Source organism: Marinobacter sp. (genome assembly GCF_041690455.1).
GTDB lineage: Bacteria > Pseudomonadota > Gammaproteobacteria > Pseudomonadales > Oleiphilaceae > Marinobacter.
The window spans coordinates 1-56,827 of the sequence record NZ_JAWLHI010000016.1 but is presented as its reverse complement, the minus strand read 5'-3'; the positions used below and the strand labels follow the sequence as shown (position 1 = coordinate 56,827).

53 protein-coding genes (1 of these 53 cut by a window edge) are annotated in these 56,827 nt (G+C 61.6%); 31 read left to right on the top strand and 22 right to left on the bottom strand.

The window, feature by feature from the left end:
- The 3 genes in view from pdxA to ACESMW_RS05845 are tightly spaced (at most 60 nt apart) and all read right to left on the bottom strand, a layout consistent with a single transcriptional unit that may run on beyond the window.
- Positions 1 to 690, bottom strand: the 5' portion of a protein-coding gene (gene pdxA, locus ACESMW_RS05855) for a 4-hydroxythreonine-4-phosphate dehydrogenase PdxA (protein ID WP_372986124.1). 321 nt of this gene lie to the left of the window's left edge; 690 of the gene's 1,011 nt are visible here — the first part of the coding sequence; it begins with the start codon at positions 688 to 690; its stop codon lies beyond the left edge, outside the window.
- The gene (locus tag ACESMW_RS05850; RefSeq protein WP_372986123.1) at positions 687 to 2,033 is read right to left on the bottom strand and encodes a peptidylprolyl isomerase; all 1,347 of its coding nucleotides are present in this window, start codon (positions 2,031 to 2,033) and stop codon (positions 687 to 689) included. The genes pdxA and ACESMW_RS05850 overlap by 4 nt, the downstream gene beginning before the upstream one ends.
- Before the next feature lie 60 nt (positions 2,034 to 2,093).
- Positions 2,094 to 4,418: an LPS-assembly protein LptD gene (locus ACESMW_RS05845; RefSeq protein WP_372986130.1), complete on the bottom strand. Its 2,325-nt coding sequence runs from the start codon at positions 4,416 to 4,418 to the stop codon at positions 2,094 to 2,096.
- A gap of 261 nt (positions 4,419 to 4,679) precedes the next feature.
- Between ACESMW_RS05845 and ACESMW_RS05840 the strand changes: the two genes are divergently transcribed.
- From ACESMW_RS05840 to trpC, 9 genes are all read left to right on the top strand, one after another.
- Complete coding sequence (locus tag ACESMW_RS05840; RefSeq protein WP_372986122.1) at positions 4,680 to 5,726, top strand: aminoglycoside phosphotransferase family protein; 1,047 nt, start codon at positions 4,680 to 4,682, stop codon at positions 5,724 to 5,726.
- On the top strand, positions 5,723 to 6,403 hold the full coding sequence (gene murU / locus ACESMW_RS05835; RefSeq protein ID WP_372986121.1) for an N-acetylmuramate alpha-1-phosphate uridylyltransferase MurU: 681 nt from the start codon (positions 5,723 to 5,725) through the stop codon (positions 6,401 to 6,403). Before ACESMW_RS05840 ends, murU begins: the two co-directional genes overlap by 4 nt.
- A 6-nt stretch (positions 6,404 to 6,409) precedes the next feature.
- Entirely contained in the window at positions 6,410 to 7,168 is a 759-nt protein-coding gene (locus ACESMW_RS05830) for a molecular chaperone DjlA (RefSeq protein WP_372986120.1), read from the top strand.
- 183 nt (positions 7,169 to 7,351) lie between these two features.
- A complete protein-coding gene (gene rpe, locus ACESMW_RS05825) occupies positions 7,352 to 8,038 on the top strand; it encodes a ribulose-phosphate 3-epimerase (RefSeq protein ID WP_372986119.1) in 687 nt (228 codons plus the stop codon).
- Positions 8,035 to 8,724: a phosphoglycolate phosphatase gene (locus tag ACESMW_RS05820; protein WP_372986118.1), complete on the top strand. Its 690-nt coding sequence runs from the start codon at positions 8,035 to 8,037 to the stop codon at positions 8,722 to 8,724. The genes rpe and ACESMW_RS05820 overlap by 4 nt, the downstream gene beginning before the upstream one ends.
- Before the next feature lie 236 nt (positions 8,725 to 8,960).
- Positions 8,961 to 10,448 carry an anthranilate synthase component I gene (trpE, locus tag ACESMW_RS05815; RefSeq protein ID WP_372986117.1) on the top strand — a complete coding sequence of 496 codons (1,488 nt, stop codon included), beginning with the start codon at positions 8,961 to 8,963 and terminating at the stop codon, positions 10,446 to 10,448.
- Positions 10,449 to 10,464: 16 nt separating this feature from the next.
- A complete protein-coding gene (locus ACESMW_RS05810; RefSeq protein WP_372986116.1) occupies positions 10,465 to 11,049 on the top strand; it encodes an anthranilate synthase component II in 585 nt (194 codons plus the stop codon).
- A 14-nt stretch (positions 11,050 to 11,063) separates the two neighbouring features.
- Positions 11,064 to 12,092, top strand: coding sequence for an anthranilate phosphoribosyltransferase (gene trpD, locus ACESMW_RS05805; protein WP_372986115.1), 1,029 nt, complete (start codon positions 11,064 to 11,066; stop codon positions 12,090 to 12,092).
- Between the two features lie 164 nt (positions 12,093 to 12,256).
- Complete coding sequence (trpC, locus tag ACESMW_RS05800) at positions 12,257 to 13,078, top strand: indole-3-glycerol phosphate synthase TrpC (RefSeq protein WP_372986114.1); 822 nt, start codon at positions 12,257 to 12,259, stop codon at positions 13,076 to 13,078.
- A gap of 135 nt (positions 13,079 to 13,213) precedes the next feature.
- On the opposite strand, the gene ACESMW_RS05795 is transcribed toward trpC, so the two are convergent.
- The gene (locus tag ACESMW_RS05795) at positions 13,214 to 13,828 is read right to left on the bottom strand and encodes a DUF4202 domain-containing protein (protein ID WP_372986113.1); all 615 of its coding nucleotides are present in this window, start codon (positions 13,826 to 13,828) and stop codon (positions 13,214 to 13,216) included.
- A gap of 143 nt (positions 13,829 to 13,971) precedes the next feature.
- Between ACESMW_RS05795 and ACESMW_RS05790 the strand changes: the two genes are divergently transcribed.
- Complete coding sequence (locus tag ACESMW_RS05790) at positions 13,972 to 15,126, top strand: GGDEF domain-containing protein (protein WP_372986112.1); 1,155 nt, start codon at positions 13,972 to 13,974, stop codon at positions 15,124 to 15,126.
- On the opposite strand, the gene ACESMW_RS05785 is transcribed toward ACESMW_RS05790, so the two are convergent.
- The 3 genes from ACESMW_RS05785 to ACESMW_RS05775 all read right to left on the bottom strand — a co-directional run bounded on the left by ACESMW_RS05785 (position 15,117) and on the right by ACESMW_RS05775 (position 17,684).
- A complete protein-coding gene (locus tag ACESMW_RS05785) occupies positions 15,117 to 15,734 on the bottom strand; it encodes a glutathione S-transferase family protein (RefSeq protein WP_372986111.1) in 618 nt (205 codons plus the stop codon). The two genes, ACESMW_RS05790 and ACESMW_RS05785, sit on opposite strands and share 10 nt — an antisense overlap.
- 110 nt (positions 15,735 to 15,844) lie before the next feature.
- On the bottom strand, positions 15,845 to 16,582 hold the full coding sequence (locus ACESMW_RS05780) for an alpha/beta fold hydrolase (protein ID WP_372986110.1): 738 nt from the start codon (positions 16,580 to 16,582) through the stop codon (positions 15,845 to 15,847).
- Position 16,583: 1 nt separating this feature from the next.
- The gene (locus ACESMW_RS05775; protein WP_372986109.1) at positions 16,584 to 17,684 is read right to left on the bottom strand and encodes a M14 family zinc carboxypeptidase; all 1,101 of its coding nucleotides are present in this window, start codon (positions 17,682 to 17,684) and stop codon (positions 16,584 to 16,586) included.
- A 282-nt stretch (positions 17,685 to 17,966) separates the two neighbouring features.
- On the opposite strand from ACESMW_RS05775, the gene ACESMW_RS05770 reads away from it, so the two are divergent.
- From ACESMW_RS05770 to ACESMW_RS05755, 4 genes are all read left to right on the top strand, one after another.
- A complete protein-coding gene (locus ACESMW_RS05770; RefSeq protein ID WP_372986108.1) occupies positions 17,967 to 18,938 on the top strand; it encodes an ABC transporter substrate-binding protein in 972 nt (323 codons plus the stop codon).
- Positions 18,939 to 19,037: 99 nt separating this feature from the next.
- Positions 19,038 to 20,072 (top strand): ABC transporter permease, encoded by a 1,035-nt coding sequence (locus tag ACESMW_RS05765; RefSeq protein WP_372986107.1) that lies wholly within the window; start codon positions 19,038 to 19,040, stop codon positions 20,070 to 20,072.
- 10 nt (positions 20,073 to 20,082) lie between these two features.
- Positions 20,083 to 21,138, top strand: a complete 1,056-nt coding sequence (locus ACESMW_RS05760) for a glycine betaine/L-proline ABC transporter ATP-binding protein (RefSeq protein ID WP_372986106.1) — start codon at positions 20,083 to 20,085, stop codon at positions 21,136 to 21,138.
- An 82-nt stretch (positions 21,139 to 21,220) separates the two neighbouring features.
- Complete coding sequence (locus tag ACESMW_RS05755) at positions 21,221 to 22,054, top strand: substrate-binding periplasmic protein (protein WP_372986105.1); 834 nt, start codon at positions 21,221 to 21,223, stop codon at positions 22,052 to 22,054.
- Here ACESMW_RS05755 and ACESMW_RS05750 read toward each other — a convergent pair.
- Positions 22,030 to 23,007: an META domain-containing protein gene (locus ACESMW_RS05750; protein WP_372986104.1), complete on the bottom strand. Its 978-nt coding sequence runs from the start codon at positions 23,005 to 23,007 to the stop codon at positions 22,030 to 22,032. The two genes, ACESMW_RS05755 and ACESMW_RS05750, sit on opposite strands and share 25 nt — an antisense overlap.
- Positions 23,008 to 23,147: 140 nt before the next feature.
- Here ACESMW_RS05750 and ACESMW_RS05745 point away from each other — a divergent pair, with 140 nt between their 5' ends.
- From ACESMW_RS05745 to ACESMW_RS05720, 6 genes are all read left to right on the top strand, one after another.
- Positions 23,148 to 23,891 (top strand): glutathione S-transferase family protein, encoded by a 744-nt coding sequence (locus ACESMW_RS05745; RefSeq protein ID WP_372986103.1) that lies wholly within the window; start codon positions 23,148 to 23,150, stop codon positions 23,889 to 23,891.
- A 107-nt stretch (positions 23,892 to 23,998) separates the two neighbouring features.
- A complete protein-coding gene (locus ACESMW_RS05740) occupies positions 23,999 to 24,949 on the top strand; it encodes a sterol desaturase family protein (RefSeq protein WP_372986102.1) in 951 nt (316 codons plus the stop codon).
- A 112-nt stretch (positions 24,950 to 25,061) separates the two neighbouring features.
- On the top strand, positions 25,062 to 25,871 hold the full coding sequence (gene modA / locus ACESMW_RS05735; RefSeq protein WP_372986101.1) for a molybdate ABC transporter substrate-binding protein: 810 nt from the start codon (positions 25,062 to 25,064) through the stop codon (positions 25,869 to 25,871).
- A gap of 29 nt (positions 25,872 to 25,900) precedes the next feature.
- The gene (modB, locus tag ACESMW_RS05730; protein ID WP_372986100.1) at positions 25,901 to 26,578 is read left to right on the top strand and encodes a molybdate ABC transporter permease subunit; all 678 of its coding nucleotides are present in this window, start codon (positions 25,901 to 25,903) and stop codon (positions 26,576 to 26,578) included.
- A complete protein-coding gene (gene modC / locus ACESMW_RS05725) occupies positions 26,575 to 27,657 on the top strand; it encodes a molybdenum ABC transporter ATP-binding protein (RefSeq protein WP_372986099.1) in 1,083 nt (360 codons plus the stop codon). Before modB ends, modC begins: the two co-directional genes overlap by 4 nt.
- Before the next feature lie 104 nt (positions 27,658 to 27,761).
- A complete protein-coding gene (locus tag ACESMW_RS05720; protein WP_372986098.1) occupies positions 27,762 to 28,649 on the top strand; it encodes an alpha/beta fold hydrolase in 888 nt (295 codons plus the stop codon).
- On the opposite strand, the gene crp is transcribed toward ACESMW_RS05720, so the two are convergent.
- On the bottom strand, positions 28,646 to 29,287 hold the full coding sequence (gene crp, locus ACESMW_RS05715; RefSeq protein WP_007153756.1) for a cAMP-activated global transcriptional regulator CRP: 642 nt from the start codon (positions 29,285 to 29,287) through the stop codon (positions 28,646 to 28,648). The two genes, ACESMW_RS05720 and crp, sit on opposite strands and share 4 nt — an antisense overlap.
- Before the next feature lie 246 nt (positions 29,288 to 29,533).
- Between crp and ACESMW_RS05710 the strand changes: the two genes are divergently transcribed.
- The 3 genes from ACESMW_RS05710 (at position 29,534) to ACESMW_RS05700 (ending at position 31,977) form a co-directional block, all read left to right on the top strand.
- The gene (locus ACESMW_RS05710) at positions 29,534 to 29,956 is read left to right on the top strand and encodes an OsmC family protein (protein WP_372986097.1); all 423 of its coding nucleotides are present in this window, start codon (positions 29,534 to 29,536) and stop codon (positions 29,954 to 29,956) included.
- Between the two features lie 228 nt (positions 29,957 to 30,184).
- On the top strand, positions 30,185 to 30,976 hold the full coding sequence (gene speD / locus ACESMW_RS05705) for an adenosylmethionine decarboxylase (protein WP_372986096.1): 792 nt from the start codon (positions 30,185 to 30,187) through the stop codon (positions 30,974 to 30,976).
- Between the two features lie 155 nt (positions 30,977 to 31,131).
- Positions 31,132 to 31,977, top strand: coding sequence for a pirin family protein (locus ACESMW_RS05700; RefSeq protein ID WP_372986095.1), 846 nt, complete (start codon positions 31,132 to 31,134; stop codon positions 31,975 to 31,977).
- A gap of 4 nt (positions 31,978 to 31,981) precedes the next feature.
- Here ACESMW_RS05700 and ACESMW_RS05695 read toward each other — a convergent pair whose 3' ends face one another.
- Complete coding sequence (locus ACESMW_RS05695; RefSeq protein ID WP_372986094.1) at positions 31,982 to 32,848, bottom strand: phosphoribulokinase; 867 nt, start codon at positions 32,846 to 32,848, stop codon at positions 31,982 to 31,984.
- A 19-nt stretch (positions 32,849 to 32,867) separates the two neighbouring features.
- Entirely contained in the window at positions 32,868 to 36,623 is a 3,756-nt protein-coding gene (locus ACESMW_RS05690; protein ID WP_372986093.1) for a DUF1631 family protein, read from the bottom strand.
- Positions 36,624 to 36,787: 164 nt separating this feature from the next.
- Here ACESMW_RS05690 and ACESMW_RS05685 point away from each other — a divergent pair, with 164 nt between their 5' ends.
- Entirely contained in the window at positions 36,788 to 37,858 is a 1,071-nt protein-coding gene (locus ACESMW_RS05685) for an aminopeptidase (protein ID WP_372986092.1), read from the top strand.
- Here the strand turns inward: ACESMW_RS05685 and argA are convergent.
- From argA to coaBC, 7 genes are all read right to left on the bottom strand, one after another.
- Positions 37,832 to 39,139: an amino-acid N-acetyltransferase gene (gene argA, locus ACESMW_RS05680; protein WP_372986091.1), complete on the bottom strand. Its 1,308-nt coding sequence runs from the start codon at positions 39,137 to 39,139 to the stop codon at positions 37,832 to 37,834. The two genes, ACESMW_RS05685 and argA, sit on opposite strands and share 27 nt — an antisense overlap.
- A gap of 13 nt (positions 39,140 to 39,152) precedes the next feature.
- Positions 39,153 to 40,322, bottom strand: a complete 1,170-nt coding sequence (argE, locus tag ACESMW_RS05675; protein WP_372986090.1) for an acetylornithine deacetylase — start codon at positions 40,320 to 40,322, stop codon at positions 39,153 to 39,155.
- Between the two features lie 66 nt (positions 40,323 to 40,388).
- Positions 40,389 to 41,639 (bottom strand): acetylornithine deacetylase, encoded by a 1,251-nt coding sequence (locus ACESMW_RS05670; protein ID WP_372986089.1) that lies wholly within the window; start codon positions 41,637 to 41,639, stop codon positions 40,389 to 40,391.
- A 20-nt stretch (positions 41,640 to 41,659) separates the two neighbouring features.
- Complete coding sequence (gene argB / locus ACESMW_RS05665; RefSeq protein WP_372986088.1) at positions 41,660 to 42,556, bottom strand: acetylglutamate kinase; 897 nt, start codon at positions 42,554 to 42,556, stop codon at positions 41,660 to 41,662.
- 62 nt (positions 42,557 to 42,618) lie between these two features.
- Positions 42,619 to 45,249, bottom strand: a complete 2,631-nt coding sequence (locus ACESMW_RS05660; RefSeq protein WP_372986087.1) for a phosphomannomutase/phosphoglucomutase — start codon at positions 45,247 to 45,249, stop codon at positions 42,619 to 42,621.
- A gap of 92 nt (positions 45,250 to 45,341) precedes the next feature.
- Entirely contained in the window at positions 45,342 to 45,803 is a 462-nt protein-coding gene (gene dut, locus ACESMW_RS05655; RefSeq protein WP_372986086.1) for a dUTP diphosphatase, read from the bottom strand.
- On the bottom strand, positions 45,800 to 46,996 hold the full coding sequence (coaBC, locus tag ACESMW_RS05650; protein ID WP_372986085.1) for a bifunctional phosphopantothenoylcysteine decarboxylase/phosphopantothenate--cysteine ligase CoaBC: 1,197 nt from the start codon (positions 46,994 to 46,996) through the stop codon (positions 45,800 to 45,802). The genes dut and coaBC overlap by 4 nt, the downstream gene beginning before the upstream one ends.
- Positions 46,997 to 47,184: 188 nt before the next feature.
- Here coaBC and radC point away from each other — a divergent pair, with 188 nt between their 5' ends.
- The 3 genes from radC (at position 47,185) to rpmG (ending at position 48,482) form a co-directional block, all read left to right on the top strand.
- Positions 47,185 to 47,859, top strand: a complete 675-nt coding sequence (gene radC, locus ACESMW_RS05645) for a RadC family protein (protein WP_372986084.1) — start codon at positions 47,185 to 47,187, stop codon at positions 47,857 to 47,859.
- Positions 47,860 to 48,078: 219 nt separating this feature from the next.
- A complete protein-coding gene (gene rpmB, locus ACESMW_RS05640) occupies positions 48,079 to 48,315 on the top strand; it encodes a 50S ribosomal protein L28 (protein ID WP_008939672.1) in 237 nt (78 codons plus the stop codon).
- 11 nt (positions 48,316 to 48,326) lie between these two features.
- On the top strand, positions 48,327 to 48,482 hold the full coding sequence (rpmG, locus tag ACESMW_RS05635) for a 50S ribosomal protein L33 (RefSeq protein ID WP_008173465.1): 156 nt from the start codon (positions 48,327 to 48,329) through the stop codon (positions 48,480 to 48,482).
- Positions 48,483 to 48,546: 64 nt separating this feature from the next.
- Here the strand turns inward: rpmG and ACESMW_RS05630 are convergent, their stop codons facing one another.
- From ACESMW_RS05630 to ACESMW_RS05620, 3 genes are all read right to left on the bottom strand, one after another.
- A complete protein-coding gene (locus ACESMW_RS05630; protein ID WP_372986083.1) occupies positions 48,547 to 49,407 on the bottom strand; it encodes an endonuclease/exonuclease/phosphatase family protein in 861 nt (286 codons plus the stop codon).
- A gap of 62 nt (positions 49,408 to 49,469) precedes the next feature.
- Positions 49,470 to 50,105, bottom strand: a complete 636-nt coding sequence (locus ACESMW_RS05625) for a thiol:disulfide interchange protein DsbA/DsbL (protein ID WP_372986082.1) — start codon at positions 50,103 to 50,105, stop codon at positions 49,470 to 49,472.
- A 157-nt stretch (positions 50,106 to 50,262) separates the two neighbouring features.
- A complete protein-coding gene (locus tag ACESMW_RS05620) occupies positions 50,263 to 50,871 on the bottom strand; it encodes a c-type cytochrome (protein WP_372986081.1) in 609 nt (202 codons plus the stop codon).
- A gap of 174 nt (positions 50,872 to 51,045) precedes the next feature.
- Between ACESMW_RS05620 and yihA the strand changes: the two genes are divergently transcribed.
- Positions 51,046 to 51,684: a ribosome biogenesis GTP-binding protein YihA/YsxC gene (gene yihA, locus ACESMW_RS05615; protein WP_372986080.1), complete on the top strand. Its 639-nt coding sequence runs from the start codon at positions 51,046 to 51,048 to the stop codon at positions 51,682 to 51,684.
- A gap of 175 nt (positions 51,685 to 51,859) precedes the next feature.
- Here the strand turns inward: yihA and ACESMW_RS05610 are convergent, their stop codons facing one another.
- Positions 51,860 to 52,546 (bottom strand): TetR/AcrR family transcriptional regulator, encoded by a 687-nt coding sequence (locus ACESMW_RS05610; RefSeq protein ID WP_372986079.1) that lies wholly within the window; start codon positions 52,544 to 52,546, stop codon positions 51,860 to 51,862.
- A gap of 178 nt (positions 52,547 to 52,724) precedes the next feature.
- Here ACESMW_RS05610 and ACESMW_RS05605 point away from each other — a divergent pair, with 178 nt between their 5' ends.
- The 3 genes from ACESMW_RS05605 (at position 52,725) to ACESMW_RS05595 (ending at position 56,599) form a co-directional block, all read left to right on the top strand.
- The gene (locus ACESMW_RS05605) at positions 52,725 to 54,170 is read left to right on the top strand and encodes a coniferyl aldehyde dehydrogenase (protein WP_372986078.1); all 1,446 of its coding nucleotides are present in this window, start codon (positions 52,725 to 52,727) and stop codon (positions 54,168 to 54,170) included.
- Between the two features lie 171 nt (positions 54,171 to 54,341).
- Positions 54,342 to 54,980 (top strand): hypothetical protein, encoded by a 639-nt coding sequence (locus ACESMW_RS05600; RefSeq protein ID WP_372986077.1) that lies wholly within the window; start codon positions 54,342 to 54,344, stop codon positions 54,978 to 54,980.
- A gap of 26 nt (positions 54,981 to 55,006) precedes the next feature.
- Positions 55,007 to 56,599 (top strand): GMC family oxidoreductase N-terminal domain-containing protein, encoded by a 1,593-nt coding sequence (locus ACESMW_RS05595; protein ID WP_372986076.1) that lies wholly within the window; start codon positions 55,007 to 55,009, stop codon positions 56,597 to 56,599.
- Positions 56,600 to 56,827 lie beyond the last annotated feature (228 nt).

Genomic DNA, 56,827 nt, shown 5'->3' with positions numbered 1-56,827 from the left:
CTCGAGGGTGGGTTCAATTACCTCGATTTCTTCCCGGCCCAGATGCCCGCCTTCGCCGGCGTGGGGATTGAGTCCGGCCACCAGGATCCGCGGTTCGGCAATGCCGAAGAAGGTCCTGAGGTCCGCATCCAGGATACGGGTCACCTGGGTCAGCCGTTCGGGGGTGATGGCGTCGGCCACGTCCCGGAGCGGCAGGTGGGTGGTCACCAGGGCTACCCGCAACTCGTCGGTGGCCAGCATCATGACCACCCGCTCTACCCCGCACAGCTCCTGCAGGAATTCGGTATGACCGCTAAACGGGATACCGGCTTCGTTGATCACCCCCTTGTGGACCGGGGCGGTGACCATGCCATCCACGTCACCGTTCAGGCAGGCGCGGGCCGCAATTTCCAGGGTCTTCAGCACATAGCGGCTGTTGACGGGGTCGGTCTTGCCGGCGGCCAGGTTCTCGCAGCCTTCTACCGGCCACACCGACAGATGACCCGGTTCCATCTGCGGCGGTGTTCCCGGCTGCCAGGGGTGAAGCTCGATCTCAAGCCCCAGCATCCGGGCGCGCTCGGTCAGCAGCGCCTCGCTGGCAACCACCACGATACCGGCCTGGCGTGGCTCCAGTGCCAGCTGAAGGCACAGCTCGGGGCCGATACCGGCGGGTTCGCCGGCGGTCAGTGCCAGGATTACCGGTTCGTTCATGATGAACCGCCTGCCTCGACGTTGGCGGGGCTTTCATCCGCATACTCACCCTTGAACTCGATAAAGGCCTCGTCCCGGATTTCCCGGAGCCAGTTCTGCAATTCGGTCTCGAACTTGCGGCGATAGATTGCCTGGCGGGCATCGGATTCCCGGGCCTCACCGGTCACGTCCTTCTCCCGGCGCTCCTGCACCTGCAAGATGTGCCAGCCAAACCGGGAACGGAACGGGCCCTTGAGGTCACCGATATCGGCCTCGATCATGGCCTGCTCGAAGGCCGGCACCATCTGGCCCCGGCTCACCCAGCCCAGGTTACCACCGTCGGAGCCGGATACCGGATCATCGGAGTATTCTCTGGCCAGATCGGCGAAATCCGCGCCATCCTGAAGCTGTTGGTAAAGGTCACGGATCCTGGCTTCTGCTTCAGCGTCGGTGCGGGCCTCGGAGGGCCGGACCAGGATATGGCGGACCCGGTGCTGGCGAACCAGCTGTTGCTGCTCACCACCGCGCTTGTCCATGACCATGACCATGTGGAAACCGCTGTTGTTTTCCAGCACCGGCGAGGGTTCGCCGGTGTCGAGGCCAGGCACCACCGGCGCGACCAGCGACGGCAGCTGATTCTCGGTACGCCAACCCATGTCACCGCCCTCCAGGGCGTTACTGGCGTCCGACTCGGCGACCGCCACTTCCCGGAAGTCCCGGCCATCGAGGATCTGCTGGCGCAGCTGCTGCGCCTTGGCGCGAGCCGCCTCGACCGAAGCCTCACTGGCCGGGTCATCCACCTGGAGGAAAATATAGGCGAGCCGGTACTCGGCGGTGTTGCCGCCCCGGGATTCCAGGGCCTGCAGGTAGTTCTCCACCTCCCGGTCGGTTACCCGTACCCGGTTACCCACCTGTCGCTGCTGGACGCGGCTGGTGAGCATCTCGTTGCGGATCTGCTCCCGGGCCTGGCGGTAACTCACCCCCTCCGCGGCCAGCTGCTGTTCGAACTCGGCCCGGCTCATGTTGTTCTGCCTGGCGATGTTGTCCATGGTTTCGTTCAGCTCGTTGTCGCTGATGCGCATGCCCATCTTGTCCGCCATCTGCAACTGGATGGACTCGGTGATCAGCTGATCAAGCACCCTTTGTTCCAGCACATCCCGGGGCGGCAGGCCGGTGCCCTGCGCCTGCAGGCGGCCGATGATGGTATTGATCCGGGCTTCCAGCTCGGTCTGCAGGATCACGTCATCGTCGACAATAGCAACAACCTGGTCCAGCAGTTTGCGCTCGGCCTGGGCCGACACGGAGAGTGCCAGCATCAGGAACATCAGAAAGGTTGTCACACCCTGGCGAAAGGTCGCCTTCATAATCACCTCGTATCAAAAATGGTGTACACCGTTGGCCTGCGGTCTTGGTCCGGCCAAGGCTCAGGGAGTTCCGAAACGCCGGCGCTCCCTTTCATCAAACCCGTATATCGCCTCGGAGATCCGGGCCGAGGCACCGCCACTGCCACCCAACCCCTTGAGCTGGATCTGGAACAGGAGGCGGGTATCCAGTTGCTGGTCATCGGTCAGATAGTTCTGATGCACCACCTGGACGCTCCAGCAGCAGTTGTTGTATTCAAGCCCGGCAAGTGATCCCACTGTCCGGTCAAGGTCGGAATCGTAAACCCACCGGCCGATCAGGCTAACACGGTCTGAGACCGGAACAACCGCCGCAATATCCGACTGTTCCAGTTCATCCTTGCTGTAGGTATGCCCCAGGCTGGCCAGGTATCGGTAATCTTCCGAGTGGAAGGTCAGCTGGCTGCGACCCTCTTCGGTCTCGCCGGTGTCCGGATCCCAAAGGCCGGCGGAGCGGATTTCCAGGGTATCCAGTGGGCTGAGCACCAGCTCCCCGGCCAGTGGCGAACGGCTCCGGGTGCTGCCGCCGGCGCCAAACAGGGTCACTTCCCGGTCCTGGAAATATTGCACCTGGCCAATGCTGACCCTCGCCCTTTCCGCCCCGGTCACCAGGTCATTGAAGCGGCTGGTCAACGCCACGGTCAACTGGTTGGTATCGCCCACCCGATCGCCGCCGCTGAAACGGTCCGGTTCGAACAGCTGGTCAAAGCGGAAACTCTTGATCGATGTGTCGAAGTCCGGAATGTCGTTCTGGTCAGCGTCGGCATCTGCCCAGGCGTAATACAGTCGTGGTTCGAGGCTCTGGTTATACGGCAGGCCGAACAGTTCCGAGCGGCGGTCAAAATACAGGCCGTTATCCCACTCTGCCACCGGAACGGTGCGATCAAAACTGCCATCACCGAGACTGTAATCCTCGAGGTCGTACCGGGTGTAATCAACGCTCACGGAAGGGCGGCTGAAGCCCCAAAGGGAGCGCAACGGCACCGCCAGCTCCGGCACGGCTCGGAAACGCTGTCCGTTGGCCCGATCAAGGCCGGTCAGGTTGTCGTTGTCCCGGTAGAACCATGTGTACTGACTCTCCAGCCCGGCCTCCAGCCAGCCGGCCTCGGCCGTTCCGCCATACAGCACTTCCGGCAGTTGGGCGTAGGGTTTGTCCGCATCCGCGATAAAATCACTGATGGTCTGGTAATCGTTCAGGTAGGTCTCGAAGTACTGGCTGGCACTGCGATAACGCACGCCACCCCGGCGCCGGAGGTGGGTCGCCTGGTTGATTTCCAGACTGCGGTTGAGGTCAGTGAGGTAGTCATTGTCGCTGACCACCGAATAATCCCCGTAGCCGGTCCAGCCCTCTCCAAACCTGGCCCGGGTGCTGGCATCCAGCGCCCAGCGCTCACCGCTCTCGCCGGGATTCTCATCCCGGAAGTCGGAGTCCTTATTGATGTAACCCACCTGGAGCACGCTCTCGCCAAACCGGCTCAGGTAGCGGCCTTCCGCTTCGTTGAACAGACCCCGGCCATGGATGTACTGGGGAGTCAGTGTGGCATCATAGTGGGGCGCCAGGTTCAGGTAGTAGGGCACCGCCAGAAAGGCGCCGCTGCCGGCACTGGAGGATCCAAACTGGGGATAGAGAAAACCGGTCTTGCGGCGGTCATCGATGGGGAAGCTGGCCCAGGGCCAGTAGAACACCGGAACATCCAGCACTTCCAGGCGAACATGCCTGGCGGTACCGAAGCCCTCGGCCCGGTCCAGTTTGATGTCCGAAGCCACGATCGCCCAGTCATTCTGCTGGGGACCACAGGTGGTCAGCAGGCCATCGCTGATCTGCACCTGATTTTCGGAGATTCGCGCCAGACTGCCGGCGCTGCCCCGCATTTCCGGGCCGTGCAGCAGGAAGGTCGCGGTGTTGATGTCGAAGCGCCCGCTCTCCAGGCTGTAATCGGCGGATTCGCCCGTCAACAGAAAACCGTTGCCACGGCTCACCAATGGGCCGCTGACCGAAACCGATCCCGCCTGTTGATCGTAGCGGGCCTCCGAACCGGTGACTTCAAACGCCCCCTGGCGAATGCGGACATCACCGCGCAGGTAGAGCTCCCGGTCAATCTCGTAGCGAGCGCTCAGGCCACTGGCTTCCAGCGGCTCTCCGGCGTCCGCGCCCGGACCGGTGAAGGCAGAACCCCCAGCTTCCAGGCCGGAAGGAAGGTAGCCTCCGTCACAGAACACCGGCAACCGGTCCCGGACTTCCACGGGCAGTTCTGACCGGGGACGCCAATCAATCTCCGCTGCCGAAGGTGTGGTGCTGTCGTCAGACACAGCCGGTGCCGCCAGAACCAGTCCTGACAGGGTGACCAGGGCCGCGCCGGAAATCCGACGGATCCGGCCAGACAACCGGCGGGCCGGTCGCTTCGGACAGCAGATGGCGGATTGCACGGTGGCAGGATTCCTGTTCCGGAAAGTGGATTTCGGGGCCTGAATTCGAGCCGCCTAGTTTACACGGGCCCTTGCAGCTTGTTAACGGAAACTCCGCTGTAAAACCGTTTTACCCCCTTTATACTCCTCTGCTAACTTTCGAATTCAATGCCAACAAATATGTCGGGACAAGCAACCAACCCTATGGACACGCGCCAGCAGTCACTGACCCGCTGGGTCAGGCAGTTTTCCGGTTTCGAGCATGCCGAGGCGGAACCCGTCTCCGGAGATGCCAGCTTCCGCCGTTATTTCCGGGTATGGCGCCGGCAGCAGGACGGCGAGCAGACTCCGTTCATCGTCATGGATGCGCCCCCCGAGCACGAAGATTGCACCCCGTTCCTGGCCATTGCCCGGCACTGGCACGGTCACGGCGTGGCAGTGCCGGCCATCGAAGCGGAGGAGCTCGATCAGGGCTTCCTGCTTCTGGAGGATTTTGGCGACCAGCTGATGCTGGCCGGACTGACCCAAGACAACGCCGATGTGCTCTATCGGGAAGCCCTGGAAGAACTGGTTGCGATCCAGCAGCTGCCCTCCCCTCCGGACTACCCGTTGCCGCCCTACGATGCCGCGCTCCTGGACCGGGAGATGGCCCTGTTCCCGGACTGGCTGCTGGAGCGCCACCTGGGCATGGCGCTGGACAATGGGGCCCGGTGCCTGCTGGATACCACCTTTGCCTTCCTCCGGGAAAGCGCCCTGGCGCAACCGGAAGTGACGGTCCACCGGGACTACCACTCCCGGAACCTGCTGATCCGGCCGGGAACCGGCCAGCCAGGTGTGATTGATTTCCAGGACGCCGTCCGTGGCCCGGTCACCTACGATGCGGTTTCCCTGCTCAAGGACTGTTACGTGTCCTGGCCGGAAGAACGCCTGAGCCCGTGGCTGGAGATCTTCCGCCAGGCCACCCTGGAGAAGGGACTCCACCACGCCGATCCGGACACCTTCCGGCAATGGTTCGAGCTCATGGGCATGCAGCGGCACCTGAAGGCGGCCGGCATCTTTGCCCGTCTGGCCATCCGTGACGGCAAACAGGGCTACCTGGGCGACATCCCCCGCACCGTCAATTACCTGATCCGCGCCAGCGCCCGACAGCCGGCCCTGCGCCATTTCCATGACTGGCTGGCGGATACGGTCATGCCGCTGATCGAGGAGAAGATCGGCCCGGCCCCGGCACTGGAGGATACCCCGCTGTGAAAGCGATGATCCTGGCCGCCGGCAAGGGTGAACGTATGCGCCCGCTGACCCTGACCACGCCCAAACCCCTGCTCAGTGCCGGTGGCAAGCCGCTGATCGTGCATCACCTGGAGCACCTGCAGCGCGCCGGTTTTCGGGAAGTGGTGATCAACCATGCCTGGCTGGGCGACCAGATCGAATACACCCTGGGCACGGGTGAACGCTTCGGGCTGTCCCTGGAATACTCCCGCGAGGGCGAACCATTGGAAACCGCCGGCGGCATTATCCGGGCCCTGCCCTTGCTCACAGCCTCCGGTTCGGACTGGTTCCTGGTCATCAATGGCGATATCTGGACCGATTTCCCCCTCGCCCAGCTGGAGCCGGACCCGGACCGGGATGCGGTACTGGTCGTCACCAACAACCGTCCTCATCATCCCGAGGGTGATTTTCATTTGCTGGAATCCGGCGAACTGACCAGTGACGGCCCCCGCAAACTGACCTTCACCGGCATCAGCCTGCTGCATCGCCGCCTGTTTGCCGACCTCGATGACAGCGCCGGCAAGCTGGGGCCCATTCTGCGCCGCGCCATGGCCCGGGGCCGGGTTGCCGGACGTTACCACGGTGGCGGCTGGGTCGATGTGGGAACGCCGGAGCGCCTTCGGGAGCTGGATCGCCGGCTGGCCGCACAAGAGGCCTGACGCACCATGCCAAAGAGCACCGGCAACCCGACACTCCCGTCCCACCTCCAGGCCGAATTCAGCAGCCTGCTCCGGGAACTGTCCGCCTGCGGTCACCAGGCAGCCACCTTTATTGAACGGGTCCGGCTCCCTGGGTGGTGCCGCCGACCGCTGTTCTATTTTCTCGGCTACATTGCCCGGTCCGACGGCCGGGTCACCGAAGCCGACATCAACTATGCCGAGGGACTGATCCGGGCCCTGAATCTGTCCGGGCGCCAGCGCCAGCGGGCGATCGAGTGGTTCCAGCATGGCAAGAAAGCGGAGGACCTGCCTCCGTTGCGAGGACTGTCCCTGCGTCTTACCCGCCGGCTGTGGCCCGCCCCGGCGCTGACCGTGGCCATCTGCCTGTGCCACGCGGCGCAGATCCAGGGACCGCCCGGCAATCCTCGCCGTTACCGCTGTGAAGACGCCATCGACCAGATGGGCTTGCCGGTGGGAGTCGGCGATCACATTCTCGAAAGTTACGCCCGCAAGGTCTGGGTGCGCGCGGCAGACATGCCGTCCCGCCCGGAAACCTACGACCAGGCCTGCCAGTTGCTGGGTGTGAACCGCCGGGACTCCCCGGCCCTGATCAAGCGGGCGTATCGCCGCAAGGTCTCGGAATGCCACCCGGACAAACTGTCCCAGAAGGGGCTGTCACCCCGGGAACTGGCCATCGCCAAGGAGCAGCTGTTGCGTTACCAGCAAGCCTGGGAGCTGATCAAGCAACGGAACCACTCGGTGTGAACCATACCCGGCCGCCAGGGCATCGGTGGCCGGCCCGACTACGCACAGGTGCGGATCTTTTGGCGGCGAAAACACCGGCCCAAACTGGTAAACTGGCCAGCGATTGAACGACGGGGCCGGAACCGGACCTTTCGTATTCCGTACCATCCTGAACTGCTATCGAACACCACTGAGAGAGACATCATGAATCCGTACCTGATTGCCCCATCCATCCTCTCCGCCGATTTTGCCCGTCTGGGTGAGGAAGTCGACAATGTGTTGGCCGCCGGTGCCGATGTGGTGCACTTCGACGTGATGGACAATCACTACGTGCCGAACCTGACCATCGGCCCCATGGTCTGCCAAGCCCTGCGCAGGCATGGCGTCACCGCTCCCATTGATGTTCACCTGATGGTGTCCCCGGTGGACGACCTGATCCGCATGTTCATTGATGCCGGGGCCAGCTACATCACCTTCCACCCGGAGGCGTCCAACCACATCGACCGTTCCCTGCAACTGATCCGGGACGGCGGTTGCAAGGCCGGCCTGGTGTTCAACCCGGCCACGCCGCTGAGCTATATGGATTACGTGATGGACAAGCTGGACATGGTGCTGCTGATGTCGGTCAACCCGGGCTTTGGCGGCCAGAAGTTCATCCCCGGCACCCTGGACAAGCTGCGCGAAGCCCGCAAGAAAATCGACGCCAGCAATTACAACATCCGGCTGGAAATTGACGGCGGTGTGAAAACCGATAACATCCGCGAGATTGCCGAAGCCGGTGCCGACACCTTTGTCGCCGGTTCTGCCATCTTCAATACCCCGGATTACAAGGCCACCATCGACGCCATGCGGGCGGAACTGGAGCAGGCCCGGAAGGTAATTGGCGGATGAGTCTCAAAGGCCTGTTCAACGCCCGCTGGCCGGGCGTTGCCCTGTTCGACCTGGACGGCACTCTCGTAGACAGCGCACCGGACCTCGCAGCCGCGGTGGACCAGATGCTTGAGCATCTGGGCAGGACACCGGCGGGTATCGACAAGGTCCGGGACTGGGTGGGTAACGGCGCCGCGGTGCTGGTACGCCGCGCCCTGGCCGGCAAGACCGACTGGGAACCGGCGCAGCCGAAGGACGACGCCCTGTTCAAGGACGCCCTGGCGATCTTTTTCCATCATTACGGTCGAATCAACGGCCAGCACTCCCGTGTCTACCCGGGGGTGGAAGCCTGCCTGGCACACCTGAAGAACAGTGGCTGCCGACTGGCGGTGGTGACCAACAAACCGGAACAGTTCGTGGCGCCATTACTCAAACAGCTGGACCTGGACCACTGGTTTGACCTGAGCATCGGTGGTGACACGCTGCCGGTCAAAAAGCCGGACCCCGGCCCACTGCTGCATGCCATGGAGCAGCTCGGCGGTACCCGCGGTACAACCGTCATGGTCGGTGACTCCGCGGCCGATGTGAACGCCGCCATTGCCGCCGGCATTCCCTGTGTGGCGGTCCGCTACGGTTACAATTTCGGGGGATCGGTGGAAACCCTGGGGGCCGACGCGATTGTTGATTCACTGGCTGAGCTTTTGTAATCTCACAAGGACGTTTCATTGAACACTTGTTATCGGGAGATTCCTGCCGTGCAGGGACTGAATCTGACTGCAGCGCGAGGCATCCTCACAACCCGCGCGACACGATGGTGGCGATGGCGCACCGGCTGAACAGGCCTGGCGGCTGACGGGCGCACGCCTGTCGAGACCGTACCACCCCACGGAATGGCATCCGGCTTTTCCGTGCAAATGCAGATCAGAATTCAGGAAACCGACACATGACACCCGAGCAGTTCTCCGAGCTCGCCCACGCCGGCTTTAACCGTATCCCCGTATATCGCGAGGTCCTGGCGGACCTGGATACGCCACTGAGCACCTATCTGCAGCTCGCCAGTGGCCCCTATTCCTATCTGTTCGAATCCGTCCAGGGCGGCGAGAAATGGGGCCGCTATTCCATCATCGGCCTGCCCAGCCGGGAAATTCTCAAGGTCTATGACCACCGCATTGAAGTCAGCCGGGACGGCAAGGTGGTCGAGCAGGCCGAGGTAGAGGACCCGCTGGCGTTCGTCGACGAGTACCAACAGCGCTTCAACGCCCCGGACCTGCCGGAACTGCCGCGATTCAATGGCGGCCTGGTGGGCTACTTCGGCTACGACACCGTGCGCTACATCGAGAAGCGCCTGCGCCATTCCTGCCCACCGGACAGGATCGGCACCCCGGATATCCTGCTGATGGTCTCCGACGAGATCGTGGTGTTCGACAACCTGCGGGGCAAGCTGCACCTGATTGTCCACGTCGATCCGGCCGTTGAAGGCGCCTACGATCAGGCCCAGGCCCGCATCGACGAACTGGAGGCACGGCTGCACCGGCAGACCGCCAATGCCCCCCGCACTCCGGAACACCTGCGTGGCAAGGCCGTGGACGAGGGGGATTTCATCTCCGGCTTCACCCAGGACCGTTTCGAGGCCGCCGTCGACCGGATCAAGGAATACGTGCTGGACGGCGACGTGATGCAGACGGTCATCTCCCAGCGCATGTCCATTCCGTTCGAGGCGCCGCCCCTGAACCTGTACCGGTCCCTGCGGGTACTCAATCCGTCCCCATACATGTACTTCCTGGACCTGGACGACTTCCACATCGTTGGTTCGTCGCCGGAAATCCTGGCACGGGTGGAGGATGAAGAGGTGACCGTTCGGCCCATCGCCGGCACCCGCAAGCGCGGCGCCACCGATGCCGAGGACAAGGCCCTGGAAAACGAACTGCTGGCCGATCCAAAGGAAATTGCCGAACACCTGATGCTGATCGACCTGGGCCGCAACGACGCCGGCCGGGTCTCGGAAACCGGCACCGTCAAGCTGACCGACAAGATGATCGTGGAGCGTTACTCCCACGTCATGCACATCGTCTCCAACGTGACCGGCCGACTGAAAGAAGGTACCAGCTGCCTGGACGTCTTGCGGGCCACCCTGCCCGCCGGCACCCTCAGTGGCGCCCCCAAGATTCGCGCCATGGAAATCATCGACGAACTGGAGCCGGTCAAGCGCGGCGTCTACGGCGGCGCGGTGGGCTACCTCTCGTTCAACGGCAACATGGATACCGCCATTGCCATCCGCACCGCGGTGATCAAGGACAACACCCTGCACATCCAGGCCGGTGCCGGGGTGGTGGCGGACTCTGTCCCCCGCCTCGAGTGGAAAGAAACCATGAACAAGGGCCGCGCGATTTTCCGTGCCGTGGCCATGACCTACAACGATTTCGACCACTGAGGCGGAGGAACGGATTATGTTGCTGATGATCGATAACTACGACTCCTTCACCTACAACGTGGTGCAGTACCTGGCGGAGCTCGGTGCCGATGTGCGGGTGTACCGCAACGATGAAATCACCATCGAGCAGATCGAGGCCCTGCAACCGGAACGACTGGTGATCTCTCCGGGCCCGTGCACACCGAACGAAGCCGGCATCTCCATGGCGGCCATCCGCCACTTTGCCGGCAAGCTGCCCATCCTCGGCATCTGCCTGGGCCATCAAGCCATCGGCCAGGTGTACGGTGCCGATATCGTCCGGGCCGGCCGGGTCATGCATGGCAAGGTCTCGCCGGTCTATCACAAGGACATCGGCGTGTTCCGGGGGCTGAGCAATCCGTTGCAGGCCACCCGTTACCACAGTCTGGTCATTGACCAGAACACCCTGCCGGACTGCCTGGAAGTCACCGCCTGGACCCGCAATGAGGACGGCTCCATCGAGGAAATCATGGGCGTGCGCCACAAAACCCTGCCCATCGAAGGCGTGCAGTTCCACCCCGAGTCGATCATGACCGAACAGGGCCATGAACTGCTGCGCAACTTCCTGAGAACAAACAAATAAGAGGCCAACTCTCCATGGACATGAAAGAAGCTCTGAACCGGATCGCCTCCAACCTGGATCTTTCCCGGGAGGAAATGAAAGAGGTCATGCGCATCGTCATGAACGGCGAGGCCACCGATGCGCAGATCGGGGCTTTCCTGATGGGGTTGCGCCTCAAGAGTGAGACCATCGACGAGATTACCGGCGCCACCGAGGTCATGCGCGAGCTGGCCACCGGGGTGACGGTCAAGGCGGAGCCGCTGGTGGACATCGTCGGTACCGGCGGCGATGGCGCCAACCTGTTCAATGTCTCCTCCGCTGCGTCTTTCGTGGTGGCGGCGGCCGGAGGTTATGTCGCCAAGCACGGCAACCGGGGCGTATCGTCCAAGAGCGGCAGCGCGGATCTCATCGAGAAGGCGGGCATCAACCTGGACATGACTCCGGAGCAGGTGGCCCGATGTGTTGAACAGATCGGCGTCGGCTTCATGTTCGCCCCGGCCCACCATGGCGCCATGAAACACGCCATCGGACCTCGCAAGGAGCTGGGCTGCCGGACCATCTTCAACATCCTCGGCCCGATGACCAACCCGGCCGGGGTCAAGCGCCAGCTGCTGGGTGTGTTCACCAAGGAACTGTGTCGACCGATGGCCGAAGTGATGAAGCGCCTGGGCGCGGAGCACATCATGGTGGTGCACTCGAAGGATGGTCTGGACGAGATCAGTCTGGCCACCGTCACCCATGTGGCGGAACTGAAGGACGGGGAGATCAACGAGTACGACATCACCCCGGAAGACCTCGGTATCAAGAGTCAGTCCCTGGTGGGTCTGGATGTGGGTTCTTCCGAGGAGTCTCTGGAACTGATCAAGGCGGCGTTCGGCCGGGATCACGATGAGATCACCGAGAAAGCCCGGGATCTGATTGCCCTGAACGCCGGCGCGGCCATCTACATTGCCGGCCTTGCGGATACCCCGAAAGCCGGCGTTGAGATGGCGCTGGATGCCATGGGATCGGGGCTGGCTGCGGGCAAGATGTCCGAGCTGGCTGATTTTTCCCAGTGTTTTTAATACCGGCCTGATAACTTCGCAGCCGGACGATCGGAAGGGGAGGAGCTTTCCAAAACACGCCCGCAAGTACGTCCCTGTAGGGCTTGACTGCAGCCTTCCCTGGCTGCAGACAGTTTTGGAAAGCTCCTCCCCTTCCGCTCTCGCAGACTATTTACGGGCCTGATATGACAGACAGACATCTGGATAAGACTCCCACCATTCTTCGCAAGATCGTTGACCGGAAATGGCAGGAAATCGACGAGCGCAAACACCGCGTCACCGTTGACGATCTCAAAGCCATGGCGGGAGACCAGGCACCCGCCCGGGGTTTTGCTGACGCCATGCGAACACGTATCGAACAACAGACCCCTGCCGTGATTGCCGAGATCAAGAAGGCTTCTCCCAGCAAGGGCATCCTGCGGGATCCATTCGTGCCGGCCGAGATCGCCGAAAGTTATGAGAAAGGCGGCGCGGCCTGCCTGTCTGTGCTGACCGACCGTGACTTTTTCCAGGGCCATGAGGACTACCTGAAAGCCGCCCGGGCTGCCTGCAGCCTGCCGGTCATCCGCAAGGATTTCATGGTGGCGCCCTACCAGGTCTACGAAAGCCGCGCCATCGGCGCCGACTGCATCCTGCTGATTGCCGCCTGCCTGACCCGTTACCAGATGCAGGAACTGGAAAGCATCGCCCGGGAGATCGGGCTGGATGTGCTGGTGGAGGTGCACGATCCTGAGGAGATGGACGACGCCCTGACCCTGGAAACGCCCCTGGTCGGCATCAATAACCGTAATCTGCACACCTTCGATGTTTCCCTGGATACCACGTTCGAGCTGCACGAGCGGATCAGCCAGGACCGGCTGACAGTCACCGAGAGCGGGATCATGACCCGGGACGATGTGGAAGCCATGACCAGCCGTGGTATTTACGGCTTCCTGGTAGGGGAATCGTTTATGCGGGCGGAAGAACCCGGTCAAAAACTCAAAGAACTGTTTTTCCCAGAAGGCTAACTGAGAAGTCAGATACAGTCCGGCGGGTGGGTCGGGGCAAAATCGTGCGGAGCCAGGGATGGCGGAGCCGAGCGTACAGGGATGTATTCACAGCGTATTTTGGCCCGACTCACCCGCCGGGCTGTGCACCAGGTATTACTCCCGATTACCAGCCAAAGCTTCCTGCAATAACTCCAATAAATGAGCCGGCATCCCGCTGGCAAGCTTCAGAGCCGCCTCATGCCCCCGGGGCGACATCTTGCCCCAGGTCCGGCGCACAATGCGGAGCCACTTTTCCCGGTCATACTCCGGCTTTTCCTCGTAGAACGGGGCAAAATAGCGCTCCAGGAACACCATGCAGGCCACGTCCTCCAGCAACTGGGTGTCCGGATCCTGGTGCAGTTCCCGCTTGGTCAGGATGGTTTCCACCCGCTGGCACTCCTCCTCGGGATAACCGCATTCGGCCATGATCTCCGCCGCCCGGCGGCCGTGCATACGGCCACAGGCCTGCCGCCACTGGTAGTAATTCTTCCGGCCCTCTCCGAACTCGCTCCGGGGCATGGTCCAGCGCTCGATGTGCTGGGCCCGGCAGGCGATCTGCATGCGCTCACCAGGCTCAGGTTCCAGTTCAAACAACCAGCGGGTCATATGCAGACTGTAGACATACTCCCGAGGCAGGGTCTCGCCACCCAGCTCCTCCCGGTTCGGGTCGGCCTGGTTGGCTTTATCAATTTTGCTCAGGGTACAAGCGAGTCTCTCGGACACAGACATCTGGAACTCCGGAATAGGTAAAACAAGTTCCTGAGTAGGTAGATCCACCAAGATGTGAACTAGTTCTCAGAACTTGATTTTGCCATGGAAAGTGAGCAGTATTTAATGTGCATTTTGAAACTTTCGGGGAGTAACTTCAAACCGTGCGCCTGACTGACCCACCGATCCCCCCGAAGTGGCACCAAGCCTATCTGGCTTACCAAAAGCGCACGGAGTGGGTTTTTGCGATCCATAGTGCCTGGCTTCTGATAGCCGCTCTTCTCGCGTATCAATTCAGCTATGGCTTACGGGGCACCCAGAATCCTGAACTTTTGTCGATAGAGTCGCTTGCGCGGGCACCTGTTTACGTCAGCGCCACAATCACATTGCTGTTACATTTTACGGACGCAGCCAATTGGCATCCGAAAGTGTTAGTCAGGATGATGTCCCTGTCTCTGTCCCTGATGATGTTGGGATTGTTCCTGGTCTACGCCAAGCTTTGGCCCGAATCACTCACTGAGTTCAGTGGAAGGCTTACTATCAGCTTTTTCGCTATGGCTGTTCTCGCCACTGTGGGAATGAGGGATTGGTTAATCCAGATCATCACTCCACTAATGCTTTTCGTCGTTACGGCCAAACTGGTTCAGGTTCCGTTAACCAGTTTGGCCCCCTTGCTTTTTAGCCCTTTGCTCATGCTGATAATTGGCTGCGCAGTCTCGGAAATCTTGCGCCGCTTGGGTAAGTATCAGTTCCTGAGTGAGGAGGAAATGAAAGAGCTGGCGACTACCGATCAACTGACCGGCTTACTTAATCGACGCGCTTTCCTGCCTCTGGTCAGGCACGCCATAAGCCGCGCCCGTCGTGAAAAACAGGAACGGTTTTGCCTGATTATCGGAGATCTGGATTACTTCAAGGCGGTCAACGACACCTATGGACACGACTTCGGCGATCTCGTCCTCCGGGAGACAGCCATCCGTCTAGGCGCCAGCTTACGCCAGCAGGATGCCGTCTGCCGGTGGGGAGGTGAGGAGTTTCTGGTACTCTTACCTGCCACTGACTCTGAAGGGGCCATGGAGGTCGCTCGTAAAATCCTTGCCGCGATGGCAAACACACCTTTCCGCTGCCCGGATCCGGATCGTTGCCGGGAAGTTTCTGTGCGGCAAACCATCAGCCTTGGGTTGGCCTGCTTCAACGAAGAGGACTCACCGGAAAGCCTGATTGCAAGCGCAGATCTTGGGCTTTACCGAGCGAAATCAGAAGGCCGGAACCGAGTGAGGATGGATCCGGCCAGGGAAACGGTTACGTTGGCTCAAGCCTGAGCTGACGGCCGCGCCTTGATCCGGTCATACCAAGCCTGGAGATGGGTCTGCTCCGGCTTGATCCGGATGTTCACCACCCGGGCAAAAGCCACGGTCGTAAAAGCATTGATGTCGGCGGCGGTGAACCGGTCGCAGCAGATGTATTCCTTGCCTTCCAGGTGCTTGTCCAGGAAGTGCATGAACTTCTCGACGCCCTGACCACACTCCTCACCCCACTCCTTGATGGGGTTCATCCGGTCCTTGAAGTAGCCGGTGGTGTGCTGGAAGCACATGCCGGTGGGCATGAAGAAGTAGAAGTCGATCCAGCGCAGCCATTGTTCGAGGTGAGCCTTTTCCAGAGGCGTTTCACCCAGCAGCTTGGGCGCACCGGGGTAAGCCTCTTCGAAATAACGGCAAATGGCCATGGTCTCGGCAATACAGGTTCCGTCATCCAGTTCCATCACCGGCACTTTCTTCATCGGATTGCGGGCAACGAATTCCGGCGTCAGGTTCTCGCCTTTCTGCAGGTCGATCTCGACGAATTCGGCCTCGTCCAGCAGGCCCTTCTCGGCCATGAACATGCGCACGCGGCGGGGATTCGGGGCAGTTTTTGTTTCAAAGATCTTCATCAGGATCGGCTCCGTTCCGGGTGTTGGATGAATGAACGTGATTGCTGAGAACAGCACAGAGACTGACCGCAAAAAACAGTTGCGTCAAGCAACTGTTAAGCGGCCTCCGATCAACTCCGTGGCAGCCAGCTCCGGATCTGCTCCAGTATCCACTGGGGTTCGTCCAATGGAAGGTCGTGACCGGCGTCGGGATGCAGCCTGAGAGTCCATTGCCAGCGGGACTCCAGGGCTTCGCTGCATTTGAAGTGCACGATACGATCCCCACGGCTGGCCAGCAGCAAGGCATCCGGTAACGGTCGGCGGGATGCCGGGGTAAAGCGGGCCGCGGCCCGCAACTGATTGAACGCAGTGGCCAGGCTGACCGGGCGCTGGCGCTGGATACTGTACCAGCGTTTGGCCAGGGCCAGGGGCACCGGCCGGTTGGAGGTCAGGTGCAGCAGATCACGCTCCCGGTCAAACAGCTCCCGACGCGAGAGCAACCGAAGCACCCGGGGCCAGGCCACAGGCCGCATCCGTTGCCAGGGCGGGCTGAACCCGGAACTGGTATTGATCATCACCAGCTGCTGGATTTCCCCGAGTTCCGCGCTCTGGGCCCAGTCGAGTGCCACCATGCCGCCCATGGAAAGGGCAATGATGCCGAAAGGCCGCGGGATGTGACTAACCTGCTGGCAGACCTGCCGGCGGATACCTTCAATGGTATCGGGGCTGTCCTGCCGGTAATGGACACCGGTCCCGGGAAGATCTACGGCGTGGAAACGGTGCCCGGGAAACGCGGACTGCAACGCCACCGGGAACCCCCCCCAGTGCGCCTGCTCCCGTGTCAGTCCCCGCAACAGTATCCAGTGCATGTCAGATCGAATCCCGGTACCAGTGCATGATCGCCGCTTCCCTCAGCATGGCCTCCTGTTCCCTCTCCGGCAACCAGTTCCGGTGGCTGGCGGCGGCATTGAGCAGAAAGTCGATCCAGGTGAGGTGTGTCCGTAGCACGCGCTTGTGACGATGGGGCACCAGTGGATTGAACAGGCCATCGAGCCGGAACAATTGCCGCGGGCGCTTTCGAATCCAGCGCCAGGACCCCATCTCCAGAGTCAGGGGCAGGAAGACTCCGGGATTATCCCGGTTGATCTGCTTGTAGAAGTAGTCCCAGAGATCACCATGGGTCAGGTAATGGCGTGACTGGGGCTCGAACTTGTAGTCGTGATTCGGGTAGGCCTGCTCCCAGATCAGCTTGAGGGCCATCACCGCCGCTATCCGCCGCATGGGCCGACGGCGATAGGCGTAGGGAAACCAGATCTGGTCCTGCCAGCCAAAGCCGCTGTGGCAATCCAGGGCAACGCTGAAGGACCGTCCCGGCAACAGTTCCCGGATGACGGTTTCCAGGGCCTGATTCTCCACCTCCATACCCTGCTCGGGATCGCCGATGTACCAGGGCAATCTCCGGGACAGTCGCTGACCACCCAGCAGGAAGGCGCTGCGATCCTGGGCGGTGATCGGAGCATTCCGCATCAGATCCACGCCGCTGGGGTTACTGCGCTGATTCAGGTACATCCCGCCCGGGTTGAGGATGGGCAGGACCGTCACGTGAACCCGCTCCAGCAGTGCCGCCAGCTGTTCATCCCAGGCCAGCCTTTTCAGCAGCCCATCGAGCCAGGCCATGACCACCTGGGAACCGATCCGCTCCAGCCCGTGTACGCCGCCAACGAGCAGCACCGCGGGGGCTTCCGGCCTGGCCGAACCGATATCGACCCGGTAGATGGGCAATTGCAGATCATCCATGGCGACATGATCAACCACACGACTTTCGACCTGCATCGGTGCCTCCGCCAGCATCCGTTCCAGGGCCGTCATCTCCGGCAGGAAGGTTCTCAGCTGCTTCCGCTGCCGCTGTCCCCGTTGCGCTTGCTCACCGGCAATCGCCGTGTGGGGAGTCAGATCACGTAATTCGGTCATGCGCACACCTCCAGCCAACAACCTTTCAAGATAACCGCCTGAAGCTACAGATTGTTGACAGTGGCGCCGACAATATGACGCGAAACACGACGCTTTTCGGCCATTTCCTTGAATCTCGATTCAATTTCCTTATGCTAGAAAGGGAATTCTTTCGAGAAATCTTGTTTTGAAGAACGCAGTAGCGGTTCCAAAAACAACCCCTCCCTCCGATCCTGTGCGATCGCAGTTTGGTCATTCCTGTAAGCGCTCTACTGCGTTACCAACCCCAAAGGAGAAGTAACCATGAGGAAGATTACTTCTGTCGCGCTCCTGTGTGCGGCGGCAATCCCCGGCATGGCCCAGGCCAACGAGTGTGGTGAAGTATCCATCACCGAGATGAACTGGGCCTCCAATACGGTGGTTACCAATGTCGCCAAATTCATCATGGAGCAGGGCTATGGCTGCGATGTCACCATTGTTCCCTCCGATACCGTGCCGGCTGTCACCTCGGTGGCCGAGAACGGTGAGCCGGACATTGTCACCGAGTTGTGGCTGAACTCTGCCGGCGAGGCGTACCTCCGTCTGGAAGAACAGGGCAAGGTTGAGCGCCTGAGCAAGGTGCTGGAGCCGGGTGGTGTTGAAGGCTGGTGGATACCCACCTACCTGGCGGAGAAACATCCGGAGCTCACCACCATCGAAGGCGTGATGGAAAATCCGGAACTGGTCGGTGGTCGATTCAATAACTGCCCGGATGGCTGGGGCTGCCGAGTGGTCAGTGACAACCTGATTCGCGCCCTGGACCTTGAGGACTCCGGCATCGAAGTCTTCAACCACGGTTCCGGTGAGACGCTGGCGTCTTCCATGGCTTCCGCGGTCCAGAACGAGGAACCCTGGTTCGGCTACTACTGGGGCCCGACCGTACCGCTGGGCAAGTACGACATGACACGGGTTGAACTCGGCGAATACAAGCCCGAGGTTCACAAACGGAACCAGACCCCGGATGCCGAGAACCCGGGCGTTTCCGAGTTCCCGGCGGCCACCATCCTGACCTCGGTGACCACGGACTTCAAAGAGCGTGAACCGGAAGTGGCCGAGATGCTCAGCGAGCTGACCTTCAAGACCGCGACCATGAGCTCGATTCTGGCCTGGATGGACGCCAACAACGCCTCCGGCGAAGAAGCGGCTGTGTACTATCTCAGCAATAACAGCGACGAGTGGTCCACCTGGCTGAACGACTCAGCCCGGAAAAACCTCGCAGCCATTCTCAATAACTGATAGCCCCACCCCGCCCGGGACACCCGCTTTCGGTCCGTCCCGGGCCGTTTCTTTCCCGAACCGATCTGAAGCCAGACGCGCAGGAGAGGCTGACCCCTGATGGCAACCTACGATCCGTTATTTTCATCACTGGGCCTTGAAGAGTGGTGTTCGCAAGGCCAGAGCGATGCCCCCATGTCCATGGCTGCCCTGTTGGCCAAAACCAAGGGCGAAAACACCGAACCGGAATCGATCTGGGACGCACCGTTCCCCTCGATGGATGCGCTCAACGAGTCCTGTGCGGCCTTTCCGCAGTCGCGGGAGCTGACCAAAGGGCTCGAGCAGGGGTTTCTCGCTATCAAGGACAGCCTCAGCCTGGTGCTCGATCCGTTGACCCAGCCACTGAGCTGGTTTCTGGATGGCGCCTTGTACGCCATGCTCAACACGCCGTGGTGGATTGTCATTCCGCTGTTGCTCGCGGTGGTTTACCTGGTCACCAAATCCTGGAAACTGATGGCGTTCGTTGGCGGCAGCATCGTACTGCTGGCGTTCATCGATCACTATGACTACGCCATGCAGACCCTGGCCATTATCTTTGTCTGCGCCTTCTTGTGCGTCTTGCTCGGCGTACCTATCGGGATTGCCATGGCCCGGAGCAACACCTTGCAGCGGCTGATCATACCGGTGCTGGACATGCTGCAGACCCTGCCGCCGTTCGTGTACCTGATTCCGCTGATCTTCCTGTTCAGCGTGACCGAGTCCAAGCTGTATGGCATTGCCATCATCCTCTACGCCATTGTTCCCGTAATCCGCCTGACCAACCTGGGGATCCGGCTGGTGGACAAGGATGTGATCGAGGCGGCCGATGCCTTCGGCATGACCCCCCGGCAAAAGCTCTACAAGGTCCAGATCCCGCTGGCACTGCCGAACATTATGGCCGGGGTGAACCAGACCATCATGATGAGCCTTGCCATGGTCGTGATTGCCTCCCTGGTATCCGCGCCCGGGCTGGGTGTGCTGGTCTTGAGGGGTATCCGGAACCTGGAACTGGGTGTTGGCCTGGTATCCGGCCTGGGCATCGTCATCCTGGCGGTGATCCTCGACCGGGTCACCAAGGCATCGCTCGCACGCATAAACGCATCCCAGAAGCAGTGAGGACACGCTCGTGGCAAACGACATCAAGATTTCGATCAGAAAACTGTTCAAGATCTTCGGCCCGGATCCCGACGTGGCTCTGGAGTATGTGCGCCGGGGCATGAACAAGGCCGACCTGCTGGAACAGCAGAACCATGTCCTGGGCCTGCGGGACATCAACGTGGATATGCGGGACGGTGAAATCACCGTGATCATGGGCTTGTCCGGTTCCGGAAAATCGACGCTGATCCGCCACCTCAACCGCCTGATCGAGCCGACGGCCGGGGAGATCCGGATGGATGGCGAAGACGTGCTCAGCTACAGTGAGGAGCAGTTGCGCAAGCTCAGGCGGGAGCGCATGTCGATGGTGTTCCAGAAGTTCGCCCTGCTCCCCCACAAAACGGTGCTGGAAAATGCCGGTATGGCCAAGGCCATCCGGGGTTACACCACTTCTGATTTCGAGGCCGATGCCCGCAAATGGCTGGCCCGGGTGGGGCTGGAAGGCAACGAGAACCAGTACCCGCACCAGCTCTCCGGTGGCATGCAGCAGCGAGTCGGGATTGCCCGGGCGCTGGTTTCCGATGCCCCGATCATGCTGATGGACGAGGCGTTTTCAGCGCTCGACCCGCTGATCCGCTCGGACATGCAGGACCTGCTGCTGGAGCTGCAGGAGGAACTGCACAAGACCATCGTGTTCATCACCCACGACCTGGACGAGGCGCTCAAGCTCGCCGACCACCTGGTCATCCTCAAGGATGGCGAAGTGGTGCAGCAGGGCGACCCCCAGGAGATCCTCCTCAATCCGGGTGATCCGTACATCGTCGACTTCATCTCCGACATCAACCGAGCCCGGGTACTGCGGGTCCGCTCGGTCATGAAGCCGGGCACGGAAGCCGGGGAGGACTACGCGGGCGATATCTCCGAACGGGACAATCTCGAAACCGTGCTGGCACGCTCCGGTGGCGATACCGACCTGGCATTCCGCGTGGTCCGGGATGGCCAACAGGTCGGCTCTTTGCATATGAAGGATCTGACCAAAGCCCTGGTACCAACGGTCGCAGCTTCGGAGTCGCGCCAACGGGCCTAGCAAAGGGGAAGGTTACAAACCGCGGGCGAGGGGCTATGATGAATGCAGTCGCCGCTCACCTGCGGTTAACCGGTCCCGACCAATGCTCAAGGTTTTCCTTCTCATACTGACGTTGTTTCTCTCGGCCTGCTCACCCGAAGAGCCACCCCGTTCCCCGACCGAACAGATTCAGCCTGCAGCCGCACCCGGCACAGACACCCCGAAGCCGACAAGCCCGATCGTTGTGCTGGCCGCCGACCCCTGGTGCCCCCATAACTGCATCTCCGGAACCGCGCCCGAGGGCTACATGGTGGATCTGGCCCGCGAGGCTCTGGAGTTGGCCGGACTCGAGTTACAGTACGTGAATATGAGTTGGGCGCGGGCACTGGAGCAGGCCGAGGCAGGCTACATCGACGGCATCATCGGGGCGTTCACGTCCGACGCTCCCCATTTCATCTTCCCGGAAGAATCCCTGGGCACCTCCCACATCGAGCTGTACACCCAGCCCGGGCAGGACTGGCGTTACGAGGGTGTCGATTCCTTGCGGGACCAGACCCTGATTGCCCTGAACGGCTATTCCTATTCGCCCGAACTGGACGACTATATCCGGCGTAACCGTGACAACCAGAAACGGGTGTGGATTCTCTCGGGGCCGGCGCCCCTGGAGCGTGCCATCAAACTGATTCTTGAGGACCGTTCCGATGTTCTGCCCGAGGACCGGGATGTCATGGCCTGGACCCTCCGGCACCAGCTGCCGGGCGTTCAGCTCCGCAACGCCGGCGCTCTCTACGATACGCCGGTCTATATAGCCTTCTCGCCCGCCAGTCCCCGTTCGGCAGAGCTGGCCAACGCCCTCAGCCGTGGCATCCGGGAGCTACGGGCATCCGGGCGTCTGACCGAGATCCTCGCAGGTTACGGCGTGTCCCCGGTGGACTGAAACGCGGTAATCGTTTCCCCGGACGGGGTGCTCAGCTGCAGCTGCCCCTCGCGCCCGATCCGCATCCGGGAAACCTCACCGAGTATGCCGAGGAAACGGGTTTCCTGATCCATCAGCGCCGGTGCGCAGGCCATCCGGGTGGAGGCAATGGCACCGAATCCGACGCCTTCGCCGGTCAGCCGGTAGCTGCCGGTATAGCGATTGCAAGACCCCCGCCCCGCTACCCGGTTGTCCGAGAGGAAGCGGATGCTTACCCGGGAACTGTCGATAATACCGGTACCGGCAATGTCTTCCACCACCCACTCTGCACCCCGGAGCAACCGCTGTGGATCGCCCCCGCAGCCGCTGTAGGTTTGCCCGTTTACCGTCAATCGGGTCTGGGCCGGATACTGGGCGCCGGACATGCTGTCCTGGCATAGCTGGCGGGCCACGGTCAGCCTGACATTGAGATCGTCGCCTCTGGCCAGGAATTCCCGGCCATGGCGGTCAGCCATTACCTGTTCCACTTCAAGCCGCTTCACGCCATCCTCTTCGAAGGGGCGCTCAAGCCGGAGCTCGCCACCGGAGACCACCGCTCGCCAGAACGGTTCGTTACCCCTGGCCTCGAACGGCATTTCTACCGCCCCGGGCACCAGGCATTCCGGATAGGTCTCACCCCGGATGGTCAACGTTGCCTGCTCACCCTTGCTCCAGAACCGGGTCTGATCCTCACCCGGCGCCACATACAGGGCACCGGAGGCGCTCCTGGCGGGCTTGAGCAGCAGTCGACGATCCAGGTAATCGATTCCCAGCAGGTCCTTGTCTTCCCCGGGGGTGACCCGGATTTCCATCTGACCACAGTGATAAACCGATTGCGGCTCCGATCCGGCCCCGGACTGCCCGGTGGCGACACAGCCCCCCAGCAGTCCGGTGATAATCAGAACGGCTGTCCCTGTGCGGTATTGTAGAAACATGATCTCTCCGTTGATCCCGATAACAAGGCGGGTATTGTAAGCCGGCAGCAACCGCACCGCCATGGCACAGGTCCGCTGGCCGAGCTGCGGATTCGGCGGTATGGTAGGGTGGCCTGACTCCTGCCACTGAGGTTGCTGCCATGTCCGTCCGGCTCTACCAATTCGCCATTTCCCATTACAGCGAGAAAGTCCGCTGGGCCCTGGACTACAAAGGTATCCGCTACCAGCCGGTGAACCTGCTGCCCGGCCAGCACGTCAAAACCATCCGTACGCTCACCGGCCAGGCCTCCTCGGTCCCGGTACTGGACCACGATGGCGAGATCGTCCAGGGCTCTTCTGCGATCATCGACTACCTGGACGAGACGTTTCCGGAACACCCGCTGACGCCGTCCGATCCGGAAATCAGGGACAAAGCACTGGCCTGGGAACAACGTCTGGATGACGAGGCTGGCCCGGCGGTACGTTGCTGGGCCTACCATTACCTGCTGCAGCGCCCCAGGCTGGTGGTTCCCATGCTGGCTTCCGGCACGCCCTTCTATAACCGTATTCTGCTGAGCCTGGCCTTCAGCCGGGTTGACGAGATCATGCGCGACTGGATGAAGATCAACCAGAAAACGGCGGATGCGTCGCAGCAGGTTCTGGAAACCCTGCTTACCGAACTGGCGGACATCTACCAGCAGCAGCCCTACCTGGCCGGCGACCGTTTCTCCCGTGCCGACCTCACCGCCGGTGCCCTGCTCGCGCCGCTGTTCCAGCCGCCGCAATACCCGGTGCCCTGGCCAAAGCGGCAGCGGCTGTTGCCGGATATGAGAAACTGGCTCGACCAGTGGCAGGAACAGATCGAGCCACTGGCCCGCCTGTACCGGGAACACCGCGAGCGCTGATCCGGGAGTTGGCGTAAAACGCCAATGGGCCTGACGCAAACCGACAATGCAATCCTGCCCGCCTGTGCCAATATAGATGCCAGGTAATGACCGGATCGGGACAGGTTATGGCTTTGATGGACATGATGCAGGCGGTGCTCGAGGACAGCAGCTTGCTCTCACTCTGGCAGCAGGTGGCACCCTGGCTGGCCCTGGACGAGCGCCAGCTGATTTTCGTGTTTGCCACGCCGGTCTTCATAGCGGTGACGGTCTGGGAGTACCTGAAGATCCGGCACGATCCGCGGCTGATGGATGCCCGGGAAGCGGTCCGGAACTTTGCGCTCGGCGCCGGTTACCAGGTCACCGAGCTGCTGTTTGCAGGCGTTATCGCCTTCCCGGTTTACGCCCTGTGTTATCACTACCGGCTGATTGATCTCGAGCTCACCTGGCTGACCGGTTTCCTGACCTTCCTTGGCGTGGATTTCTGCTTTTACTGGATGCACCGGGCCAGCCACCGGATGCGCTGGTTCTGGGCTGCCCATGTGGTGCATCACTCCTCCGAGCGGATGAACTTCTCCACGGCCATGCGCCAGAATGCCACCAACATCTTCAACGGCATGTGGATCTTCTACCTGCCCCTGGCCCTGATCGGCCTCAATCCGGTCTGGATCGGTATCGCCTATGCCTTTTCCCTGGTGTACCAGTTCTTCATCCATACCACGCTGGTGGGCCGGCTGCCCGGCTGGGTCGAACTACTATTCAACACTCCCAGCCACCACCGGGTGCACCACGGCCGTAATCCCGGTTATATCGACCGCAATTATGGCGGCACCCTGATTGTCTGGGACCGGCTGTTCGGAACCTTCGTCGACGAAGACGCCAAGGACCCGCCCGACTATGGCATTACCCGCCCGGTACCCTCGAACAACCTGCTGGTACTCTGGACCCACGAGTACGTGGACCTTTTCCGGGACATGGTGCGCCCCGGAGACGTCTGGTCACGGCTGAGTCACCTTTGGCATGCCCCGGAATGGCAACGGCCCGATCCCTCAAGGGACGCCCGACAGGCCCGGGACTGACCCCGGAAAGCCCTGGCCTGTCGCCCACTGAGCAACCCGGGTTCGAATACACCCCCGGCCTGTGGCATGATCTTATTCCAGCACGCCCCGATGAACTGAATGCCGAGGACCCATGGCTGCAGCTTTTGATGTGTATTCCCGCCGGTACCGTACCTGGCGGAGATTCCGTACCGGCCTGGCAGGCCTGTTGTTGGCAACCGTTGCAGTATCCACCAGTGCCGAGACGCTGACCGCAGCGGTCGCTGCGAACTTTACCGGCACCATGGAAAAGCTGATCCCCCTGTTCGAGCAGAACACCGGCCACCAGATCCGGGCCAGCTATGGCTCAACAGGCAAGCTCTATGCCCAGATTCGCCAGGGCGCCCCCTTCGACGTGTTTCTGGCAGCGGATCGGGAACGACCGGAATTGCTGGAGCGGCAGGAGCTGGGGGTCACGGGCACCCGCTTCACCTATGCCAGCGGTCGACTGGTACTCTGGAGCCGGTCCGGAGACGCTTTCCAGGACCCCGAGGCCTATCTGTCAGCCAGCCCGGGCCCCCGCCTGGCCATTGGCAACCCCCGTACGGCACCCTATGGCGTCGCCGCCATGGAAGTGCTCAACACGCTGGGCCTGACAGATACGATCCAGCGGCGCCTGGTCCGTGGCGATTCCATCGCCCAGACCTTCCAGTTCGTGGCCACCGGCAATGCCGAGGCGGGCTTTGTCGCCCTGGCCCAGCTTCGGGCCTGGGACGGCGAGAGCGGTGCCAACTGGATCGTCCCGGCCTCGCTGCACCAGCCCATCGACCAGCAGGCCATCCTGCTGGCCCGGAGCAAGTTCCCGGAAGCCGCCAGGGCCTGGCTGGACTTTCTGGCCAGCGAAGAAGCACGGGCAATCATCGAAAAAGATGGCTACGATACCGGTGACACGCCGGAGCCCTGAACCCGGCTGACAAAGGCGACGGAGATTTCATGGGCCCGGAATGGCAGGCCGTCTGGCTGACACTGAAACTGGCAGGCATCACCACACTGCTGTTACTGATCATCGGCACCCCGCTGGCCTGGTGGCTGGCCCGCAGCCAGCACTGGTCGCGGCAACCGGTATCCGCCCTCATTGCCCTGCCCCTGGTGCTGCCACCCACCGTTCTGGGCTTTTACCTGCTCATCGTGATGGGTCCGGATGGTCTGGTGGGAAGACTGACCGAACAGCTGGGCCTGGGTCTGCTGCCGTTTACCTTCGAGGGACTCGTGGTTGCCTCGATCATCTACTCCCTGCCGTTCACCGTGCAACCGCTGCAGAACAGCTTCATGACCATTGACCAGCGCCTGCTGGAAGTGGCCGCCACGCTCCGGGCGTCGCCAAGGGACCGCTTCTTCACCGTGGTCCTGCCGCTGGCGCACCCGGGTTTCCTGAGTGCTGCGGTGCTGACCTTTGCCCATACCGTGGGTGAATTCGGCGTGGTACTGATGATCGGGGGCAATATTCCGGGTGAAACCAAGGTGTTGTCAGTGGCCATCTATGACCATGTCGAAGCCCTGGATTATGGTTCGGCACACTGGCTGGCCGCCGGCATGCTGGCATTTTCCTTTGTCGTTCTGTTGAGCCTGTATAGTCTCAACGGCCGCCTTCAGCCCGGGGTGATGAAATGACCATTTCCCGGGGAGTCCAGGCACGCTTCCGGTGCAGCTTCGGGGCATTCCGCCTCGACGTCGACCTCGACCTGCCCGGCAGTGGCGTCACCGCGCTGTTCGGGCACTCAGGCTGCGGCAAGACCACCCTGCTGCGATGCATCGCTGGCCTCCAGTGCGCCGATGGTGCCCTGACCGTCAACGGTGAAACCTGGCAGGACGGCTCCCGGAGCCTGCCCGTGCACCAGCGCTCACTGGCCTATGTCTTCCAGGAAACCAGTCTGTTCCCACATCTGAGCGTTCGCCGGAATCTCAATTACGGCTTCCGTCGCATTCCGGAGGCCCGGCGCCAGGTCGGCTTCGACCAGGCGGTGAGCTGGCTGGGCCTGGGCCACCTGCTCGAACGTATGCCCGAGCGCTTGTCCGGCGGCGAACGTCAACGGGTGGCCATTGCCCGGGCGCTGCTGACCAGCCCCGACTTGCTGCTGATGGACGAGCCGCTCTCGGCCCTGGATGCGCGCAGCAAGCAGGACATCATGCCCTATCTGGAAACCCTCAGGGATTCCCTGGCCATTCCAATCCTCTATGTTTCCCATTCCACCGGGGAGGTCGCAAGGCTCGCGGACCACATCGTGATGATGGATAACGGCCGAGTGGTTGCCGAAGGTCCATTGCAGCAGACCCTGGCCCGTACCGACCAGCCGTTCGGGCTCGAAGAGGACGCCGGTGTGATCATGGAGGCGGTCATCGGCCAGCGGGATGAGCAATGGCATCTTTGCCGGGCGGATTTCGACGGTGGCCACCTGTGGTTGCGGGACGACGATGCACTCACCACCGGCCAACGGATCCGTCTGCAGGTATTGGCAAGGGACATCAGCATTGCCCTCAGCCAGCTCACTGAACAGAGCACCCAGAACCTGGTGCCTGCCACCATTGATGAAATCGCCTCGGACGTCAGCCCCGGCACGTCAATGGTCAGACTCATGGCGGGGAACACCCCCTTCCTGGCCCGGCTCACCAGCCGGTCGGTTCACACCCTGTCACTGCAACCCGGCCAGCGGGTCTGGATGCAGGTGAAGTCGGTTGCCATTGTCGACTGACACCCCGTGCATGAGCTATGGCCTCTTTGGCCGCAGCCGGTGACGGCCCCAGCGTTTAACCTGTAGGCAATGAGTACATCCAATGCCCATCAACAGGAGCCGTAATGAACCGGGTCAACCATCGCGTGCGAAGTGGCAATATCACGCTCCATGCCGTCACCGAGGGCGACCCCGGCAACGAAGCCCTGGTACTGGTTCATGGCTATCCGGACAATCACCATGTCTGGGACCGGGTCGTCGAGCAACTGGTTCCGGATTTTTACCTGGTGCGCTATGACGTCCGGGGCGCCGGGCTTTCCGACAAACCCGGAAAGACACGGGACTACCGGCTCCAGCAACTGGCGGGCGACCTTGAGGCCGTTGTCGACCAGCTGCTGCCCGGCCGCACCTTTCACCTGGCGGCCCACGACTGGGGATCAATCCAGAGTTGGGAATCGGTGACGTCCGGTCCGCTCATGAATCGGATTCGCTCCTACTCCTCGATCTCCGGCCCCTGCCTGGATCATGTCGGCTACTGGCTGCGGGAACAGTCGACGGACCTGCGAGGCGGGGGCGCCGCCAGAGTGCTCAGGCAGCTGGCAAGTTCCTGGTATGTGTTCCTGTTCCAGCTACCGGTCGTGCCCGAAACCCTCTGGCGGCTGGGGCTGGATCGGGCCTGGCCCGGAATTCTGCGGAAATACGAAGGCATCACCGATGCCCGCTTCAGCGAACTGCAGCAGGGTGATGGCATGTTCGGTGTCAAACTCTACCGGGCCAATTTCCTGCCCCGGCTATTGCGCCCGGCGCTCCGCCACGCACAGTGCCCGGTGCAACTGATCATCCCCATAAGGGACAACTACGTGGGTGAGCAACTGTTCGACCGGCAGGTCCGGTGGACGGGAAAGCTGACAAGGAAGGAGGTGGACGCACCGCACTGGGCGCCGCTGACTGCGCCCGGCCCGGTGGCGGACGCAATCAGGGAATTCGCATTCGCAGGAGGGCGGGCGGGTTAACGGGTACCGTACACCACCATGGTCTTACCCTTGACCCGCACCAGGCCCTGGTCCTCCAGGGTCTTGAGAACCCGGCCCACCATCTCCCGGGAGCAGCCGACGATCCGCCCGATCTCCTGGCGGGTGATCTTGATCTGCATACCATCGGGATGAGTCATGGCATCCGGTTCCTTGCACAGATCCAGCAGGGTGCGGGCCACCCGACCGGTGACGTCCAGGAATGCCAGGTCGCCCACCTTGCGGGTGGTCTGACGCAGGCGGGAGGCCATCTGTTCACCGATGAAGTACAGCACCCTGGGATCCTGCTGGGCGATCTCGCGGAACTTGGTGTAGCTGATCTCGGCCACTTCGCACTCGGTCTTGGCCTTCACCCAGGCACTGCGGGAATCCATGTTGTCGAACAGGCCCATCTCACCGAAGAAATCACCGGCATTCAGGTACGCCATGATCATTTCACGGCCGTCGTCATCCTCGATGATCACGGTGACGGATCCCTTGACGATGTAGAACAGGGAATCGCTCTTGTCACCGGCGTAGATGATGGTGCTCTTGGCGGGGTAGCGACGGCGGTGGCACTGGGACAGGAAATAGTCCAGGTGCTTGGTTTTCTGCTCAACCGGCTTGACGATAGTAGCCATAGTGCGAGTCATGCCTCCTCAGATACTGGCGGGTCCCGATGGTTATTCTTCACCCGGCTTTCCCTGCGGGTTCGTTAATTTTTCTTCAAAAACACGCCAACTTATAACAAGAAGGCCAATGGCGGGCAACCGGAAAGAGCGCACTCCTTGACCTCGATACCGTTTTCGGCGGCTGCCCGGGGATTCCGACTGTGCTAGCATCCGGCCTCATTACACCTTGTTCTGACCAACGGAGACCATCACGACATGAAAGCAACCATCGACTGGACCGGCAATGCCAGCTTCAGGGCTACCAGTGGCAGCGGCCACAGCGTACAGATTGATGGTCCGCCCGACCATGGCGGCGAGAACCTGGGTCCCCGCCCCATGGAAATGCTGCTGATGGGGCTGGGCGGGTGTTCCGCGTTTGATGTGATGAGCATCCTCAAGAAGAGTCGCCAGGATGTGACTGCCTGCCATACGGAACTCGAGGCTGACCGTGCCGACGCCGTGCCGGCGGTGTTTACCCGGATCCATCTGCATTTCGTGGTGACCGGGCACAACCTCAAGGAAAAGCAGGTCCAGCGGGCGGTGAGCCTGTCGGCGGAGAAATACTGTTCCGCTTCCATCATGCTGGAGAAGGCCGGCGTGGAGATCACTCACAGCCACGAAATCCGAGAAGCGGAGTAATCCGGTATCCAGCCAGCCGGAACCGGCGGGAATTACGGATGCTAAAATGTCATTGCAGATACTATTCAACGTCACTTGCGGTGTGCATAATACGCGCCTTCTCCGCCGGTCTGCGCAAAAGGTGAACAATGTGTCACCCGGTCAGTAGTCGGTGGCGGCCTCGGCAGGGCTGACACTTCAAGGAAGTGCCCTGCAGTCATTCATCTCCAATGTCCGGAGGGGCTGAGCATGGAAACCAAACTCCAGCTGCACGGTTTCAACAACCTGACCAAATCCCTGAGCTTCAACATCTACGACATCTGTTACGCGCAGACCGAAGAACAACGCGAAGCCTATATTGATTACATCGACGAGATGTACAACGCCGAGCGTCTGACCCAGATCCTGACCGATGTAGTCAAGATCATCGGCGCCAACATCCTGAATATCGCCCGCCAGGACTACGAGCCCCACGGTGCGTCCGTCACCATGCTCATTGCCGAGCATGAAATTACCGACGGCGAAGCCAATAACGAGGAATCCCCGGGTCCGCTGCCGGACACCATCGTGGCGCACCTGGACAAGAGCCACGTTACCGTGCACACCTACCCGGAGAGCCATCCCCATGATGGCGTCAGTACCTTCCGGGCCGACATCGACGTGTCCACCTGCGGCCTGATTTCGCCGCTGAAGGTGCTGAACTACCTGATCCACAGCTTCGACTCCGACGTGGTCACCGTGGACTATCGCGTGCGCGGCTTCACCCGGGACGTGGATGGCACCAAGCACTACATCGATCACGACATCAACTCGATCCAGAACTACCTGACCGAGGATACCCAGAACGCGTATCAGATGATCGACGTCAACGTGTACCAGGAGAACCTCTTCCACACCAAGATGATGCTGAAGAACTTCAACCTGGATAACTACGTGTTCGGCGTCAATGCCAGCGACCTGGATCCGGCCGAAGCCCAGTCCATCGAGGATCGCCTGCGGCGGGAAATGCTGGAAATTTTCTATTCCCGAAACGTGGAATAACCCGCTTTGACGAGCCGGCCGGGGTAACTTTCAAACGCCCTGGCCGGCTCATCAGATATTCTGAACAAACCCGCCAGTATTCTCCGATTTCATCTTTCCCCGCCTCGCGGTTCAATAGCCTCATACCATCAGACCCTCGATGGAGGAGGCCTAACGTGACAGAACGTACCCTGAAACAGGTTATCCCGGGCGCCGAGACATCCGATGGCGCCGGAGTCCGCATCAAGCGCTCACTGGGGCAACACCCCTCGGTGCGCCTCGACCCGTTCCTGATGCTGGATGAATTCGGCTCCGCCGAGGCGGCGGACTATATTGCCGGCTTCCCTTCCCACCCCCACCGTGGCTTCGAGACGGTCACCTACATGATCGAGGGGCACATGCTCCATGAGGATCACCTGGGTAACCGCGGGGATCTGCGCAACGGAGGTGTCCAGTGGATGACCGCAGGCAAAGGCATCATCCATTCGGAAATGCCCCAGCAGGAAGAAGGCGTGATGCGTGGTTTCCAGCTCTGGCTGAACCTGCCGGCAGCGGAAAAGATGACCGATGCCGGTTACCGCGACATCCAGCCCGAGGACATTCCGGAGATCGCCCTCACTGGCGGTCGCATCAGACTGATTGCCGGGGCATTGACCCTCGACGGCACCAGCCATCGGGGCGCAGTGACAGGCCGCAGCACCGAGCCCCTCTATGCCGACCTTCAGCTGAACCCGGACGGACGGGTGAGCCTGCCGGTACCGGCGGGCCATAATGCCATGCTGTACCTGTACGAAGGGGAAGCCAGCCTGGGCGAACAGGCCCTGCGGCGCAGTGCCGCCAACGTACTCGATAACGGGGACCGGATTACCGTCACTGCCGGGGACGGCGGCGCGCGGCTGCTGCTGATCGCGGGCAAGCCCATCGGTGAACCGGTGGTGCAGTACGGCCCGTTCGTGATGAACACCCCCGAGGAAATCGAACAGGCACTGCGGGACTACCGGGACGGCCGGCTCACCGCCTGAGGGTTCAGGCGTAGGTCCGCCGACTCATCAGACGCTGGACCATGGGCCGAAGCACCAGGTCCATGGCCAGCGCCATCTTCGGTCCCGGAACCACCAGGGTATCGTGGCGGGACACACTACTGCCGGCGATCAGTTGCAGCAACTGGGTGAATTTCACTTCCGAGGGATCCCGGAACCGGATCACCACCATGCTCTCGTCCTCGGTGGGCACATCCCGTACCACGAACGGATTGGAGGTGTCTACCAATGGCACCCGCTGAAAGTTGATGTGGGTATGGGAGAATTGCGGCACGATGTCGTGGACGTAGTCATCCATACGATTGATGATGGTCTGGACCACCGCCTCCTGGCTATAGCCCCGTTTGTGGGTATCCCGATGGATCTTCTGGATCCACTCCAGATTCACAATGGGAACCACCCCGATCAACAGGTCCACGTACTGGGCGATGTTGTAGTTGTCACTCACCACCCCGCCGTGCAACCCCTCGTAGAACAACAGGTCAGTGTCTGCCGGCAGCGGCCCCCAGGGCGTAAAGGTCCCGGCCTTGTGGCCGGCGGCAATCAGGGTGTGATCCTCGTCGTGGACATACCGGCGGTAACGACCATTACCGGTGTGCCCGTAGTCGTAGAACAGTGCCTCGAGCTTGTCGATGTGATTGGCGGCCAGGGCAAAGTGGTTGCGCTCACCGAACTGGCCCTTGGCAGCCAGCCGGGCCATCTGTTCGCGGTTGTAGCGGTGGAAGCTGTCACCACTGACCATCGCCGGGCGCAGCCCCTCGCTGGCAAACATCCTGCTGAAGATCTGCCCGGTGGTGGTGGTGCCGGCACCGCTGGAGCCGGTCACGGCAATGATCGGATGACGCTTTGACATGGGCTCGGCCTGTCCCGGTTCACAGAAGGCTGTCGAGGGACCGGGGCTTTTCCACCACGAATCCCTGGGCGTAATCCACGCCCAATTGCCTCAGCATATCCAGAACCTCGCGGGATTCAACCCGGGAGGCGATCACCTCCCGCTTCATGTAGTGCGCCATCTCCACCATGGACCTCACCATGGCCCGGTCGGTCTCGCTGGTGGTGAGCTGGCTGGTGAAGGCACTGTCGATCTTGATCAGATCCACCGGCAGGGAGCGCATGAAATTGAATGAGCTGGGACCACTGCCAAAATTGCCCAGGCAGAACCGGCAGCCCAGTTCCTTCATCTCGCGGATGAACTCTGCTACCGCCTCGATATCGTTGATGGCGGACGCCTCGGTAAGCTCAAACCAGATGCGTTCGATCGGCGCATCCTTCTCGCTCAGCTTCTCGTAGATGAATTCCAGCAGGGACTGGTCATTAAGGCTGAAACCGGACAGATTGATGCACACACCACCGAGGTGGCGGGGATCCGGCTGGCGCTCACGCAACCAGTCGAGCATCTGCCCGACCACCCAGCGGTCCACCGCTTGCATGCGGTCGTAGCGCTCGGCCATGCGGACAAAATCCCGGCCGGTGATCAGGGTGCCGGCGTCGTCATACATGCTGATCAGGATCTCGTACTGGGGCGACATGGAGGTCCGGCCGTGCAGAGGAATGATCTTCTGGCACCGCAGCAGCATGCGTTCCTCATTCAGGTCGCCGAGGCTGGCGACCTTGGCGGCAATCTGCTCCTGACGGGACTGGTCATGCGCATCCGGTACGTATTCCACGGCCTGACCATGGCCCTGCTGTTTGGCCGCAGCCAGTGCCTGTTCCGACGCCCGCAGCCAGCGCTCGGCGTTCACCAGACCCGGCAGTGTCGGCACGATACCGGCACTGGCGGACAACCGGTAGCTGCGGCCACTGAAACTGAACTCGGCGGCCTCGATCGCCTTGATCAGGTTGCCGGCGGTTTCCCGGGCATCCTCACCGGGCACCAGCATCGCAAATTCGGTGCCGGCCAGGCGCGCCACCGGCATGCCGTCGCCCACGTGGCTGCACAGGAGATCGGCCACCTGCTTCAGGGCATCGTCCCCGGCCTGGTAGCCGGCGGTATCATTGAGAATCCGGAAGCGCCGGAGGTCCAGCCGCACCAGTGCCCGCTCGTCTTCCCGCCGGGCCAGTTGCTGATCCAGCATACGCTCGAATTCCCGCCGTCCCAGCAGCCCGGTCAGCTCATCGTGGGTGGACGCCCAGGACAGCTGGTCATAGACCTTGCGCACCATCCGATCGATACTCTCATCCACCAGCGGGCGCTCGTACTGGTTATCCGGCACGATGATGCCCTTGCGCATCTGCCGGGCCAGCGCTTCCAGCTCCAGTTCCACCACCCGCATACCCTGGTGGTTCACAAACACGAAGCGGCTGAAGCCCCGGGCGACCCAGACCAGCCGAATGTACTGGGGTTTGTCGGGGTTTTCCTGATCCCGCAACCAGTCTCCGGTCCGCAGCTGCTGGGCACGGTTGATCCAGCGCTGGAGGCTGCGCTGCTCGCGTTCTGAAAGCTCCCGCTGCTCCTCCTCGACAGTGCGGGCCGGTGGCACTTCCACCAGTTCCGGCTCCTGATCGGGACGGCGGACCAGGAATTGCTTGAGCTCGTTACGGATCTGGGAAGAGGGCATGTGGTTGCTGGAAATCGACGCCAGGCCATCCTGGATCACCCGGAGCAACTCCGGCAGATTGATGCTGCTGCCCGGATCGTCGGCAAAGGCCAACAGTGAATCAATCACCGACAGGTAATCCTGCCAGAGCTGGCTGTCCGGGCCCTGCCGGATCCAGGTCAAAGACAGCAGGTCCCGCCAGCCGCCGTCGAGGAGGCCCAGGACCGCCTTAGGTACCTTTCGGCCCGCCAGCCGCTGGTCGAGAACCCCTGCCACCGCCTTCTTGGATTCCGCCACCTTCTGGGCCCCTTCGGCAGCGGCGGTGACCCGCTCGACGTTGCGGCGGTAGACCAGGTTCTGACGGTCAATCAGGGTATCGAGCTCCCGGACCGTTCGCTCGAAGACCCCGGTGTCCTGCTCGAAGTCGGTGTTGATCTTCCGGATCAGCTCATCTACCCGGCGCTGCACCACCGGATTCACCCGGCCACCTTTCACACCGAGCTGGGCGAGGCGGTTCATGACACCCCGCACCGGGCTGTCCTGATCATCGAAAAAGGCCGAATCACGCATGACCACCTTGAGAACCGGCACCTCCAGCTGCCGCAGCCGGCTCTGGGCATAGTCACTGAGCTTGGGGCTCTCGACAACACTACGGAAGAAGCGGTCCACCACATCCAGGGTTTCCTGCTGTTCCTCGTTCAACCGGTGGTCGCCGCTTTCCCGGACCCGCTCAACCACCCGCTGCTTCAGGGGCAGGTCTTCCGCCTCGACCTCCCGGGCCTGTAGCTGGAGCTGCTGCAGCTCGCGCTGGAATTCGCCCGCCGACAACGGCGGGGCGTTGGGAGGAAACGGCATGGGTTCGGAGTCACCGCCCGCAAGCCGGCTCGCGGACAGGGTGGAAATCAGGTTGCGAACCGTGGCGAAGGCGGTCTGGGCCGCCTGGGAATAGCCACGAAACTCGTGGCCGGCACGCCCGGTTGAGGCGTCGCTCCGGACGGTCGCCGCTTCCCGGATCGGCTGTACCCGGGGGGTGTCCGGTTTGGGCGCCTCGGTGCGTCCTTCCGGCGGTTTCGCTTTCTTGGGCTCCGCTTTCTTGACGGTCTTCTCACTGAGGTACTTGCTCAGGTCCAGGTCCGGCAACACGCCGTGGCGGATAAGGATATTGTTGAGCTCCTCATACAACGGACCAAGCTGTTGCAGTACCGTCTGTTCGAACACCTTCAGGCACACCTTCTCCACCTCCCGAAACAGCTTCAGCTGACTGAGGCCGGTATGGAAGGCCTCGCACACCAGTGCCGGACCCAATGGATTGTGATGCCCGGTGGCATTGGCGATGCCCAGCTTGTCCAGGCGCAGCTTCAGCTGGAGCAGATCACCGCGGTACTGGGTATCGGCCTTGGTCACCATCACCCGGATGGTCAGCCAATCCTCGAATTCGCCCTTGTCGACGATTGACAGTTCCGATCCGGGAAAACCCTTGGGGGCCGGTTTCAGGGGCGACTCCAGACTTTTCGACATGTGGTGCCAGATCACCCGCTGCCGGGCCTGGATCTGGCCGGAAGCATCCATGAATTCGTTGGCCAGCTGGTCGTTGGCTGCTTTCTGGGCGGCCTGTTTCAGGCCTGCAACCATCTGGACGAAGCAGGCATCCATGAGCGGTTCGATGAAATGGGTGACGGCCCTGGCACACTGGTGCAGGACAAACTGGATACGGTCATTCGGCGCATGCAGAGAGGAGCGTTCCTGATGCCGGGAGCCACCGCACTGGGCAATCATGGCGTCGAGCGCCTCGGGGTTGGAGCGCGTGAAGTTCACCCCCATGGCTCCGTCAATGCGGCGCACGATACTGACGTGCAGTTCATGGGCACGCAGGCCATCTGCACTTCGGAAACGCACGATCAGTTCCGGTTTTGCGCCACGGACGAGGACCTGATCCAGCTTTCGGGAGGTATCGCCGGAATAACGGACAAACAGACCTTCGGCACAAAAATCCGCGATCTGGCAGGGCCAGGATTCACCGGCACCCAGGTCGATCTGGGCAGCCAGCTTGATGGGTTGGCGGGGACTTCTACGACGTTCTCTTGATTCCATGAACAACCTGATTTTTCGTACCACCAGCCGACCCTGGAACACCCCGAGTCCGGTTTGGGTCCCTGACACGGTGGATTAACACCACCGGCTACTATGGGCACTATGGCTGTAATATAGTGGAGGCATCCCGACTGGAAGCCGGCACAAGTATAACACCCAGATCCATGAAACAGCTTAGTCAGATCTATCTTCTTTTGCTACTGATAACCGGCCTGACCGGGTGTACGACCATTGGCTACTACACCCAGGCAATTACCGGTCACTTCGGCCTGATGACCCGTGCCGAACCCGTGCCCGAGGTCATCGGTAACACAGACACACGCCCCGACATCCGGGCCAAACTGGAGCTGGCGCTGGAGGCGAGGCAGTTTGCCCGCGAGCAACTGGCGCTGCCGGTGGGGGATGCCTTCCTGGAATACGTGCAGCTGGAACGCCCCTGGGTGGTGGTGAACCTGGTGGCGGTACCGGAATTCTCCCTGGAACCACACCGCTGGTGCTACCCGTTTGTCGGGTGCCAGGCCTACCGGGGCTACTTCAGTCTGGAGGATGCCAGGAAGGAGCAGGCCAGGTTCCGGGCCGACGGTTATGACACCTTCATCGGCGGCGTCACCGCCTACTCCACCCTGGGCTGGTTTGACGATCCCCTGCACAGCGGGTTTACCGGCCTGAGCGAGGACCGCATGGTCGCCCTTATGTTTCACGAACTGGCCCACCGCGTGGTCTACATTGCCGAGGACACCACCTTCAACGAAAGCTTTGCCACCGCGGTGGAACTGGAAGGACTCCGGCTGTGGCTGAGCCAGCGGGGCGAGGGTGACCGGTTCGAAGTAGCCCTGGCCCGATTGCAACGCCGGAACCAGACCCTGAACCTGGTCCATGAGGCCACCGACAGTCTGGAGAGACTCTACAAACAGGCCGATACCCTGCCTGCCGACACTCTGCGGGCGCGAAAGCAGGCGATCCTCACGCAGCTTGCTGACGATTACGGAAAGCTGTCAGAGACCTGGACCGAGCCCGGCCCGTTCGGACCCGCCCCGGTCACGCTCAACAACGCCAATCTGGCCCTGTTCCGGCAGTACAACCAGTTCGTACCCGGCTTCCGACAGCTGTTATCCGATCATGGCCATGACTTCCCGGCCTTCTATCGGGCCGCGGAGGAGCTGGGCCAGCAGCCGCCGGATCAGCGGACAGCCGCTCTGGAGCGGCTGTCACAGAGGTTTGCAGAAAACCTTTGAGTTGCGTTGACTGTTATAGGACGCCAGCTTGGGGCCAGGCAGGGACTGGACACTGGACGGCAGGAAGCCTCGCTCCCGGAACCAGTGTTCGGTCTGGGTGGTAAGGACAAACAGATTCTGGATGCCCTGGCCGCGGGCGAGTTTCTCGATCATGGCCAGGAGCTCATCCCCCCGGCCGGCCCGGCGATAGGAAGGGTCGACAGCAAAGCAGGACAGCTCCCCTGCGTTTTCCTCCGGATAAGGGTACAGGGCCGCGCAGCCGACAATGGTGCCGTCCCGCTCCGCCACCACGAAGCGGTCAATCTCGGTTTCCAGCATTTCCCGGGAGCGCCTTACCAGGATCCCCTGCTCTTCCAGGGGCTGGATCAGCTCCAGGATACCACCGAGGTCTTCTACCCTGGCCTGACGGATCTTCTCGTAATTGTCACCACTGACCAGGGTGCCGGAACCGTCCAGGGTGAACAGTTCGCCAAGCAGCGCCCCGTCTTCCTCATAACTGATGATATGCGCCCGACGAACACCCTTGACGCAGGCATCGCAGGCCGCCTGCAGGAGATCCGCATCGTGCCCGGTAACGGTCCCGGCGGCCAGGCGCTCCGAAGCCTGCCGGACCGACAATTCCCGGATCAGGGTGCCATCCTCTTCGAGCAACCCCTGATCATCGATGAACACGATCAGTTTCTCGGCCTGCACGGCGGCGGCTACCTGACTGCCGACATCCTCATAGGACAGGTTGAAGGCATCACCGGTGGGTGAATAGCCCATGGGCGGCAGGATCACGATATGCCCCAGTTCCAGCAGCTTCTCGATCCCGCTGGCATCGATCCGGCGGACCCGGCCGGTGTAACCGAAATCGATGCCGTCGAGCACCCCCACCGGGCGGGCAGTGACGAAGTTGCCGCTGCTGACCCGGATCCGGGCATTGTGCATGGGTGAGTTGACCAGACCCATGGACAACTGGCTCTCCAGATAGGCACGAAGACCACCGATGGCTTCCATGACCATCGGCAGATGCTGTTCGGGGGTAATCCGCAGGCCCCGGTCAAACCGGGACTGGGCGCCGGCACTGTCCAGGCGGGTCTGGATCTGCGGCCGGGCGCCAAAGGCAACCACCAGGCGCACACCCAGGCTGCTCAGCAGGGCAATATCGTGGATGATATTGATAAAGTTGCCGTGCTCAATGGCATCGCCCGGAATGGTCAGCACCACAGTCCGGCCGCGATGGGCGTTGATGTAGGGCGATGAGTGGCGGAAACCGTGCAACCATTCGTTCGATTTCAATTCCGCTTCTCCGTCACAGGCAAAACTCCTCGATCAGTCCCCGGAGTATCCGCACTGTCGGCTCAAGCTGGGACAGCTCCAGGTATTCATCCGGTTGGTGCGCCTGGTCAATGGAGCCGGGCCCCATCACCAGGGTCTCCAGGCCCAGCTTCTGGAGCCACGGTGCTTCCGTGGCAAAGGCGACCGCGTGGGCGGTGTGTCCGGTCAGTTTTTCACAGGTTCGGACCAGCGCCGCATCAGCCGGTGTCTCGAACGGTGGCACCCCGTCAAACAGGGGCTCGAACACCAGTCCCAGTTCCCGCCGCTCGGCAACCGGCTGGACCCTGGCCAGGATCGCCTGCCTCAGGTCCTCCATGGACATGCCCGGCAGTGGCCGGAGGTCAAAATGCAGTTCGCACTGGGCACAGATCCGGTTGGGATTGTCACCACCGTGGATGCAGCCCAGGTTCAGGGTGGGAAACTGGACTTCGAAGTTGGGGTTCAGGTACTTCTGCTGCCACTGGCTCCGGAGCGTCAGCAGTTCGGTCATGGCCTCATGCATGCCCTCCATGGCGTTGCGCCCCAGGGCCGGATTGGAGGAATGGCCGGACTGCCCCTCAAACTTCAGCCGCTCCATCATGATGCCCTTATGCATCCGCACCGGCCTGAGGCTGGTGGGTTCACCGATGACCGCATAACGGGCCTTCGGTTTCCCGGCCTCGGCCAGGGCCCGGGCGCCGTTCATGGAGCTTTCTTCGTCCGCCGTCGCCAGAATGATCAGCGGCTGCCTGAGTGGCGTGTCCGAGTAGGCTTTGGCGGCCTCGATCGCCAACGGAAAGAAGCCCTTCATGTCGCAGGTGCCCAGCCCATACCAGCGATTATCCCGCTCGGTCAGGGTGAACGGATCACTCTGCCAGCGCTTGTCATCGAAGGGAACGGTATCGGTGTGACCGGACAACACCAGCCCGCCTGACCCCCGCCCGAGGGTGGCAATGAGGTTGAACTTGCCGGGCATGCCGGGCACTTCGAGGATCTCCACCACGAAACCGAGGGGTTCGAGCCATTCAGCGAGGGTGCGAACGACCGCTTCATTACTGTGGTCCCACTCGGGTGAAGCACTGCTGATTGAAGGCAGGGAAATCAGCCGGGCCAGCATGTCCCTGAGCTCCGGAACCACCGCCTTCGTGTCTGCGGACTGTGCCATAGTATCCTCTCAGCCCCCGTCCGGGGTTGATCATGGTGATCGTGGGCGATCAAGAGTGATCAGGTGTCATTCACTGCGGCCACGGCGCCAGACCTCAAAGCCGGATACCGCACTCAACAGCATCGGGTAGGCCACTTCGCCGCCGGCAACCACCCGGGCCACTTCCAGCTCGCGCTCGGAGACACTGACCAGGCGTCCTTCCACCACATTGTCATTCGAAAGGGTCACCCGGACGGGACGCCCGATCCAGCGGCTGGCCGTTGCGACCGGCTCGGCATACCACCCCGCCACCGCCGGATTCTCGCGAGTGTCGGCAGACGCCTCGGCGGCCTCATCAACCGGCTCGGGCGCCGGCGGCAGAGCCTCCAGGTATATATCCGGAACCCCAGCCCCATTATAAGCCACTTGCCAGCCAGCCTCCTGACCTTCGGCATCCGGATCCCTGACCGGGATCCCCAACCAGGGCTCCGATGGCTCGATGGCAAGGCTCAGCTCGCCACCTTCCAGCAGCCACTGCCGGTACAGGGCAAGCAGCTGTTCACTGGCCGCCAGCCCCCGGGCGCTCAACCCCTGTTCCAACGCTTCGGTGGCACGGCGTGCCCATTCCATGGTATCCAGTCCCGCCTCCCGGGAACAGTAGGCTGCAATCCGGCGCATCAGGCCACCATCCCTGAGTATAACGGCCATTGGCTCATCGGAACTGGCCAGGGTGTCTGCCGGTGTGATCAGATCAATCCGGGCACCGGGCCAGTCCACTTCCACACTGCCGGTCCCGGCGGTGTTCAGTTCGGCGGATACCCCTGTGGTCCTCTGCTGCACCAGGAGCTCGCCTGCCAGCCCGGTAATGCCCATCCGCATCAGGTCACCACTGCCCAGTTGCTGCCTCGGATCCGGCGCACAGGGCAGCACCAGTAGCGCCGGATCACCCTCGACACTGGTGCCTTCGGCAGTCACCCAGTTCCGAAACATATTGGCGTCGAGCACCAGGCCCAGGCCCTCGGCCCGGAGCGACCATTGCCCAGGCAGGTTGTCCGGATCGGCCAGGGCAGTGAGCAGGGCCAGCGGTGAGCCGGCGTCGAATTCGAGCCGGCCCGATTCCAGCGACTGGGTCAGGCGGAAATCCTGCCACCGGGCATTGGTCAGTATCAGCCGCCCATCCATACCGGAGCCCACGGTACCCCGCTCGAGCACCCCGTAATCGTCCAGGGCCAGACGTGCTTCCGCCATACGCTGGTCGGTCAACCACCAGACGGCGCCTTTGAAGGCCGCAAAGGTCAACAGGGCCAGCACAATCAGCAGGGTCAGCAGCCGCTTCATCCGGATACTCCTCGGGTGGATCAGTTGCGGGAAATCAGGGTACCGACACCCTCATCGGTAAAGATTTCCAGGAGGCAGGCGTGGGCAACCCGTCCATCAATGATGTGGGAAGTGCGCACACCGTTCTCCACGGCACTCAGGGCGCAACGGATCTTGGGCAGCATGCCGCCATGGATGGTGCCGTCCTCGATCAGTTCGTTCACCTGCTGGGCCGTCAGTCCGGTCAGCACCTTGCCGTCCTTGCTCTTCAGACCGGAAACATTGGTCAGCAAGATCAGCTTCTCGGCCTTCATGGCTTCGGCTACCTTGCCCGCCACCAGGTCGGCATTGATGTTGTAGGAGGTACCATCCGGCCCTACCCCGATCGGGGCAATCACCGGGATGACATTGCTGCGGGTCAGCATCTCGATGACATCCACGTTGACACTGGCGACCTCACCCACGTGACCGATGTCGATGATCTCTGGCCGCTCAAGCTCCGGAGATCGGTTGACCACCTCGAGCTTGCGGGCCCGGATCAGGTTGGCATCCTTGCCGGTCAGGCCGACTGCGGTGCCGCCGTGGGCATTGATCAGGGATACGATTTCCTTGTTCACCTGGCCCCCGAGCACCATCTCCACCACATCCATGGTTTCGGAATCGGTGACCCGCATGCCGTTGACGAACCGGGATTCGATATTCAGGCGTTCCAGCAGCTCACCGATCTGGGGGCCGCCACCGTGAACCACGATCGGGTTGATGCCGACCAGCTTCATCAGCACCACGTCCCGGGCGAAGCTGCTCTTGAGTTCCTCGTTTTCCATGGCGTTGCCGCCATACTTGATCACCACCGTCTTGCCGGTGAACCGTTGGATATAGGGCAGGCCCCGGCTCAGTACTGAAGCCACCTGCATTGCTGTCTCACGATCCAGCGCCATGTTGTTCCTTACCTTTGAAAAAACGTTGTTAACCCGCCCGGGTTTGCGGGCATCCGACATCATCAGAAATCGGTCACAATATCAGGGGCCACCCGCTGCAGCTGCTCCCGGAACACATTCCGTATCCGGTCCAGGGCTTCCTGGGTTTCGCCCTCAAACCGCAGCACCAGCACCGGTGTGGTGTTGGAGGCCCGGCACAGTCCCCAGCCATCGGCGTAGTCTACGCGAATACCGTCAATGGTACTGATGTTGCCGTCACCAAAATCCCCTTCGGCAGCGAGCCGCTCAATGATGGCGAACTTGCTGCTCTCGGTCACTTCGACATTGAGCTCGGGGGTACTGACATCTTCCGGAAAGTCCTCGAACACCTCGTCACAGTGCCGATCCTCGATACCGAGAATTTCCAGCAACCGGGCGGCGGAGTATAGGCCGTCGTCGAAGCCGTACCAGCGCTCGCCAAAGAAGATATGGCCGCTCATCTCGCCGGCCAACAGGGCGCCCGTTTCCTTCATCTTGGCCTTCATCAGGGAGTGGCCGGTTTTCCACATGATCGGGCGGCCCCCGGCCTCGGAGATGACATTGGCCAGACGCCGGCTGCACTTGACGTCGTAGAGCACGTCGGCGCCGGGATTGCGGGACACCACATCCCGGGCGAACAGCATCAGCAACCGATCGGGCCAGATAATCTTGCCGGTGTTGGTTACCACGCCAAGTCGGTCCCCATCGCCGTCGAAAGCAACACCGAGATCCGCACCCTCGGCCCGGACCCGGGCGATCAGGTCTTCCAGATTCGCCGGCTTACCGGGATCCGGGTGGTGGTTGGGGAAGTCCCCGTCAACTTCGCAGTAAAGGGGAACCACCTCGCAACCCAGTTCTTCAATGAGCAGGGGCGCCAGTTCACCGGCGATGCCATTACCGGCGTCAACCACCACCTTCAGCGGCGCGGCAACCGCGATGTCGCCGACGATGCGATCCAGATAGGCCCGGCGCACGTCCTGGCTGGTCTCCTCACCCTGCCCGCTGACCAGGTCGTCCGATTCGGCCCGCCGATAAAGCTGCTGAATGGCTTCACCGGAAAGGGTCTCGCCGCCGAGCATGATCTTCAGCCCGTTGTAATTGGCCGGATTATGGCTGCCGGTTACCATTACCCCGGACCCGGTCTGCAGCTCGTGAGTGGCGAAATAGAGTACCGGCGTGGGTACCGCGCCGATATGGATCACGTTGCAGCCTGTCGCCATGACCCCCTGGGCAAGGGCATCGGCCAGCGCCGGGCTGGAGTGACGGCCGTCATACCCGACACACAAGGCGCCGATGCCCCTGTCCACGGCTTCGGAGCCGATGGCCTGGCCAATGACCCGGACCACATCCTCGGACAAGGTCTCACCGACAATGCCCCGGATGTCGTAGGCCCGGAAAATCTCGGGAGACAACTGCACGGGCGGGGCCGGAGCCTGCGGCACTTCCGGAGCCGGTTCATCATGCGACGGACTGCTGTCCCCCCTGAAACCCAGCACGTCCTCATCCCCGTCCATCATGTCGATGTCGAGCACATCCTTGTCCTGGAACAGCGGCTCCTCGTCCGTTCCGGCCTTGGCCTGCCCGCCCCCTTTCCCGGCGGGCACCGGGGCCGAGGTCCGGGCAACACGCTTGTCGACAGCCTGGGACAGCCGGTAAAGGACCTCTCCGGTGGAAGCGATCATGTCCCAGCGGAAGCCGGGAGGCCTCGAGCGTTCGCCCCCGAACACCTTTTGTGCCCACTGGACCAGGGCCGCAACATCCTGCCGCAGACTGCGTTGGGCGCTGCCGAGCAGGAGCCACACCGCAATGGCCGCAATCAGTACCGGCACACTCACCATCAGGGCGATGACCACCATGTCCACCGGGGGCGCCGGTACCCGTGCTGGCCGATAGGACACCGACCAGTCAGGATTGACGAGCGGACGACTGACCGCCTCGCCGTCACCGGAGCCCTGGCTGACAACAGTCCGGGCGGTCCCGGACACGGTTTGCACCAGCGCGAGCTGGCCGCCCAACTGCGGATTGACCACGGACAGCAGCGGCTGCAGACGCGAGGCCTCGAACACCATCAGCAGACTGCCGGCGATGGTGTCGGCGCCAGGGTTGCGGACCGGAGTGGCGATCTGCACGAACCAGCGGTTTTCCCGCGGGAAGGCATCCGGGTAGAGTTTGCCTCCGGTTTCCGCCGTGCGCGCCAGTTCCAGACCGGCAAACCCCAGCAGGGCATCGTCATCGGCCGAACGGGGAATGGCTCCGGAAGGGAAAAGGTAGACTGCCTGGATACCGGGAAGGGCTCCGGCGAGCTGATCTTCGGCCGCCGTTACGGATTCACCGCCCTGGACCGCCTGCCGGACGTAAGCCTGGGTCGCCAGCCCCTCGACACTCTGCTGCAAAAGCTCGAGGTACCGGTTCAGTCGCTCGGCGGCCGCTTCCACCTCGTGACCCTGCTGCACCAACAGACGTTCATTGCCCGAGGGCTGAACCACCATGAAGTGCAGCAAAACGACAGAGGCAATGCCGGCCAGCACGACAATCAGCGCCTGACTGGCAGCAATGGAGGTGAGGCGCCTGAGGCGGGGGCCGGACGCCTTGTCCCTGCCCTTGCGCGCCTTCTCGCTTTTCGCCGGTTTGTCGTCTGACCTGTCTTCTGAAGACTTTTTCCAGCCGAACTTCATAGTCTATCCCGCGATGTTATTTTTCGTCCTGAACAGGCAGTTATCCGCCAAGTATAGCCGGCCGGGAATGGGCCGGCATGAACCCGGATGAATCAATGGCTCCCGGTGGAGCCGAAGCCACCCTCACCCCGGGCGCTGGCATCAAATTCATCCACCACTTCAAAGTCGGCCTGCACCACGGGCACCAGGACCAGCTGCGCGATCCGCTCGCCAATATTGACTGTGAACGTGGTATGGCCCCGGTTCCAGCAGGACACCATCAACTCGCCCTGGTAATCGGAGTCGATCAGGCCGACCAGGTTGCCCAGCACGATACCGTGCTTGTGCCCCAGTCCGCTGCGAGGAAGAATCATTGCTGCCAGGGACGGATCGGCAATGTGGATCGACAACCCGGTGGGAATCAGCTGGGTCTGGCCGGGCTCCAGCACCAGCGGCTCTTTCAGGCAGGCTCTGAGGTCCAGGCCGGCGGAACCTTCGGTGGCATACTCGGGAAACGGAATACTGGTACCGATCCGGTCATCAAGAATCCGGACCTGCAGGGTCTTTTGGGTCATGAAGTTGCTTCCAGGTGTTCGCCAATCAGGGCCACCAGACGGGTGGCGATGGTCTGTTTGCTGTCCGGTCCGATCTGCTCCTGCCCGCCGGGCCAGAACACGGTGACCGCATTGTTGTCGCTGTTGAAACCCAGCCCCGGAGCCGAAACGTCGTTGGCCACGATCATGTCAAGCTTCTTCCGAGCCATCTTGTCGGTGGCATAGCGCGCCACATCGGTGGTTTCCGCCGCGAAACCCACGGCGAACGGAGCGTCGGCACGCCTGGCCACCGTGGCCAGGGTATCCGGGTTACGCACCAGCGCCAGGGACATGGCTTCAGTGGATTTCTTGATCTTGTCATCGGCACAGGTCTCCGGGCGATAGTCGGCTACCGCCGCGGTCGCGATGAAAACGTCACAGCCCTCATCCACGGCGGCCATGGACGCCTCGAGCATGTCCTGGGCGGTCATCACCGGCCGGACGTCCACGCCTGCCGGCGGCGCAATGGTTACCGGGCCACTGACCAGAATGACCGTCGCGCCGGCAGCCCGGGCGGCACCGGCCAATGCATAGCCCATCTTGCCCGAGCTATGGTTGCTGATGTACCGGACCGGATCCAGCGGTTCCCGGGTCGGACCCGCGGTAATCACCACCCGCTTGCCGCTCAGCGGTCCCTGGTGCTCATCCAGAACCAGGGACGCCAGGGCTTCCGGCTCCAGCATCCGGCCGGGACCGGTATCGCCACAGGCCTGATCACCCTGATCGGGGCCCCAGACCGTAACCTGGGGATCTTCGTTCAGCATCGCCAGGTTGCGCTGGGTCCGGAAATTGCGCCACATGGCCTGGTTCATTGCCGGCGCCAGGGCAATGGGCGCACCGGTGGCACAACAGACGGTCGTCAGCAGGTCATTGGCCAGGCCGTTGGCCAGCCGGGCCATGAAATCCGCCGAGGCCGGTGCCACCACCACCTGCTCGGCCCACTTGGCCAGTTCGATATGACCCATACCGGCTTCCGCCTCGGGGTCCAGCAACGAGGTCCGGACCGGTTCACCGCTGAGCGCCTGGAAGGTCAGCGGGGTCACGAACGCCTCGGCCCCGGAGGTCATCACCACACGAACCTCACAGCCGGCCTTCTTCAACTGCCGCACCAGTTCGGCACTCTTGTAGGCGGCAATGCCACCGGTCACTCCCAACAGAATTCGCTTGGCGCCCATACCGGCTCCACAATTCCTTATATTGAAAAGGGTTATAAGATAGCACGCCCGGTTATCAGTGACAGCCAGGGTGGAAATCTTAACATTTACCGAATGTTACTTTTTCAAGTAACCTTTGTAACCCTGAGAAGCCAATCCCGGTGCAGGAAGCACCGGCACGACCACCACCAGATGCAAGGAAGCCAGGCATGCCCACTTCTCTCTGGCCGGCCGACGAGCGCCCCCGTGAGCGCCTGCTGGCACACGGCCCCGAATCCCTGTCCGACGCCGAGTTACTCGCCATCTTTCTGCGCACCGGCACCACCGGCATGCCGGTCATGGCCCTGGCGAGGCACCTGATTGACGAGTTCGGCGGGCTGCGGGGGCTGCTGACCGCCTCCCGTCGGCAATTCTGCCGGGTCAAGGGCCTGGGCACCGCCAAGTATGCCCAGGTCCAGGCGGCCCTGGAGATGTCCCGGCGGGTGATGGACGAACCGCTGCGCCAGGGTGATCCGCTGCGCTCACCGGCCGACACCCGCCGGTTTCTCACCAGCCGTCTGGGGACCTATCCCCACGAAGTCTTTGCCGGCCTGTTCCTGGATAACCGTCACCGGGTCATCCAGTACCGGGAACTGTTCCGGGGCACCATCGACGGCGCCGCCGTCTATCCCCGGGAGGTGGTGCGCCAGGCCCTGGAGGACAATGCCGCTGCGGTCATCTTTGCCCACAACCATCCTTCGGGTGTCGCCGAACCCAGCCAGGCCGACATTTCCCTGACCCGCCGCCTGAAAGAAGCGCTTGGGCTGGTGGATATCAGGGTTCTTGACCATATGGTTGTCGGCCACGGTGAGGTAATATCTCTCGCCGAAAGAGGATTGATGTGACTGTCAGCAAAATGACGCCCCTCAGGCTGGCCAAATTCCCAACAATTTTTTGCGTTGGGTGGCGAGTTCTGGTATAAAAGCGTCCCTTTCTGGCGGCGTCTGGCAGGCAGCGTTCCGTTACAAGGCGCGAACAGGGAGCAAGCAGGCTCCCCGGCAACCAGAGACGCATTAAAAACGAATTCGTATTGATAGAGACCACTGCTCAGGTCGGAGGCAAGTATGTCCAGAGTTTGTCAGGTTACCGGTAAGCGTCCGGTATCCGGTAACAACGTATCCCACGCGATGAACCACACTCGTCGCCGTTTTCTGCCGAATCTGCAGAACCACCGTTTCTGGGTTGAATCCGAGAAGCGTTTCGTGAAGCTGCGCGTATCCACCAAGGGCATGCGCATCATCGACAAAAAAGGCATTGACGCTGTGCTGGCCGATCTTCGTGCCCGCGGCGAGAAAGTATAAGGAGCCGCATCATGCGCGAGAAAATCAAGCTGGTATCTTCAGCAGGCACTGGTCACTTCTACACGACCAAAAAGAACAAGCGTAACACTCCGGAAAAGATCGAGATCAAAAAGTACGATCCGGTTGTCCGCAAGCACGTTGCGTACAAGGAAGCCAAGATCAAGTAATCCTGATCCGGCCTTCACAAAAAAACCCGGCAGCTGCCGGGTTTTTTTGTGTCCGTGATAAACATCAGAAGGTTTCCAGGTAGCCCTTCGGCAACGCCACATCCATGGCAATGGGCAGATGATCGGAAACCGGATAGCTCACCACTTCCGAACGCCGGATTTCCAGGCTCGGGCTGACCAGGATGTGATCCAGCGCCTTCTCCGGCCGCCAGCTCGGAAAACTGTGCGCGGTCTCCGGCAGCGGAATCAGGTCGGTTTCCTTAAGGGGGGTCTGAGTCAAAAGCTGCTCTGCGTGGGCGTTCATATCGCCCATCAGCACCACATGCCGATAATCGGCAATCTGCTCCCGGATATAGCCCAGCTGTCGCTGCTGTGCGGCCTTGCTCAGGGACAGGTGCATCAGCACCAGCACCAGGGGATCCTCTTTCACGCCATAGCGAGCGATGATCGCCCCCCGTCCGGGAATCAGCCCCGGCAACCGGTGCTCGGTGACATCCAGCGGGCGGAACCGGCTGAGGAGACCGTTGGAATGCTGGGCGATCTGGCCCATGTTGCGGTTCAGCTGCTGGTACCAGTAGGGGATTCCCGCCGCCTCGGCCAGGTATTGCACCTGATTGATAAAGCCACTGCGGAGGCTGCCGCCATCGCATTCCTGCAGCGCCACCACATCGTAATTGCTGACCAGCCGGGCAATCCGGTCCAGGTTCTCGATACGGTTGCGATGGGGCAGGACATGCTGCCAGCTGCGGGTCACATAGTGGCGGTAGGACGTAGTATTGATGCCCACCTGGATATTGAAGGTCAGCAGCCGGATATGGCGGTGGGGTTCAAATTCCGGAACATGCTCGAAGCCGGAACAGCGACCCCTCGGCTCCTGTTCCGACTTCAGAATTCCATCGATCTGTTTGCGAATACGCTTGTACATAGGCCGGCAGTCTCTTCCTGCCTGTAAGGCCCGGTGGCAAGGCCGCGCCACCGGGCTATCTGTCATTGCCCGGCGTTGTTTTCCTTCTCTACCAGGTAATCCACAACTTTCAGTACGGCTTCATGACCACCGGCCATGGAAGCCGTCACCGTATACTTCCCATCAACCAGCATAGTCGGTGTCCCGGTAACCCGCGCGCCGCGAATCTTGGCCTGGGCCTGCTGCATCTTCGCGTTCACACCGAAGCTGTTGTAGTTCTTGAGAAACTCTTCCGGATCCACGCCATGGCCGGCCACGAAATCCGCCAGGGATTCACCATCGTTCAGAGGCCGGCGCTCACCCGCCAGGGCGTCGAACAGGGCATCATGCACCTTCTCCAGCTCACCCATGGACTCAAGTGCGTAAAACGCCCTGGCATGGGGCTCCCAGGACTGACCCAGTGCGGCCGGGATACGAACGTAATTTACGTAATCCGGTGCATCGGCCTCCCAGGCCTCGGCCAGCGGCTTGAAGTTGTAACAGTGGGGGCAGCCATACCAGAACACCTCAGCCACCTCGACCCCGCTCTCGCTTGCGGTGCGCACCGGCGTATCAAGCTTGCGGTAATGAACGCCCTCTTCCCAGCTCTGGGCACTGGCGGTTCCCGTGACGGCGACGGCCATCGCCAGCAAAGCTGCCACTCCAAGTGATCTGATCATTCAACGTCTCCGATTTCCTGAATGCATTTTGTGAGGGATTATGACCCAGCAATCGGCAAAAGTTCCACAAGGGGGCCGACCGTGGCGCAATACAGCATGGTAAGCAAACAACAAAAAACCCCGCCAGGGCGGGGTTTTCCAGCAACACGTCCCGATATCAGTTGAGTCCGGAAACGTAGTTGGCGACAGCCTCGATTTCGGCGTCGGTCAGCTTGGCGGCAACGTCCATCATGATGGCTGCGTTGGCACCTGTGGCGCGGGAGCCGTCACGGTAAGCGTTCAGCTGCTTGATGACATATTCCGCACTCTGACCACCCAGTGCGGGGTAGCCACCCGGCGCATTACCCTTGCCCTGCGGGTTGTGGCAGCCCGCGCATGCCGGCACACCGGTCGCCAGGTTACCGCCACGGTACAGAGCTGCGCCCTGATCGATGGTGTCCGGGCTGGCCTGGCTCACGATCATCTCCTGGCTGTCGAAGTAGGCCGCCAGGTCCTGCAGATCCTGCTCGGACATGTTATCCAGCAGACCCGTCATTTCCGGGATGGCACGGTCACCGGACTTGATGGCCACCAGCTGGTCATAAAGGTATTTCTCGCCCAGCCCGGACAGCTTCGGGTACACACCCATCACCGGCTTCTGGCCGCCCTGGCCGTGGCAGCCGGCACATACCGCTGCGTTCTGTTCACCTGCCTGGGGATCTCCTGCTCCGTGTGCCAGCGTTGTAAGGCTAACACCAAGAACAACTCCTGCGATCAGTTTTTTCATGCTCGCTCCGCTTCTCTCATCTTAAAGGTATTCTTCATCATGCAGCCGGCAGGCGCTGACCAGGCAGGCTCAAAACCGGGACTGACAGCGGTCACGCTCAGCGCGCCGCCCGGAATTGGTGTAGCATTATACATTAATCGCCAACAACTGAAATCCAAAGGAAAGCCAACTGTTGTGGACCCTGATCTGACTCAAAAATCCATCTCTTTTAACAGCGCCCGATTCCTGATCAGCGCGTCCCGGCTGGAAGAGTGTCCGCCCGATATCGGGGCCGAGGTCGCCTTTGCCGGCCGCTCCAACGCCGGCAAATCCAGTGCGCTCAACGCCATCACCGCCAACGGCAAGCTGGCCCGTACCTCCAAGACTCCCGGGCGCACCCGCCTGATCAACTTCTTCTCCCTGAACCGGGAAGGATGCCGGCTGGTGGACCTGCCGGGCTATGGCTACGCCAAGGTGTCGCGGGACATGAAGGACGACTGGCAGCAACACCTCGGTCATTACCTGAACGACCGCCGGTGCCTGCGGGGCCTGGTCCTGGTCATGGATATCCGCCATCCGTTGACCGACTTCGACCAAATGATGGTGGAATGGTGCGAACATAACCACCTTCCGCTGATGATTCTTGCCACCAAGGCCGACAAACTGAAATTCGGCCAGGCCAAGACCGCCATGCTGGGCATTGCCAAACAGCTGAAGAACTACCAGTGCGTTGAGCACCTGATCATGTTCTCGGCCACCTCCAAGCGGGGCGTCGAGGAGTGCCGGGAGGCACTGACGGAATGGCTGGAGGCGGAATCGCCGGAACTGGCATAAAAAAACCGGTCTGCCAAGCGACAGACCGGTGAAACGTCAGGGTTTGCGACGTGCTAAAACCTGAGAACTCACTCAGGAGACGCAAGGAATGTCCGAATTCCCAACGTCACTACTATGATCGGCGTCCACGCCGGAAGTTCCCGAATCGTTCATTTTTTGCCCAATATTTCGCCTTTCACTTACTCTGATTGGTTCCGACACTGGTCCCGGCCGGCTCCGGAAGCGACGGCCGGTACTTTTCCCGCAGCGCCATCACCTGTTCCCGGTAACCCGCGGTCAGATAGGGGATCTCCAGGGTGAGCACCTGGTAGATGCCCTGCTTCAGTTCCGTCAGACTGAGGCTGGCGGGTTCGTCCGCCGCGTGGGCAGTTTTCAGGAACGCCATCCAGTTGGTGATCACGAGCCAGACATTGAGGGACATGGCCGAGCGCAGGTCTTCAGGCTGGGGCTCGATAATCCCGGCCTCCGACATCTTCTCGAAAATCTGACTGATGGCTGCCAGGCAACGATTGGTGAATTCCCGGTAGTCCTTACGCAGGCGGGGATCACTGTCGAGCAGATACTCCAGGTCCCGGTGGAAGAAGCGGTAACTCCAGAGCCCGTCGAAGACGGATTCAAGATAAAAGGTCAGATCATCCAGGGTCAGGGGCCGGTCCCGGGGGATATCCAGGTAGAAATCCACCAGCTTTTCGTACTCCAGGAAGATCTCGTAGATGATGTCCGACTTGTTGCGGAAGTGGTAATAGAGGTTGCCTGGGGAGATCGCGAGGTGGGCGGCAATGTGATTGGTGGTGACATTGCGCTCGCCCCGTTCATTGAACAGCTCGAGACTGGCAAGGATGATCTTGTCTCTGGTTTTCATAAGGTTGTGAGCACTTGTTGTGGTCTTTCGGTCGACTGGCCCGATCGGCCATCGGAGCTTGCTTGACTGCCTAGAGTATATACTCTAATAATACTCCCTGATGCAAACTGGCTGTTTTTTGGCCACACCACAAAAAAAGGTTGCCGGCCCCGATGCCGGCTGCCCAGGGGAGAATGTCATGGCTGCTACCGTCGTCCAGCTCACGGAAAGCAAGAAACACATCCAGCATACCCACCGGGTCTTCGCAGCGCAGAAAAAGGCCTTCCGGGGCAATCCCTCGCCGTCGCTGACCGAGCGGCAGGACAACCTGAAGCGCCTGAAACGAGCCCTGCTCAGCAACCAGGACCGGCTGGTGGAAGCCATTGACCGGGATTTCAGCTGCCGTTCCCGGGACGAGTCGCTGATTGCCGAGGTGATGCCGTCGATCCAGGGCATCAACTACACCCTGAAGAACCTCGGCGACTGGATGAAACCGTCCAAACGCCATGTCTCGGTGCTGTTCCAGCCCGCCAGCAACAAGGTGCACTACCAGCCCAAGGGTGTGGTGGGTGTGATCGTGCCCTGGAACTACCCCCTGTACCTGGCGGTTGGCCCACTGGTGGCGTCCCTGGCCGCCGGTAACCGCACCATGATCAAAATGTCCGAGTACACGCCGCACACCTCGGCGCTGTTCAAGGAAATCATCGAGGACAACTTTGCCGAGGACCTGGTCGCAGTAATCAATGGCGAGGCGGATGTGGCCGCCGACTTCTCCTCACGCCCCTTTGACCATCTGCTGTTCACCGGCTCCACGTCGGTCGGCAAGCTGGTGATGCGCGCGGCGGCGGAGAATCTGACGCCGGTGACCCTGGAGCTGGGCGGCAAGTCCCCGGCCATCGTTTCCCCGGATGTGCCCATGGAAGATGCGGCCCAGCGCATTGCCTTCGGCAAGGCCTTCAACGCCGGGCAGACCTGCGTCGCGCCGGATTATGTGCTGTGCCCGGCAGACCGGGTGCAGACTTTTGTGGATGAATTCCGTACCCGATTCGCAGAAATGTACCCAAGCCTGCGGGATAATGATGATTACACCGCGATCATCAACGAACGCCAGTATGAGCGTCTGCAGGGGTACCTGGAAGATGCCAGGGAGAAAGGCGCAGAGCTGATCGAGATAAATCCGGCCCGTGAGGACCTGAAGGATGGCACGCGGAAGATTCCGCTGACCCTGGTGTTGAAGGCAAACCCGGACATGAAGGTGATCCAGGACGAGATTTTCGGTCCGATCCTGCCGGTGGTGGCCTACGGCACCCTGGACGAGGCCATCCACTACATCAACGACCGTCCGCGTCCGCTGGCGCTGTACTTCTTCGGTTACGACAAGGATGAGCAGCAGCACGTGGTGGAGAATACCCACTCCGGCGGCATGTGCATCAACGATGCGCTGATGCATGTGGCCCAGGATGATTTGCCGTTCGGGGGTATCGGGGATTCCGGCATGGGCCACTATCACGGCCGCGAGGGTTTCCTGACCTTCTCCCATCACCGGGCGATCTTCACCAAACAGAAATTCAACAGCGGAAAATTTGTCTACGCTCCGCACGGGACCGCCATGCATAGGCTGGTTTACCGGTTCTTTATTCGCTGATTGATCCGGGGGCTGCCGAGCTCTGGAAGGGCTTTCCGAAACACGCCGTGAATACGTCCATGTAGGCTTGAGCAAAACATCCCTGTTTTGCACAGTTTCGGAAAGCCCTTCCAGACCTCGGCGATCAGACTCCGGGCACACGCCGTCAAACAACAAAAAGAGAAGGCAGCAATGAACGATAATCCTGATGTACGTTCAGTTCCCTCCGATTTTACTGACCTGAACCGCCGCAGTTTCCTGAAAACCGGACTCGGCGGAGCGTTATTCCTGGGCACCGTCAGTGTCACCGCCGGCATCAGCGGCTGCAGCACCGCGCCCGCCGGTCGAGTCAGCGCCGTAGGCACCCGCATGGATGCCAGCTACGAGTTCCGCTTCCTGACCCCCGACGACATCCAGCTGTTCGAGGCCCTCCTTCCCGCGATTATCGGCCCCGGGCTGCCGGAGCAGCCGCAGGCCCGGCGCATGGCGATCGCCGGCACCATCGAGCGGATCGATGCCGGCATCCACAACTTCGGGCCTGCGAACCAGAAGGAACTCCGGCGCCTGTTCGATCTGCTCAACTTCGGTCTGACCCGCGTCACCATCGCCCGGGTGTGGTCGAGCTGGCCCAAGGTGACTACCGAGGAGGCCGATGCCTTCCTTGAACGCTGGCGTACCAGCGGTATCGGCCTGTTCAACAACGGTTATATTGCCCTGACCAAGATCAGCAACGTGGCGTTCTATGGTTACGAGGATTTCTGGCACCTCTCCGGTTACCCGGGGCCGCCGCAATGGGCGGTGGATGCCCTGCCCCAGTTCCAGAACGTGTGACACCCAGCTGATTGACGGAGCCAACCATGCAGTTAAAAGATCGAATCGCCCAGGGCCTGGAATCCGGCTGGAAAGTCACCGATGGCGCCACCCTGACCGAAAACCGCACCCTTGAAGCCGATGTCGTGGTGATCGGCACCGGCGCCGGTGGCGGCACCACCGCCGAGATCCTGGCCAAAAGCGGCCTGTCCGTCATCCTGGTGGAAGAAGGCCGGCTGTATTACCAGAAAGACTTCAAAATGGACGAACTCAGCGCCTACGCCAGCCTGTACCAGGAAGGCATGAGCCGGGTCACCAAAGACGGGGCCATCGCCATTCTCCAGGGCCGCTGCGTTGGCGGTTCCACCACCGTTAACTGGACCAGCAGCTTCCGCACCCCGGACGCCACCCTGAACTACTGGACCGAACGTTTCGGACTCGACGCCCTGGCACCGGATGCCATGGCTCCCTGGTTCGATGGCCGGGAACAACGCCACAACATGGAACCCTGGGCGGTGGAGCCCAACGTCAACAACGACATCCTGCGCCAGGGCTGCGATCAGCTCGGTTACAGCTGGCAGGTCATTCCCCGCAACGTCAAGGGCTGCTGGAACCTGGGCTACTGCGGCGTCGGCTGCCCCACCAACGCCAAACAGGGCGCCCTGCTCACCACCGTCCCGGGCGCTCTGGACAACGATGCCCACCTGATCCATGGCCTGCGGGCGGACAAACTGGTGATGAACCAGAACCGGATAGACCACCTCCAGGCCAGTGCCATGGCCGCCGACGGCATCACGCCCTCCGGCATCACCGTCACCCTGAAGGCCCGACATTTCGTCGCCGCCGCCAGTGCCATCGGCACCCCAGGCCTGCTGCTGCGCTCCGACATCCCCGACCCGCATAACCGGATCGGCAAACGGTCCTTCATCCACCCGGTCAACGCCTGCGTCGCGGAAATGCCCGAAAAAGTCGACCCCTTCTACGGCGCGCCCCAGTCCATCTACTCCGACCACTTCAACTTCAGCGGCGGCGTCGACGGCCCGGTAGGCTACAAACTCGAGGTGCCCCCTCTGCACCCGGCCATGTCCAGCGGCGTCATTCCCGGCCACGGCGACACCCAGATCAACACCATGGCCCGCCTGCCCTGGATGAACTCCGTCATCGCCCTGCTCCGGGACGGCTTCCACCCCGAAAGCCCCGGCGGCACCATCGGCCTGCGCGACGACGGCAGCCCGTACCTGGACTACCCGGTCACCGACTACCTCTGGGACGGCCTGCGCCGGGCCTTCTACACCATGGCCGAAATCCAGTTCGCCGCCGGCGCCAAACGCGTCCGCCTCATGCATCTGGACTCCGACTGGTACAGTAGCTGGGCCGACGCCAAAGCCGCCATCGACCAGCTCCCCATGGAACTGCACCGCGTCCGCCTGTTCACCGCCCACCAGATGGGCGGCTGCGGCATGGGCGCCAATCCGGAGGAATCGGTGGTCAACGGCTTCGGGGAACACCACCATGTCAGCAACCTGAGCGTCCACGACGCCTCGATCTTCCCGACCAGCATCGGGGCGAATCCGCAGTTGTCGGTCTATGCGCTTTCGGCGCGGAACAGCACAAGGCTGGCCAACCGACTCAAGGCCTGATCGAGTCAGCACGTCCGCTCCGCTCTTCCCAGGGAATCGGGGCGCTCTGCAGGAAGTCAGGAATGGCCGATTGGGAGGGTCTGTCCGGGAATGTGCGGAGCCAAGGATGGCGGAGCTCAAGCGTCACATGGACGTGCTTGAGCGTTTCCCGGACAGACCCTCCCAATCGGCCACGCCATCATCACTTAAATACCCACTCCAAAGCCCCGAAATCCCACCCCCGGCAAC

What these genes read in the sequence shown, in the direction of transcription:
- ACESMW_RS05850 (WP_372986123.1), bottom strand. Translation starts at nt 2,033, where the DNA reads ATGAAGGCGACCTTTCGCCAGGGTGTGACAACCTTTCTGATGTTCCTG.
- ACESMW_RS05840 (WP_372986122.1), top strand. Translation starts at nt 4,680, where the DNA reads ATGGACACGCGCCAGCAGTCACTGACCCGCTGGGTCAGGCAGTTTTCC.
- ACESMW_RS05830 (WP_372986120.1), top strand. Translation starts at nt 6,410, where the DNA reads ATGCCAAAGAGCACCGGCAACCCGACACTCCCGTCCCACCTCCAGGCC.
- rpe (WP_372986119.1), top strand. Translation starts at nt 7,352, where the DNA reads ATGAATCCGTACCTGATTGCCCCATCCATCCTCTCCGCCGATTTTGCC.
- ACESMW_RS05820 (WP_372986118.1), top strand. Translation starts at nt 8,035, where the DNA reads ATGAGTCTCAAAGGCCTGTTCAACGCCCGCTGGCCGGGCGTTGCCCTG.
- trpE (WP_372986117.1), top strand. Translation starts at nt 8,961, where the DNA reads ATGACACCCGAGCAGTTCTCCGAGCTCGCCCACGCCGGCTTTAACCGT.
- ACESMW_RS05810 (WP_372986116.1), top strand. Translation starts at nt 10,465, where the DNA reads ATGTTGCTGATGATCGATAACTACGACTCCTTCACCTACAACGTGGTG.
- trpD (WP_372986115.1), top strand. Translation starts at nt 11,064, where the DNA reads ATGGACATGAAAGAAGCTCTGAACCGGATCGCCTCCAACCTGGATCTT.
- trpC (WP_372986114.1), top strand. Translation starts at nt 12,257, where the DNA reads ATGACAGACAGACATCTGGATAAGACTCCCACCATTCTTCGCAAGATC.
- ACESMW_RS05795 (WP_372986113.1), bottom strand. Translation starts at nt 13,828, where the DNA reads ATGTCTGTGTCCGAGAGACTCGCTTGTACCCTGAGCAAAATTGATAAA.
- ACESMW_RS05785 (WP_372986111.1), bottom strand. Translation starts at nt 15,734, where the DNA reads ATGAAGATCTTTGAAACAAAAACTGCCCCGAATCCCCGCCGCGTGCGC.
- ACESMW_RS05780 (WP_372986110.1), bottom strand. Translation starts at nt 16,582, where the DNA reads ATGCACTGGATACTGTTGCGGGGACTGACACGGGAGCAGGCGCACTGG.
- ACESMW_RS05775 (WP_372986109.1), bottom strand. Translation starts at nt 17,684, where the DNA reads ATGACCGAATTACGTGATCTGACTCCCCACACGGCGATTGCCGGTGAG.
- ACESMW_RS05770 (WP_372986108.1), top strand. Translation starts at nt 17,967, where the DNA reads ATGAGGAAGATTACTTCTGTCGCGCTCCTGTGTGCGGCGGCAATCCCC.
- ACESMW_RS05765 (WP_372986107.1), top strand. Translation starts at nt 19,038, where the DNA reads ATGGCAACCTACGATCCGTTATTTTCATCACTGGGCCTTGAAGAGTGG.
- ACESMW_RS05755 (WP_372986105.1), top strand. Translation starts at nt 21,221, where the DNA reads ATGCTCAAGGTTTTCCTTCTCATACTGACGTTGTTTCTCTCGGCCTGC.
- ACESMW_RS05750 (WP_372986104.1), bottom strand. Translation starts at nt 23,007, where the DNA reads ATGTTTCTACAATACCGCACAGGGACAGCCGTTCTGATTATCACCGGA.
- ACESMW_RS05745 (WP_372986103.1), top strand. Translation starts at nt 23,148, where the DNA reads ATGTCCGTCCGGCTCTACCAATTCGCCATTTCCCATTACAGCGAGAAA.
- ACESMW_RS05740 (WP_372986102.1), top strand. Translation starts at nt 23,999, where the DNA reads ATGGCTTTGATGGACATGATGCAGGCGGTGCTCGAGGACAGCAGCTTG.
- modA (WP_372986101.1), top strand. Translation starts at nt 25,062, where the DNA reads ATGGCTGCAGCTTTTGATGTGTATTCCCGCCGGTACCGTACCTGGCGG.
- modB (WP_372986100.1), top strand. Translation starts at nt 25,901, where the DNA reads ATGGGCCCGGAATGGCAGGCCGTCTGGCTGACACTGAAACTGGCAGGC.
- modC (WP_372986099.1), top strand. Translation starts at nt 26,575, where the DNA reads ATGACCATTTCCCGGGGAGTCCAGGCACGCTTCCGGTGCAGCTTCGGG.
- ACESMW_RS05720 (WP_372986098.1), top strand. Translation starts at nt 27,762, where the DNA reads ATGAACCGGGTCAACCATCGCGTGCGAAGTGGCAATATCACGCTCCAT.
- crp (WP_007153756.1), bottom strand. Translation starts at nt 29,287, where the DNA reads ATGGCTACTATCGTCAAGCCGGTTGAGCAGAAAACCAAGCACCTGGAC.
- ACESMW_RS05710 (WP_372986097.1), top strand. Translation starts at nt 29,534, where the DNA reads ATGAAAGCAACCATCGACTGGACCGGCAATGCCAGCTTCAGGGCTACC.
- speD (WP_372986096.1), top strand. Translation starts at nt 30,185, where the DNA reads ATGGAAACCAAACTCCAGCTGCACGGTTTCAACAACCTGACCAAATCC.
- ACESMW_RS05695 (WP_372986094.1), bottom strand. Translation starts at nt 32,848, where the DNA reads ATGTCAAAGCGTCATCCGATCATTGCCGTGACCGGCTCCAGCGGTGCC.
- ACESMW_RS05690 (WP_372986093.1), bottom strand. Translation starts at nt 36,623, where the DNA reads ATGGAATCAAGAGAACGTCGTAGAAGTCCCCGCCAACCCATCAAGCTG.
- ACESMW_RS05685 (WP_372986092.1), top strand. Translation starts at nt 36,788, where the DNA reads ATGAAACAGCTTAGTCAGATCTATCTTCTTTTGCTACTGATAACCGGC.
- argE (WP_372986090.1), bottom strand. Translation starts at nt 40,322, where the DNA reads ATGGCACAGTCCGCAGACACGAAGGCGGTGGTTCCGGAGCTCAGGGAC.
- ACESMW_RS05670 (WP_372986089.1), bottom strand. Translation starts at nt 41,639, where the DNA reads ATGAAGCGGCTGCTGACCCTGCTGATTGTGCTGGCCCTGTTGACCTTT.
- argB (WP_372986088.1), bottom strand. Translation starts at nt 42,556, where the DNA reads ATGGCGCTGGATCGTGAGACAGCAATGCAGGTGGCTTCAGTACTGAGC.
- ACESMW_RS05660 (WP_372986087.1), bottom strand. Translation starts at nt 45,249, where the DNA reads ATGAAGTTCGGCTGGAAAAAGTCTTCAGAAGACAGGTCAGACGACAAA.
- dut (WP_372986086.1), bottom strand. Translation starts at nt 45,803, where the DNA reads ATGACCCAAAAGACCCTGCAGGTCCGGATTCTTGATGACCGGATCGGT.
- coaBC (WP_372986085.1), bottom strand. Translation starts at nt 46,996, where the DNA reads ATGGGCGCCAAGCGAATTCTGTTGGGAGTGACCGGTGGCATTGCCGCC.
- radC (WP_372986084.1), top strand. Translation starts at nt 47,185, where the DNA reads ATGCCCACTTCTCTCTGGCCGGCCGACGAGCGCCCCCGTGAGCGCCTG.
- rpmB (WP_008939672.1), top strand. Translation starts at nt 48,079, where the DNA reads ATGTCCAGAGTTTGTCAGGTTACCGGTAAGCGTCCGGTATCCGGTAAC.
- rpmG (WP_008173465.1), top strand. Translation starts at nt 48,327, where the DNA reads ATGCGCGAGAAAATCAAGCTGGTATCTTCAGCAGGCACTGGTCACTTC.
- ACESMW_RS05630 (WP_372986083.1), bottom strand. Translation starts at nt 49,407, where the DNA reads ATGTACAAGCGTATTCGCAAACAGATCGATGGAATTCTGAAGTCGGAA.
- ACESMW_RS05625 (WP_372986082.1), bottom strand. Translation starts at nt 50,105, where the DNA reads ATGATCAGATCACTTGGAGTGGCAGCTTTGCTGGCGATGGCCGTCGCC.
- ACESMW_RS05620 (WP_372986081.1), bottom strand. Translation starts at nt 50,871, where the DNA reads ATGAAAAAACTGATCGCAGGAGTTGTTCTTGGTGTTAGCCTTACAACG.
- ACESMW_RS05610 (WP_372986079.1), bottom strand. Translation starts at nt 52,546, where the DNA reads ATGAAAACCAGAGACAAGATCATCCTTGCCAGTCTCGAGCTGTTCAAT.
- ACESMW_RS05605 (WP_372986078.1), top strand. Translation starts at nt 52,725, where the DNA reads ATGGCTGCTACCGTCGTCCAGCTCACGGAAAGCAAGAAACACATCCAG.
- ACESMW_RS05600 (WP_372986077.1), top strand. Translation starts at nt 54,342, where the DNA reads ATGAACGATAATCCTGATGTACGTTCAGTTCCCTCCGATTTTACTGAC.
- ACESMW_RS05595 (WP_372986076.1), top strand. Translation starts at nt 55,007, where the DNA reads ATGCAGTTAAAAGATCGAATCGCCCAGGGCCTGGAATCCGGCTGGAAA.